Genomic DNA, 57,176 nt, shown 5'->3' with positions numbered 1-57,176 from the left:
AGATGAAGCGCGACAGTGAGATCGTCCGCCGCGCCGCGATCGCGTTGACCAGGTTGCGCGCGGAGACGACGCCCCACCCGGGGCGTGCGGCAATCGCGTCCTCATGCGCGGGCAGGCGGAAGATGTCGCCCGGCGTGGCCAGAAGCCCGTCCTCATGGAACTCCGCAATCGTGCGGTCGCCCAGTCCCTCGATATCGAACGCATCGCGGGAGACGAAATGGATCAGCCGTTCCACCAGTTGCGCCGGGCACGTCAACCCGCCGGAGCAGCGCCATACGACCTCGCCCTCCGGCCGTTCGGCGCGGGCATGGCAGACGGGGCAGACATGGGGAAAGACGAACGGGTGGGGGGGATGGTCGCGCGGCAGCACGACGTCGAGCACCTGCGGGATGACATCGCCCGCGCGCTGGATGCGCACAAGGTCGCCTTCCTGCACGTCCTTGCGCGCGATCTCGTCCTCGTTATGCAGGCTGGCGCGTGTGACGATCACCCCGCCGACATTTACCGGCTCCAGTATGGCGACAGGTGTCAGCGCGCCGGTGCGTCCCACCTGTATGTCGATCTTCGTCAGGCGCGTGACGGCCTGTTCGGCGGCGAACTTCCACGCCACGGCCCAGCGCGGCGCCCGCCCGGCAAAGCCGAGCCGTTCCTGCAACGCGCGTTCGTTGATCTTGTACACAACCCCGTCGATATCGTAATCAAGGGCGGAGCGTTCGCGTGTAATCCGTTCCATGAACGCTTCCGCTTCCGCCACATTCGCGACCTGCGAACATAGCGGACTGACCGCGAACCCCCATTGCGAAAGCTGGTGCAGGTACTGGGCGTGCGTGTCCGCCACCGGGGCGCTGGAATATCCCAGCGCATAGGCAAACAGCGACAGGGGACGCTGGCGCGTGATGTCGGGATCAAGCTGGCGCAGCGACCCGGCGGCCGCGTTGCGCGGGTTGGCAAAGGGTTTCTGCCCCGCGGCAACCTGCGCCGCGTTGAGCGTCAGGAAGTCCGACTTGGCCAGGAACACCTCGCCCCGGATCTCGATCAGGTCGGGGGCGGGGCCATGCAACTGCTGCGGCAGGTCGCGCAGCGTGCGCAGGTTGGCGGTGACATCCTCGCCCTCGGTCCCGTCGCCGCGGGTGGTGCCGCGCACGAAATGCCCGTTTTCATAGGTCAGGCTGATCGAAAGCCCGTCGATCTTGGGTTCGGCCACGAAGTCAAGCTCCATGGCCTGCGCGTCATCCAGCCCGAGGAAGCGCGCGGCACGGCTGATGAACCCCTCGAATTCCTCCCGGCTGAACACGTTGTCGAGCGAGAGCATCGGCGTCAGGTGCCGGTGGCGACGGAACACACCGGCAGGGGCCGCGCCCACGCGGGTTTCGGGGCTGTCGGCCCGGCGTGCCTCGGGGTGGGCCCGTTCCAGTTCGGCATTGCGCCGGCGCAGCGCGTCATACACCGCATCCGTGACAACCGGCGCGTCATCATGGTGATAGGCATGATCAAGGCGTGCGATCACATCGGCCAGCAGCGCGAGTTCCGCTGCCGCCTGCGGGCCGGAAAGTTCCGGTCCCTGCGCGCGTTCAAGGATGTCCTGACAGGAGCGCGCCAGGTCCCCGGCCGAATCCGTCATGTCATTCCCCTTTCAGAAGGCTGTCGGCGGCGGCGCGTGCGGCGGGCGTGATCGTGTCACCCGACAGCATGCGGGCGATTTCCTCCAGCCGTGCTTCGCTGTCGAGGGGGGCCGCATGCGTTTCCGTCCGGTCGCGCGTCACCTTCTTGCTGATGCGCAGGTGCGCATCCCCCCGCGCCGCGACCTGCGGGCTGTGGGTGACGACCAGCACCTGCACATCGCGCCCGACCATGTACAGCCGCTCCCCGATGGCCGACGCCGTGGCGCCGCCGACGCCCGAATCGACCTCGTCGAACACCAGCGTGGGAATCGCCGAACGCCCCGCCAGCACGACCTTGAGCGCGAGCATCAGCCGCGACAGTTCGCCGCCCGACGCCACCTTCGCCAGCGGTCCCGGCGGCTGCCCCGGATTGGCGGCGATCAGGAAGGACGCCTGCTCCTTGCCGCGCAGGTTCCATGCTTCCGGCGGCAGGGGGAGGAGTTCGACAATGAAACGCGCGCGCTCCAGCCGCAGCGGACGCAGTTCCGCCATCACCGCCGTCTCCAGCTTGCGGGCCGCTTTCTCACGCGCGGCGGTCAGTTTCTGCGCCGCCTCCTCGAACTTCGCGCGGGTTTCGGCCACCGCCGCCTCCAGCACCTCGATGCGGGCATTTCCCGAATCCAGTGCGCTGAGCCGTTCGTTGAAGGCACTCAGCAGGCCCGGCAGTTCCGGCACCGAGACCCCGTGCTTGCGGGCCTCGGCGCGCAGGGCGAACAGCCGCTCCTCGGTCTGTTCCAGAAGGCGCGGGTCGGCCTGCGCGTCGGAGGCGAGGCGCGAGAGCAGGCTTTCCGCTTCGGCAAGGGCTTCTTCGGCACGTTCCAGCGCGTTCAGCGCCTCCTGCGCCGCCGCCTGTTCCTCCGCCCCGATTGCACCGGGATTGAGGTCGGTCGGCGCGGGCAACAGGCGTTGCAGCGCACGGCTGGCATTGCGCAGGGCGGAGGCCGGGTTGACGCCACGGCGGTCGCGCGGGGACAGGTCGCTCAATGCTGCGGCAATCGCCTCCGCCCGGCGTTCGCCCTGCTGCAGCGACTGGCGCAGGCCCGCAAGCTGCGTTTCCTCGTCCTCCAGCGGGGCGAGGGTGGACAGGTCGTCGGCCGCCTGACGCAGCCAGTCTTCCTCCCGCGCGGCACTTTCCATCTCCGCGCGCGCGGCGGCGAGTTCCGCCGTCGCCTCGATCCAGGCGCGATAGGCGCGCGCGGTGTTGGTGCGCAGGGTCGCGGCCACGCCAAATGCGTCGAGCAGGTCGAGGTGGGTGCCCTGGTCCGCCAGCCCCATCTGTTCATGCTGCCCCTGGATTTCCACCAGCAGCGACGCCGCCCGGCGCAGCAGCGTCACACCGACCGGCTGGTCATTGATATAGGCGCGTGAACGCCCATCGACCGTCACGATCCGGCGCAGCAGGATCGGCTCGCGCGGTTCCTCTATCGCGATGCCCTGTTCCGCCAGCAGTTCATGCACGGGATGGTCGGCGGCGATGTCGAAGCTGGCGCTGACGCTGGCCTGTTCCGCGCCCGCCCGCACGAGCGACGCGCTGGCGCGTTCGCCCAGCGCCAGGCCAAGGCTGTCGAGGAGGATGGATTTGCCGGCCCCCGTTTCCCCCGTGAGCACCGTAAGGCCTGCGATGAAGGAAAGGTCGAGCTTCTCGATCAGGACGACATCGCGAATCGAGAGATGTGTCAGCATGCGGATGATCCGATCAACAGGTCAGGCAGAAGGGGCGGGACCTAGAAGATCGAATGCCATGCCCGTGAAAATGCGTTGCGTCCCTGCTTGCTGGCGCGGGGCGGGACGCCCTTGATGAGGTGATGGTCACGCAGATGGTCATAGGCGTCACGATACCATTTGCTGTCGGGGTAGTTATAGGCCAGCACCGCGCCCGTCTTGCGCGCCTGTTCCAGCAGGCCAAGGTCCAGATACACTTCCACCAGACGCTCCAGCGCCTCGGGGACATGGTTGGTCGTCTGGAAATCCTGCACCACGCGCTGGTAGCGGTTGACCGCCGCCTGGTAATTGCGCTGCTCCTGATAGAAACGCCCGACCAGCATTTCCTTGCCCGCCAGATGGTCGCGGCACAGGTCGATCTTCAACTGCGCATCACGGGCATAGGGGGTCTGGGGAAAGCGGGTGATGACTTCCTCAAGTGCATCCATCGATTCGACCGTGCCCTGCTGGTCACGTTGCACGTCGGCGATCTGCTCGTAATAACATAGCGCACGCAGGTAGAAGGCGTAGGCGGCGTCCGAACTGGTGGGATGCAGTTCAAGGAATCGGTCAAGTTGCTGCACGGCCTCGGGATACTTGCTCTGCAGATAGTCGGAATATCCCTCCATCAACTGCGCGTTGGCGGTGTACTGGGAATAGGGATAGTTACGCTGCAGGACGTCGAACTGGATGGTCGCAAGGACGTAACGGTTGCTGCGCAGGGCATCAACGCCATGATTATACAGGGTTTCTGCTGAACCCACGCGGGGGGCGTGCTCCACAATGGCGCTGTTGCCGTTACACGCCACAAGCAGGCCGAGCGCGGGGAGGGCAAGCAGACGTGGCAGAATGCCACCATGTCGGCGGAGAAGGGGGATGTGTCGGGTTCTGCGTCGTGACATGCCGGCTCTTCCAGTTGCGCGTGCTTTATATCATGTGCGCAAGCGGGGTGAAGAGCGTCGTTCCGTTTTCATGCGCTTCATGCGGCGGCGCGGCCGATCTGCCCCTTGTGCATCGGCACGCCATGCAGGCGCCATGCGGTCGTATCGGCCATCAGCGTCCGCAGCAGGCGGTTGTTCAGGGTATGGCCGGATTTATGCCCGTGGAAATCCCCATGGATGACCGCACCGGACAGGTACAGGTCCCCGATCACATCGACGACCTTGTGCCGCACGAACTCGTCGGGCCTGCGCAGGCCGGTGGGGTTGAGGATGCGGTCGTCATCGACAACGATGGCGTTTTCAAGCGACCCGCCGCGCGCCAGGCCCGCCGCATGCAGCGCGTCGATTTCCTGGCGCAGGGTAAAGGTGCGGCAGTTTTCAAGGTCGCGCCGGAAGGACGTGGCGCAGATCCGTGCGGAAAAGATCTGCCGTCCGATCGCCTGCGCCGCGAAATCGATCGACATGCTGATGTTCAGGCCGTCGGTGGACGGGGGAGAAAGTTCGGCGAAGGCGTCCGCGTCCTCCACCCGCACGGTGCGCAGGATCTCCAGCGTCGGGCGACCGGCAGGCTGGCGTTCCCGCCCCGCGCAGTCCAGCAGGAACATGAATTCGGACGCCGAGCCATCAAACACCGGCACTTCCGGCCCGTCGAGGTCGATATACGCATTGTCGATGCCACAGCCACACAGGGCGGACATCAGGTGTTCGATGGTCGCCACCCGCAGGGGCGAAGCGGGGGAGGGATCGCCGATGACCGTGCTCAGCCGTGTATCGACCACATGGTCGTACGTTGCGGGAATGATACGGTTATCAAGGTCGGTGCGGCGGAAGACGATGCCCGTATTGGCCGGGGCGGGGGACAGCGACAGCGAAATGCGTCGTCCCGTATGCAGTCCCGTGCCGATGCTGCTGATGGGACGGCGCAGCGTGTGCTGCCATACGGCGTCGGGCGCATCGGCTGTGGGCATGACCGTTTCGGTAACGCACGCATCGGCAAGTTCACGCGGACCTATCGACATGCCATCCATTGTGCGCATCCCTCGATACAGGTGAATGTGTTGGCTACGGAGCGGGTCAGGGGATACTAGGCCGGACCTGTCCTGTTTAACCAGTCAATGATTATTGCCAACCGTTACCATGCCTGCGCACCTGAAAAAAACAGGGCCGGGCATGGCGTTACATTCCGCAACGCCATGCCCGGCCAGACCTTCGGGCTTATCCGCGACGCAGGAACGCGGGAATGTCGAGGCCATTGTCATCGGGCGTGCCACCACCCTGCGGCGGGGTCTGTGGCGGGCGGCCCTGCGGCGGCTGCTGGAGGGACGGTTCGGCCCGTTCCGGCGCGCCCTGCGGGGCGGCGTGGGGCGCGGACTGTGGCGCCTGCTGCTGCGGGGCGGCCGAACGGCGGCGCAGCGCGCCGGTGACGACGCCGAACAGGCTGCGCGACTGCGGTGGCTGCGGCTGTTCGGCCGCCTTACCCCCGTCTGAAAACAGGGAGGAACGCGGCGACCCGCGCTGCGCCTGCGCCACCTGCGGCGGCACCGTATGCGGCGAAGGGGCCGAAGGCGGCATGTTGGGCTGGCGCAGCGGTGTCGCGCCGGCCGGCACATGGGGCGCGCCCGGACCTGCCGCCGGCGGGGCCGACGGGGAGGGCGCCTGTCCCGCAGGCGCGGCCGTCGGCGTCGCTGGCTGTGCGGCAGCCGCCGGCGGCGCGGTTTCCGCCGTGGGTTGCGGTTGTGGCTGCGACTGGGGCGCGGTCGCCGTCGATGCGGCGGCCGCGCGTTCGGCGGCGCTTTCGATGCCGGTCGCCACGACGGAGACGCGTATGCGGCCGTTCAGGTTCGGGTCGATCGCGGAACCGAAGATGATGTTCGCATCCTCGGCCACTTCCTCGCGGATGCGGTTGGCGGCCTGGTCCACCTCGAACAGGGTCAGGTCCTCGCCACCGGTGATGTTGATCAGCAGGCCCTGTGCGCCACCCATCGACGTGTCTTCAAGCAGCGGGTTGGAAATCGCGCCCTCGGCGGCGGCGATGGCGCGGTTCTCGCCCTCGGCCTCGCCCGTGCCCATCATGGCCTTGCCCATTTCCGCCATGACCGTGCGGATGTCGGCGAAATCGAGGTTGACCAGACCCGGCGCCATCATCAGGTCGGTCACGCCACGCACGCCCATGTACAGGACGTTGTCGGCCATCTTGAACGCGTCCTGCCAACTGGTGCGTTCATTGGCCAGCCGGAAGAGGTTCTGGTTGGGAATGACGATGAGGGTATCGACAAACTGCTGCAGTTCGGCAATCCCCGCATCCGCCGACTTGGCGCGGCGGCCACCTTCGAAGGTAAAGGGCTTCGTCACGACGCCCACGGTCAGGATGCCGCGTTCACGCGCCATGCGCGCGATGACCGGCGCCGCCCCGGTGCCCGTGCCACCACCCATGCCCGCGGTGATGAAGATCATGTGCGCGCCGTCAAGGTGACGCGACAGTTCATCACAGGCCTCTTCCGCCGCGGCGCGCCCGATCTCGGGCTTTGCGCCCGCGCCAAGCCCCTGCGTCAGGTGGGGGCCAAGCTGGATGCGACGGTCGGCCTTGCTGTGGGACAACTGCTGCGCATCGGTGTTGGCCACCACGAATTCCACGCCCTGCAGCTGCGAGTTGATCATGTTGTCAACGGCATTGGTGCCACCGCCGCCCACCCCGAATACTGTTATGCGTGGGGTGAAGTCAGAATGGTTCTGCTGCGGGATGGTCAGATTCAGGGTCATGGTCGGCTCCCGAAGGCGAGGGATGGGTGGATGGGGGCGCGCGTTGTGCGCTTGCTTATCGGGTATTAAATAAAGACTTTATCGTTAATATCATACCCTGTCGCGGATGAAATCGACGAAACGTCTGAACAGGCCGCCCGGACGCACATCACTGATTCCGGTATCATTGAGCGTGTCACCCACGCCCGCGGCCCATGCCAGCAGGCCCGCCGATGTCGCGAACATCGGCCAGGTCGCCGGATTTTCAGGCAGGCCATGGATATGGCGCGGATGGCCCAGGCGGACGCGGCGGTTGAGCATGCGCGCGGCCATGGGGCCGATTCCTTCGAGCAGCGATCCCCCCCCCGTCAGCACGACACGCCCGTCCGCCGCAGGGCCGAGGGCCGCCATTTCCAGCCTGTCATTGACCATTTCGAGTGTTTCCTCCACGCGCGGATGAATGATGGAAACGATCCTAGAGCGGGGAATTCTGACATAATGATGGTCGTTGTCGCCAATAAGCTGCACCAGCACCATTTCCTGGTCATCGCCGGCGGAAAGTTCGGCTGACCCGTGCATGGTCTTCAGCCGTTCCGCATTGTCGATGGAGGTGGACAGGCCGTGCGCGATGTCGCGCGTGATGTGCTGCCCGCCGATGGGGATGCTCGCGGTATGGACAAGCCGCCCTTCGCTGAATACGGCGATCGAGGTGGTGCCGCCGCCCATGTCCACCACCGTGACGCCAAGGTCGCGCTCCTCCTCGTTCAGGACGGCAAGGCCCGACGCCAGCGGGGCCGACACCATGCCCGCGATCGTCAGGTCCACGCGCGACAGGACGGCCTCCACATTGCGTAGTGCGGTGGTGTTCGCGTCGATGACATGCATGCGCGCCGAAAGATGGTCGCACAGGTGCCCGCGCGGGTCCGGCACGCCCTGCGTTTCGTCCACCGCGTAATCGAGTGGCAGCGTATGGATGGCCGAACGTCCCTCCGTCAGGGCGCGCATGCGGCCTTCGGTCGTGATCCGGCGCATGTCGGCATCGCCGATCTCGCGTCCGCCGATCGGCCAGCGGATGTTGAGGTGACGGCTTTCGGGATGGCCGCACGACAGGTTGATGAAAATCTCGTCCTTGCGCACGGTCGCCATGTCCTCGGCCTGCCCCACGGCGGCGCGGATCGCGGCCTCGGCCTCGCGCAGGTCCACGATCCCGCCACAGCGCACGCCATGCGAACGGCGCCAGCCATGGCCCAGCACCCGCAGCGACCCGTCCGGCTCCCCCTTGCCGATCAGGCACACGATCTTGGTCGAACCGATGTCGAGCACGCTGAACGGGCCGGAACGCAGCTTGCGCTGGGGGCGGTCCTCCGCCATCGGGATGATGTTCGTGATCGCGCGCCGGTCGCGCCGCGCGGTGTTCGGCAGTGCGGGCACGGCGGTGGCGCGGCGCAGGGCGGGCGTGGTCGTGGCGGGCACGGCGGCAGGTGCCGCGGGCGAACGCTGCGCGGTGGCGGGCCTCTCGGGGCGGATGGTCAGGTTACTCATGCACGTCTCCGCAGGTTGGCCATGTCTGGACGCGTCCAGGGCATGTCCGGGGCGGGCAATCCGCTCGGCGCTGCCGCAGGGGGTGTCGTGTTGTCATTGCTGGCCGGATGGGGCGCCTCACGGATGATCAGGCGATCTGGCAGCCGCATGTCAATGGAAAGGACAGGGCGGTCCAGCAGGCGCATGTCCTGCTGCATCTGCGCAAGGCGCTTGAGCGCGGGGACTTCCTCCCCCTCGGGGAGCATGACGATCGTGCCATCACGCAGCGTCAGGTTCCACCGCCGCTGCCCCACGCGCACGGCCGCCGTGACATGGGTGCGTACTTCGGGCTGGGCCGAGAGTTCATCCATCAGCGAGGCCGCGGCGACATTGGCGTCCGGGCCAACCACCAGCGGAAGCTGCATGAAGGCCTGCGCATCCTTGCCGGTCATCCCCTGGTCGCGCACCTGGTTGCCTTCGCGGTCGATCAGCATGAAATGCCCGTGGTTCTGCCACACCGCAAAGGGGCGGCGTTCGATGAGGTGTATGATGATCGTATCGGGCAGGCGGCGTTCGACCACGGAATGGTCCACGAACGGCAGCGCGTCGATCCGCTGCCGCGCGGCGTTGAGCGAGAAGCCGAGGATGAAATCCCCCTTGCGCACGCCCAGCGCCTCCTGCAGGGCGTCATCGCCGGTCAGTTCATTGCCCGTGACCGTGATGTTCGTGATGCGCAGCGGCAGCATGTTGACCATGCGCGCGCGGAAGGGGGCGAAGCGTTCGTCCGACCCCACGCGGTGGACGAACGCCACGCACCCCGCGCCCACCGCACACAGCACGAGGGTAATCAGCGCAGGACGGATCAGCCGCTTCTGCCGACGCAGGAAGATGGACAGCTTCGACGGGCGGTCGTTCAGGTTGTCGGCGGACCGCTTCATGTACGACAGGTCGCCTGTTCCACCAGCCACTGGCACAGATGTGGGTAGGACACGCCGCAGGCCGCCGCCTGTTCCGGCAGCAGGGAGGTCTCGGTCATGCCGGGCTGGGTATTGGTCTCCAGGATCACCAGCCGTCCGGGACCATCCGGGTCGCGCGTGTCGTCATAACGGAAATCGGTGCGCGACGCCCCCCGGCACCCCAGCACCCGGTGCGCGGCAAGTGCCAGTTCACGCGCGCGCTCGAACGCGTCGGGATGGATGCGCGCGGGCAGCACATGCGATGAACCGCCCTGCTGGTATTTCGCGGCGTAATCGTAAAAACCGTTCCCGCCGGATTCCTGCGGGGTGATATCCGTTACGGTCAGCGCCCGGTCACCCATCACACCCACTGTCAGTTCGCGTCCGGGAATGAACTCCTCGACAAGGGCGGAAGTTCCGAACTGCCATGACCGTGCGATGCTGGCGCGCGTGTTCGCACCCGCGCGGATGATCTGCACCCCGACGGAGGAGCCTTCGTTGAGCGGCTTTATGACATAGGGGGCGGGCAGGGGATCGGCAGCCTCAAGCTCCGCCATCGCGACCACGCGGCCATGCGCCACCGGCAGGCCCGCCGCCGCAAAGATGGTGCGCGCCGCCGCCTTGTCCATCGCCACGGCGGAGGCCCGGACCCCGGAATGGGTATAGCTGATGCCCATCCAGTCCAGCACGCCCTGGATGCACCCGTCCTCCCCGAAACGGCCATGCAGCGCGTTGAAGACGACATCGGGGCGGTGGGCCTGCAGGTCGGATACGATCGCGCCAAGGTCCTCGCCCGCGATGATCTGCCGCACGTCATACCCGAGCGAGCGCAGGGCCTCGGTCACGCCCGCGCCGCTTTTCAGGCTGACTTCGCGTTCCGCCGACATGCCGCCCATCAGGACGGAGATGCTTGGCCGTGTCATGCTGTCGTTTCCTTGCACAGGGGGGGGGCTGCCGCCCGCCCGAGGGGACGTCCGATGCGCCGGATTTCCCACTCGAGGGTCACGCCGGTATGTTCGCGCACGCGCAGGCGCACCATTTCGCCCAGTTCCTCAAGCTCCGCCGCCGTGGCGTTGCCGGTGTTGAGCAGGAAATTGCAGTGCTTCTCGCTGACCTGCGCGCCGCCGAGCGTCAGTCCACGGCAACCCGCCGCGTCAATCAGTTCCCATGCCTTGCGGTCCGAGATGTCCGGCGCGGGATTGCGGAAGGTGGACCCGCCGGTACGTGCGCGTACAGGCTGTGCCGCCTCGCGCGCCGCGCGGATCTGCGCGATGCGTTCGCGGATGGCCAGCGTGTTCGACGGCTGCCCGCACAGGCGCGTGCGCACCACCACCGCGCCCTGCGGCACGAGGGCATGGCGGTAGCTGAACTTCAGCGCGCCACCCGGCAGGCGCAGGGCCTCCCCGTCGCGGGTGATGATCTCCACCCAGTCGAGGATGGTGGAAATGTCCGAACCATAGGCCCCCGCGTTCATCGACACCGCCCCCCCCAGCGCGCCGGGGATGCCGGCGAGGAATTCCATCCCCGCGAGGCCGCATGTCGCGGCATGTTCCGCCACCGTCATGTCGAGGCACGCCGCCCCGGCGATGAGGCCATTGCCGTCATGCGCGATTTCGGCAAAGCCACGTCCCAGCCGGATGACCACGCCATCGATGCCGCCGTCGCGGATGATGGTGTTGGAACACGCGCCCAGCACGCGCACCGGCACCTCCAGCGGGATATGGCGCAGCGCAAGCGCCAGGTCGCGCGCGTCGGCAGGCTGCACCAGCAGTTCGGCGGCCCCGCCCACGCGGAACCACGTCCGCGCGCCCAGCGGGGCGTCAGGCGTCAGGCGTCCCCGGAAATCCGCCAGCGCGCGTATCAGGTCCTCGCGCCACTGCACGGTCACGGGACCATCGGGCGTGTCGCCGGCGGGCATGTCTGTCGCAGCCTGTGTCATCACGCCGCGTCTTCCCCCTTGTGTGCCGCCGGGGTGGTGGGGGCGGCCTGCAGTTCCGCCAGTTGTTCCGGCAGGGCCTGTGCCCACTGCGTGATGGATCCCGCGCCAAGGCAGACCACGAAATCACCGGGACGTGCGATCGCGTTGATCATTTCCGCCAGGTGCTCCGGCCCCGGCAGGGGTACGACGGAACGGTGCCCGCGTTCACGCAGTCCTTCGACCAGGGCATCGCGGTCAATCCCCTCTATCGGTTTTTCGCCCGCGGCATAGACGTCGGCGATGATGACGGTGCCAGCGTCGTTCATGCAGGTGCAGAATTCGTTAAACAGGCTCTGCAGGCGCGAATAACGGTGTGGCTGCATCACCGCGATGACATTGTTCGCCCCCGCCTGGCGCGCGGCCTTCAGCACGGCGGCGATCTCCACCGGGTGGTGGCCGTAATCGTCGATCACGGTGATGCCCCCGGTCTCCCCCGTGCGGGTGAAGCGGCGCTTGACCCCCTTGAACGCGGCGAAGGCGGAGCGGATCGTCGCGTCGTCGATTTCCATTTCGATACCCACCGCGATGGCCGCAAGCGCGTTCTGGACATTGTGATGGCCCAGCATCGGCAGGCGGAACGGACCCGCGCGGCGCGAACGGTTGCGGTTGCGGCTGGTGACGACCACCTCGAACGTGGCGCCAAGCTTGTCGGTGATGACCTTTTCCGCGCGGATGTCGGCCTGCGGGGAGAAGCCATAGGTGATGATCCGGTGGTCCGACAGGCGCGGGATCATCTGCTGCACGGCGGGATGGTCGATGCACAGCACGGCAAAGCCGTAGAACGGGATGTTGGAGACGAACTGGTCATACGCCGCCTGCATCGCCTCCTCCGTGCCCCAGTGGTCGAGGTGTTCGGGGTCCATGTTGGTGACCACCGTGATGACGGAGGGCAGGCGCAGGAAGGACCCGTCGCTTTCATCCGCCTCCACCACCATCCAGTCGCCCGAACCCATGCGGGTGTTGGTGCCATAGGCCTCGATGATGCCGCCATTGATGACGGTGGGGTCAAGCTTGGCGGCCTCCAGCACGGCGGCGACAAGGCTGGTGGTCGTGGTCTTGCCATGCGTGCCGCCAACGGCAACCGACCAGCGCAGGCGCATCAGTTCGGCCAGCATCTCCGCCCGGCGGACAACGGGGATCAGGCGCGCGCGCGCGGCCACGACTTCGGGGTTGTCGCGCTGCACGGCGGTGGAGGTCACGACCACCTGTGCCGCGCCAAGGTTGGCCGCGTCATGGCCGATGGTTACGGGAATGCCCGATGCGCGCAGGCGCGCGACATTGGCGCTTTCGGCGATATCGGACCCCTGTACCGCATAGCCCAGCATGTGCAGCACTTCGGCGATGCCGGACATGCCGATGCCGCCTATGCCGACAAAGTGGATGGTGCCAATGGAAAGGGGCAGGGCTCTCATTATGTCTCAGTCTCCATCTTCGCTCTGCCGGATTAGGCGGCACTGGCCATGGGATGCAAGCATCCTTCTATCATGTCCGCCAGACGCGCGGCGGCGTCGGGGCGTCCGATCGTCCGTGCACGGGCCGCCGCCCGCGCCAGCGCGTCGCGATCGCCCAGCAGTTCCACCAGCATCGCGGACAGCCTGCCGGGCGTCAGGTCGGCCTGCGTGATCATCCACGCCGCCCCGGCCGCGACCAGCGCACGGGCATTGGCGCTCTGCTCGTCACTTGCGGCGATCGGCAGCGGAACGAGAATCGCGGGCCGTCCCGCAACCGTCACCTCCGCCACGGACGATCCGCCCGCACGGCCGATCACCAGATGCGCGTCACGCAGCAGGTCGGGCACGTTGTCGAGGAACGGTGCGACACGCGCGGGAATCCCGGCCGTGGCATAGGCCGCGCGCACGCGCTCCACGTCCTCGGCCCGCGCCTGCTGCGTGACCTCGATGCGTGCGCGCAGCGGCGGGGGCAGGCTTTCAAGTGCCGCGGGCACGACATCGCTGAAGATGCGCGCGCCCAGCGACCCGCCCCAGACCAGAAGCCGGATCACCCCGCTGGATGGCTGGTAGGGCACGTCATGCACCGCCGCGATGTCGGGGCGTACCGGCATGCCCGTCTCGGTGACGGGAATACCCGGCGGCAGGCCCGCCACGGTGGGAAAGGAGGTCGCGATCGCACTGGCCCAGCGTGACAGGAACGCGTTGGCCCGCCCCATCACCGCATTGCCTTCATGGATGAAGACCAGCGGCCGGCCCTTTCCCATCAGGTGCGCGCCCAGCAGTGGCGGGACGGACGGGTAGCCGCCGAACCCCACGACGGCCGCCGGATGCAGTCCGCGCAGGATCGCGCGCGCGCGCCATGTCCCGTGCGCGAGGGCGAGTGCTGCGCGTGCGGCGCGCATGACGCCGCGTCCCGCAATCCCCGCGCCGGGCAGGACGAACTGCTGCCGTCCTGCGAAAATACCCTTTTCACGGATGCCGGCGCGGCGGTCGGTCATCAGCGCGACCTCGTGCCCGCGATGGACGAGTTCACTGGCCAGTGCTTCCGCCGGGAAGAAATGTCCCCCCGTGCCACCGGCGGCGATGATGATGGGGCGCGGGGTCATGGGCGGGGTCTCCGGTTCAGGAACGCGGGCGTGGACTGCCCGAACTGGCTGTCGGCGGTGTTGACGCGCGTGCGGGTCAGCGCAAGGACCATGCCGATCGTCAGCGCCACGGACATGGCGGAGGACCCGCCATACGAAATGAAGGGCAGCGTCATGCCCTTGGTCGGGATCAGGTGCAGGGTCGATCCCATGTTCACGAACGCCTGCAGCCCGAACCCGGTCACAAGCCCGGTCGTGGCCACGACGATGAAGGGATCGTTTTCACGCAGCAGCTTGAGCAGCGCGCGAATGACGATCACGCCGAACACCCCGATGATGAACAGGCAGACGATCATGCCGAATTCCTCCCCCGCGACGGCAAAGACGAAGTCGGCATGTGCATCGGGCAGCAGGTCCTTCACCCGCCCTTCGCCCGGTCCGCGCCCCAGCAGTCCCCCATTGCCAAAGGCGCGCAGGGCGGTGTCGATCTGGTAATGGTCGCCCACCTCGGGGTGGAGGAAACGCTCCACGCGGGAGCGGACATGCGGGAAGACGGCATAGGCCCCGATGAAGGCCGCGATCATGCACCCCACGCCCCCCGCCACGAGGAACAGGCTGAGCCCATCGACGAAAAGCTGCGTGATGAAGACGGTCGTAATCACGCTGAGCATCCCGATGTCGGGCTGTGATTTCAGCAGCAGCAGCACGACCCCGAACAGGCCGAGCGAGATCAGCATACCGGGGAAATACCTGCGTTTCTGACGCTCCGTCAGCAGCCACGCCGTCACCACGGCGAAACAGGGCTTGAGGAACTCGGACGGCTGTACCGACATCATCGGCAGCGCGATCCAGCGCCGCGCGCCCTTGATCTCGATCCCGTGGACCAGCGTCAGCGCGGTGGCCATGATGCCCAGCACGAACCCCACGGCGGCCAGGATCCTGACCGCGCGCACCGACAGCAGCGACGTGCCGACCACGATCAGCGCCGCCAGCATCAGGAAGCACACCTGCTTGAAGATGAACATGTCGCGCGACGCGCCGATACGTACCGCCACCGCCGGGCTTGCCGCCAGCATCAGGATATAGCCGAACCCGATCAGGATCCCCACGCAGATGAGGGTGACGCGGTCCACGTTGCGCCACCATCGCGCCATGGGCGATGTGTTGATGCGTGACAGGCTTGCCATTATGGTGTGTCCAGCGTGGCGACAAGTTCGGCAAAGCGCAGGCCGCGCGCCTCGAACCCGGTGAACTGGTCGAAACTGGCGCAGGCGGGCGACAGGAGTACCACCGGCACGCCCTGCGTCCGCGCAGCCGCCAGTGCGGCGGGCACCGCATGCTCCATCGTGCCGACAATGGTATGGGCGACATTGTGCGCCTGCAGCGTCCGCGCCAGTTCAGGGGCATCACGCCCGATCAGGAACGCATGCGCCACCCGCCCGAACAGGGGGGCGAGGTCCGTAATCCCGCCCGCCTTGGCGATCCCGCCCGCGATCCAGATCATGCGGTCATGGCACGCCATCGCACGCGCGGCGGCGTCGGCGTTCGTGGCCTTGCTGTCGTCGATGAAACGGATGCCGTCGATCGTGCCGATGGTCTTCTGCCGGTGGGCAAGCCCGTCGAATGACGCCAGTGCCGTGTCGATCATGTCGCGCGGACAGCCCAGCCACAGCGCGATGGCCGTGGCGGTGGCGGCGTTTTCCGCATTGTGCGTGCCGGGCAGGGAGGTGGCATGCGCAAGGTCGGCAATCACGCCGGCGCCGTCACGCAGCATCCCGTCGCGCACCCACATGTCCGGTGCATCCGCATCACCGCCGACCACCTTGACGTCGATGCCGCGCGAACGCAGGCCTGTGGCAAGGTGCGCGCAGTCCGGCACGGTGTCGCCCAGAACGGCGAGGTCCCCCGCGCCCTGACGGTCGAAGACATGCAGCTTTGCACGCGTATAGCCCGCCATGTCGCCATGCCGGTCCAGATGGTCGGGCGTCAGGTTCAGCAGGCAGGCCGCGTCGAAATGCAGGCTGTCGAGCCGTTCAAGCATGTAGGAAGACATTTCAAGCACATAAATACCATTATCCGGCAATAATGGCAGCGACAGGGCGGCCGGGCCAAGGTTCCCGCCCGCGATGGCAGGAATGCCCGCATGATGCAGCAGGTGCGCCAGCAGGACCGTGGTGGTGGATTTGCCATTGGTCCCGGTCACGCCCACGAACCGCGCGCGCGATCCCGCACGGCGGACGGCGCGGAACAGGAATTCCGCATCCGACACGATCGGCACCCCCGCCGCGCGCGCCATGGCCGCCACCGGATGGGGGGCCGGCAGGGTGTGGGGGATGCCCGGTGACATCACCAGCGCATCGAACCCCGACAGGTCCGCAAACGGGGCGAACTCCACGCCCGCAGGGGCGGGGACGGGGGCCTTGTCCAGCGTGTCATCCCACGCCTGCACCCGTGCGCCCATCGCGCCAAGCGCGCGGGCGGCGGCTAGACCGTTACGGCCAAGGCCCAGCACGGCGATGCGCTGTCCGGTGAACAGGTTGGTGGGAAATGCGCTCATCTCAGTTTCAGCGTGGCAAGGCCACACAGTCCCAGCACAATGGAAACGATCCAGAAGCGTATGACGATTTTGGATTCCGGCCATCCCTTTTTCTCAAAGTGATGGTGCAGCGGCGCCATCAGGAAAACCCGCCGCCCGGTGCGCTTGTACCAGAAGACCTGGATGATGACCGACAGCGTCTCGATCACGAACAGGCCGCCGACAATGCACAGTACCAGTTCATGCTTGACCGACACGGCCACCGCCCCCAGCGCGCCGCCAAGCGCGAGCGAGCCCGTATCGCCCATGAACACGGCCGCGGGCGGCGCGTTGAACCACAGGAATCCCAGGCCCGCCCCCACCAGCGCGGAGCAGAAGATGCCCAGTTCCCCGGTGCCCGGCACCGCATGCAGTTGCAGGTAGTCGGCAAAGATATGGTTGCCCACGAGGTAGGAAATCAGCGCGAACACCAGGGCGGCGATGGTCACCGGCACGATCGCCAGTCCATCCAGCCCGTCGGTGAAATTGACCGCGTTGCCGAACCCGGTGATCGTGATCATCGCGAACACGGGAAAGGCATAGCCCAGCGGCAGCAGCAGGTCCTTGACGAAGGGGAAGGCGAGGTGGTTCGCAAGGTCGGGCGGCATCAGGCTTTCGATCCAGATCCCGCCCAGCAGGGAGACCGCGAATTCACAGCCCAGCCGCATGCGCATCGATACGCCATCGGTGTTGCGCCGCGACAGCTTGAGGTAATCATCCGCGAACCCGACCGCGCCGAACGCCAGCGTGATCGTCATCACCGCCCAGACGAACCCGTTGGTCAGGTCCGCCCACAAAAGCGTCGATCCCAGCAGGGAGACAAGGATCAGCACGCCGCCCATCGTCGGCGTTCCGGCCTTTTCCACGATATGGCGTTCCGGCCCCAGCGCGCGGATCGGCTGTCCGCCGCGCTGGATGCGGCGCAGGCGCGCGATCAGCGGGTTGCCCAGCATGAGGCTGAGCACCAGCGCCGTCAGGCACGCGGCGCCCGCGCGAAAGGTGATGTAGTGAAACAGGTTGAGGACGGAAACATGGCCCGCTGCATGCCGCTGGAACAGGTCATAGAGCATCAGGCGCGCCCCCGCGCGTCATCATCCACGGTGGGGGCACGCAGGGCATCGACCACCTGGCGCATCTTCAGCCCGAGGCTTCCCTTCACAAGGATTGCGTCACCCGCCCGTGCCAGCGCGCGCACCATCGGCGCAAGTGTCGCGGCATCGGGCGTCCACGCACCGCGCTGGGAGGAAGGCAGGAGGTCAAAGAGATATTTCATGTTCGGGCCGCAACAAAAAACAAGGTCCGCATGCTTGCGGACGGCTGGAAGGAGGGATTCGTGCTGGTCGCGCGCGAACGTGCCGAGTTCGAGCATATCGCCCAGCACGGCGATGCGCCGTCGTGCCGGGACCTGCCCCAGCACATCGAGCGTCGCGCGGATGGAGGCGACCGATGCGTTGTAGCTTTCATCAAGCAGGCTGGCCTGCCCGTCGAGGATGGGCGTGATCGCGCCACGCCCGGCCCCGGGCCGGAAATCCGCAAGGCCCCGCACCGCGCGCGCCATGTCGGCGCCGACCGCCCGTGCCGCCGCCAGCGCCAGCAGCGCGTTGGCCGCCATGTGACGGCCCGGCGCGTGCAGTTCGACCGTGCCCGACCATCCATTGATCAGGGCGCGGAACGTGCCGCCACCGGGATGGGGCCTGTAATCCTCCATCCGCGCCGTGCTGGCGGGCAGGGTGCCTGCCGTCCACAGGTGCGCGCCACGCCTGCGGGCCTGTGTGGTGAACGCCGCCATGCCCGTCACGTCATCGGGCACGATCGCCACGCCATCATGGGGCAGGGCCGCGATCAGGTCCGACTTTTCCCGCGCGATGGCCTCCAGACTTCCCATATGGCCCAGATGCGCCCCGGTGATGGTGGTGACGACCGCGACATCGGGCCGCACCATCCGGGCCAGTGGCGCGATTTCGCCGGGGTTGTTCATCCCCACCTCGCACACGCAGAACATGGCCGATGCGGGCAGGCGTGCCAGGGTCAGCGGCACGCCCCAGTGGTTGTTGTACGACGCCACGGCCCAGTGTGTCGGCCCGCACGCGCCCAGCGCATGGCGCAGCATGTCCTTCGTCGTGGTCTTGCCCACGCTGCCGGTCACCGCGATCATCCGGCCGGAAAAGCGGTCACGCGCGAAGGCCGCCATGGCGTTGAGGGCTGCCAGCGTGTCTTCCACCAGCAGGATGCGCGGATCCTTTACGCCAGTGTCGCGATGGGCGATCACGACGGCCGCCCCGGCCTCCAGCGCGCGGGTGATGTGCGCATGTCCGTCCGAATTTTCCCCCACCAGCGCTACGAAGATGTCACCTGCCGCCAGCGTGCGCGTGTCAATGGAAACACCCGTGGCGCGTATCGCATCGCCGGGCGTGGCAGGCGCAAGGAAATGCCCGCCTGTCGCCGCGATCAGGTCGGCGCGGGTCCACAGGACGGTCATGACTGGCCCGCCAGTTCACGGACGGTGGAAACGTCGTCAAAGGGCAGGACCGTCGTGCCGATCGTCTGCCCCTGTTCATGGCCCTTGCCCGCGACGACCATCACGTCGCCGGTCTTCAGTCGGGACAGGCCCTCTGCAATGGCGTTGCGGCGCCCGCCGATATCCGCAGCACCCGGCGCGCCCGCCATGACCTCGCGCCGGATGGCGGCCGCGTCCTCGGTCCGGGGGTTGTCGTCGGTGACGATGGCCATGTCGGCAACGCGCGTGGCAACCTCGCCCATCAATGGCCGCTTGCCCCGGTCACGGTCACCGCCCGCGCCGAAGACCACCACAAGCCGCCCTGACGCATGCGGCCGCAGTGATTGCAGCAGGCGTTCCAGCGCATCGGGCGTGTGGGCGAAATCGACATACACCGCCGCCCCGTTGGGCAGGGTGGCGGCAAGTTCCATGCGCCCGCGCACCCCCACAAGGGCGGGCAGGCAGTCGATGGCCGCGCGCACCCCGTCCATGTCCGCCGCCGACAGTCCCGCGGCCAGCAGCATGTTGTCCACCTGATAACGTCCGGGCAGGCGTATCTCGACCTCGCGGCGTGTGCCGTCACACTCCAGTTCCAGCATCTGCCCGTCAGGGCGGGGCGTCGCGCGCAGCAGGCGGATGGCGTCCCCGCCTTCGCCCACCAGACGCAGGTCCAGCGCACGGTTCATGGCAATCGTGCGCAGCGCGTCCAGCGTCGCGCCGTCCATGTCCGCATTGGCCACCGCAAGGCCACCCGCCGGCAGCAGCGTGTCGAACAGCCGCAGTTTCGCCGCGCGATAGCTGTCCATGTCACCGTGGTAGTCAAGGTGGTCGCGCGTCAGGTTACTGAACCCGGCGGCGGCGATGGGCACCCCGTCAAGGCGGCGCTGCGCCAGCCCGTGGGAGGACGCCTCGATCGCGATGTCATCGACCCCGTGTTCGTGCAGCGTCCCGAGCGTGAGCGCCATCGTCACGCTGTCGGGTGTCGTCAGCGACGGCCCCGACAGGGCGGGGACAGTGGGCGCGATGATGCCAAGCGTGCCGATGCTGGCGGCGGCATGGCCCTGCTGCTGCCAGATCTGGCGCAGGAACTCGACCGTGCTGGTCTTGCCGTTCGTGCCGGTGACCGCGACGATATGGCCGGGCAGGGCGGGCATCAGCGCCGATGCGATCACCGCCAGCGCATGGCGCGGATCGTCGGTGGCGACGGTGGCGATGTCAGGGCGCGCCTGCCGCACCGCAGTGCAGGCATCCGGGGTCGAGACGATGGCGCAGGCCCCGTGCTGCAGCGCCTGTTCGATATAGGCGCGGCCATCGGCACGGCTGCCCGCGATGGCGGCGAAGATCATGCGCGGGCGCACCTGCCGGCTGTCGGCGGTAATGCCGCTGACCTCCGGGTCATGGCCGCAGCCATCCGCCGCAAGACCTGCGCGGTGCAGTACAGTCGTCAGTTTCATGTCTATCCCCGTTCCTGCCGCTTCTTTAATGGCAGGGCGTCTTCGCGTTCATCCCGTGCGGCGTGCATGTGCGCCACATGCCCCTCTTCGGAGGTCATCTCCCCCGTCCCGTGGCGGCCGGCATGGTGCCTGCCTTCGCCTTCCTGCAGGCGCTGCGTGCCGGGATCATTTCCCGGGCCCAGCGCGCGATATCCATGCGGGACAGGCGGGCGCATCGGGATGTAGAGCGAATTCTCGATCGCTTCCTGATGCGTGGTGTCGGGGAACAGGCCCATCATCGGCGCGATGCGCGTGATGATGTGCGAGGCCGTGGGCGCCGCGTTCCACCCCGCCGTGGTCCATCCATGTGTCTGCGCCGTGGGCTTCGGGCTGTCGAGCATGACATACACCGCATAACGCGGCGCGTTCATCGGGAATATGCCGGTAAAGGCCGACACGTTGACATGCTTGAGGTAGCCGCCATGCGCGCCGATCTTCTCCGCCGTGCCGGTCTTGCCCCCCACGTAATAGCCCGGGGATTCCGCGCGGTCGCCGGTGCCCTTGGTCACGTCAAGACGCAGGATCTTGCGCAGGATGTTCGAATTCTCCGCCGAGATCAGGCGCTGCGCATCGGGCACCTGTCCCGCCATGTCCGTATCGGGAACAGGGGTGCCCCCCGGTGTCCTATCCTGGTCATGCAGCAAAAGCGTGGGTCTGAGCAGGAAGCCGCCATTGGCCGTCGCCGCCGTGCCGCGCACGATCGCAAGCGGCGGTTCGGCGACACCGTGGCCAAAGGCCACGGTCATGACGGTAGACACGCCCCAGTTGTGCGTGGACGGGACGATGGGACGCCCGGCCTCGGGCAGTTCGATGGGTACGCGCGCAAAGAATCCCATGTTGCGCAGCCAGTCCTGCTGGCGCGCGGCCCCCGCATCCAGCGCGATATGCGCCGCCGCCGGGTTGGAGGAATGGGCCATCACCTCGGGCAGGGAGAGCCAGGGGTCGAAATGGTCGTTCTTCATATCCGAAATGGTGAAGCGGCCAACCTTGATCGGCACGCTGGAAAAACGGTCCCATATATGCGCGACCCCGTCCTGCAGCGCCATGGCCGTCGTCTGCAGCTTGAAGGTGGAGCCGGGTTCGTACATCCCCGTGACGGCGCGGTTGAAGCGGGCGTCGGCCGGGGCATGGCCGAAATCATTGGCGTCATAGTCAGGCAGGCTGACCATGGCGATGATTTCCCCGTTGCGCACGTCCATCACGATCGCGCAGGCCCCGATCGCCTGGAACGTGTCCATCGCCGACTGCAGTTCGTCATGGACCACGTTCTGCACCCGCACGTCGAGCGAGAGCGTCAGCGGCGCGCGGTTGCTGTCGAGGCGCTTGTCAAAGAAACGCTCCACGCCTGCAACGCCGTGGTCGTCGATGTCCACGCCCCCCATGATCTGGGCCGCGACACGCCCCATGGGATAGCGGCGGCGCTCGCCCGGTTCAAAGTAGATGCCGGGGATGCCGAGGTTATTGATCGCCAGCTCCTCCGACGGCGAGATGTCGCGCGCCAGATAGACGAACTGCCGCGCCGATGACAGGCGGCGCAGGGTCTCCGCCTCGTCAAGGTGGGGCAGGACGTGCTTGAGCTTGTGCGTCGCGTCCTGCGGGTCGATCATTTCCTGCGGGTTGGCATAGACCTGCGCCACCGGCAGGGAGATGGCCAGCGCCTGCCCGTTGCGGTCCACGATGGAGGCGCGGTGCACCTGCGGCAGGACGATGTCGTTGGCCACCATGCCCTTGGGGTCGCTCTTGGGGATGGGGGGGACCTGCGGCGCGATCTGGTGCTGCTGCGGGGCGAGCGGCATGATGATCGTCGCGATGGCAAGCTTTACGCCCACCGCGCCGAACAGCACGCAGAACACCCCGGCGACCACCAGCAGGCGGGTGTCCGTCCTGTAGCGTACCTGGGTCATGCGCAAAGTCCCGCCTGTGGGGCGGGAACTGTCCGTTTGCGTATCCTGGTCTGATGGGCGGGGCGTATCGTTCATGTCACCGACGGTATCCGGCAGCGGAAGCGACCGTCGTCAGTTGCTGACGGGTACGGGCGGGGGAAGGGCGGACGTGCGGGAGTTGGCCAGCGAACTGCCACCACCCCGGACGGAGGGAAGGGCTTCGGCCGGATGCCATGCGGCCTCCGACACTTCATGCGCGGGATGGTAGTGATAGGGCGCGACACGGGTACTGGCCAGCATGACGTCATGGGCGGGCGCGGGGGTGGTGGCGGCATGGGCCACATGCACCGGCGGATGGGCTGCCGGGGTTTCGTTCTGCGCCATCATCGGGGCGGCATGCTCCATCGGACGGGGGGCGGCGTGTTCCGGCGTGGCCCTTATGCCATCATGCTCCGGATGTTCGGGATGCACGGCGGCCGCTTCCACATGGGCGGGTGGCGCATGGTGTGTCACCACTGGCGGGAGGGGCGCGGACTGCGCCACCGGATGCGGCACGCTGGCCTGTGCCAGCGTTGCCGCGGGCATCACCATGGGGGCATGCGGACGTGCGACAGGGTCCGCCGTCGCAATGGGCATATGGTCGGCAGCAAGGGCGACACCCATGTTCGCACGCGGGTTGGGCGGTGCGATGGGGGCGGGGGATCCCGGTGCGGGCAGGTGCGCGCTCAGGCTGGCGACCTGTACGAACTGCGTGGGCGCTACGGGGCGCAGCGTCGGGTCATAGCGTTCGGCCAGCTTGTGCAGCCGGTCGGGCTGGTTCAGCATCGTCCATTCCGCACGCAGCATGGCCGTCTGGTCGCGCGTGCGTTCGGTCTGCATCACGATCTGCGCGATCTTCTGGTCCAGTGCGGAGGTCTGCTGCTTCTTCGTATACAGGAACAGCCCGGACCCCGCCGTCATGATGGCGCATAAAAGCGTGATGATCCGGATCATTGCTGCTGTCCCATGTGTGTGGCGGACTCGGTGGAGGGGAATGTCGCGACGCGTTCGACCGTGCGCAGCCGCGCGCTGCGCGCGCGCGGGTTGCGGTGGCATTCGGCGTCCGACGGACGGATGGCCTTGTTCCTGACAAGGCGGAAGGCCGGGCGCTGCGTACGCTGTACGGCGGCCCCCGGATCGTGGCGCGACGGGCCGGGCATGCGGCCTGACGCACGGTTCATCGCAAGCTTCACGAGACGGTCTTCAAGCGAGTGGAAGGACACCACCACCAGGCGCCCGCCCGGTGCGAGCAGGCCGAGCGCCTGTTCCAGCCCGCGTTCGATCTGCCCCAGTTCATCATTCACGTAGATGCGCAGCCCCTGGAAGGTGCGGGTGGCGGGGTCGATGCCCGACCGGTCCGCGCGCACGACCGAACGCACGACATCCGCCAGGCGCGCCGTGGTGGTGATCGGCGCCTCCGCCCGTGCCGCGACAATGGCGCGCGCCACCCGGCGGGACATCCGCTCCTCGCCATAGGTGTAGATGATGTCGGCAAGTTCGCTTTCCTGATAGCGGTTGACGACATCGGCGGCGGTCGTGCCCTCATCACCCATGCGCATGTCGAGCGGCCCGTCCATGCGGAAGGAAAAGCCACGTTCCGGCTGGTCGATCTGATAGGACGATACCCCGAGGTCGAGCGTCACGCCATCCAGCGCCCCCACCCCGCGCGCGGCGAGCAGGGCGGCCATGTCCCCGAACCCGCCCTTGATGAGGCGCAGGCGCGACTGCCCATGCCCGTCGGGAAAGGACGTGGCCAGAACCTCCCCGCGCGCGATGGCGGCAGGGTCGCGGTCGATGGCCCACAGCGTGCAGTCGGCCGCAGACAGGATCGCGCGTGCATATCCGCCGCCGCCAAATGTCCCGTCGAGGTATGTCGCGCCATCACGCGGCGCGAGGTCACACAGTACTTCGTCCAGCATGACCGGGACATGGCCGCCGTCGGCACACGGCAGCGATGCCGGGGGAAGGGATGTCATCGTGGTCATGCCGATCCTTCCGGCGGGGAGGCCGCCGTTTTCCTGCCGGATGTTATCGCCCGCGCACGTGCACGCGCCTCGGCGCGGCGCTGGTTCGCGGCGTCGGGATCCCAGACCTGGAAGATACGGCCAAGCCCCATGAAGGTGACCTGTTCGCTCAGGTTGGCATGCGCGCGCAGGGTTTCGGGGAGCAGGATGCGTCCTTCCTTGTCCGCGTCGAGGGGATAGGCATCCGCATAGAGCGCGGTGGCGAGGTCGTCGTGATCCTCGGAAAAGATGTCCACCTCGTCCAGCGGGCGCGCCAGCGCGGAGAACGAGGCGCTTGGCCAGGCCTCCAGGCAGGGATGCAGGTGCGAGGGGCGCATGATGACCAGCGGTTCGCCCGCACGCGAAAGGGTGCGGAGCGTCGCGCGGAAAGCCGACGGGATGGAGACCCGCCCCTTGGCATCCAGCCGGTTCTGATGCGTGCCAAGGAATACACTCACGCTGCGCGATGCCCTCCCTGGCATGGATTACAGAGGTCTGAGACGCTGTCCCCGGCGCGGGTGAAGGTACTTCCTTCACTCAACTTCACTGGGTCTATGTGGGATATCATGGGATTTCATGGGCGGTCAATTAAAGATATGCAAGAAATGGCGGCAGACTGCTATTGTTCGGCGGTGGGGCCTGTAATGACAGGTAAAGAGGAATATATCCCCCATGTTCTGCCCGTGCTCATTTCTGTTCCAGATATGTTTATGGTTTGTTCTTTTTGGTGAATACTTTGTTACCGCCGTACCCGCGCGATTCAGGCAGGTGAAGTGACGTAATGATGGCAGGGGCGGGGGATAAAGATGCCAGACGGTCTGTAAGCCGGGTTCTGTCCATCCCCGTGGGGGATGGGACGGCCATTCCTCTGGGACGCGCCTTGCGGCACGCCTCACGCGACCAACCCGAACGACGGGGCGGAAGGCCCCTGGCGGCGCGGACCGGAATCCGCCCGCCTGCCGTTCCTATTCGGTCTTGCTCCCGGTGGGGTTTGCCCTGCCGCCCATGTTACCATGCGCGCGGTGCGCTCTTGCCGCACCGTTTCACCCTTGCCCCCAACATCCGGTCCGGTCATGAAACCGGGCCCTCTGCCGTGGGGGCGGTCTGTTTTCTGTGGCACTGTCCCTGGGGTCGCCCCCGCCGGCCGTTAGCCGGCACCGTTCTTCCGTGGAGCCCGGACTTTCCTCCATCACTGCGCATATGCGCACCAACAGCGGCCGTCCGACCGTCTGGCATGCGGAAACTGGCGGTGCATGCGCCGCGCGTCAAGGGCTAAAGCCTTGGGACGCGAAAACTCATGACCGATCACGAAAGGCGTGCTGTTGTCTGTTTCCGATGCCGCGACGTCCGCGGCCCCCGCGCGCGGGCGGCTTCCGGGTTTTCTTACCCGTCTGTTCCTGCTCGGCGCGAAGGCCCATTCTGCCCATCACAACCATGTCCCCCATTCGCTGGAGGATATCCGCCGGCGCTTCGACCGCCCATGTTTTCCCAAACGCCTGTCGAGCCTGCAGGTCCGGCGCGTGATCGACATCCGTGTGCCCGGTGCGACCGAACTGCGTCCCGCGCGGCTTTATGTTCCCTATGGCAGGGTGCGCGGCGTCGTGCTGTTCATGCATGGGGGCGGGTATGTCCATTGCGGCCTGAACTCCCACCACGGGATCTGCTGCCGCCTGGCGCGGCAGTCGGGGGCGGCGGTCGTGTCGTTCGATTACCGCCTTGCGCCGGAAAACAAATTCCCTGCCGCCGTGGATGACTGCTGGGCCGCGCTGCAGTGGGTGGCGGCGGAGGCATGGCGCTGGGGCGGGAAGGTCGCGGTCGCGGGCGACAGTGCGGGCGGCACGCTCGCCGCCGTGCTCAGCCAGATGAGCAGGGGGTGGAAGTATCCGCCCCTTGCCCTGCAACTGCTCTATTATCCCTCGCTGTATGGGGAGCGTCCCGTTCCCTCGCGCGAGGTCTATGCCAACGGGTATGTCCTGAGCACCCGGGTGATGGAATGGTATGCGCAGGAATATGTCCGCGACCCGAAGGACCTGTGCGACCCGCGCCTTGCCCCGATCTTCGCATCTTCGCTCGCCAACCTGCCACCTGCCGTCATTGCCCTGGCGCAGTGCGATCCCTTGCATGACGAGGGGACGGGGTATGCCGCCGCGATGGAGAAGGCGGGATCACAGGCCTGTACGCGCACATGGCCGGGGACGGTCCATGGCTTCCTGAATTTCTATTCGTTCCTGCCGGGTGGCAAATCCGCGATCCATTATGGCGCGCGCAAACTGCGCGAGGCGTTCGCGCGGTCCTGAACCGGTATTTGAAAAAAACCGGGCGCCGCCTTTTTTAAAAAAGGCGGCGTCTTTGTGTCCTGTTTACTGCGGCATGGCGTGGAATACGCCGGGTGTCTGCCAGTCGGTCTGCACGCTTTGCGACAGGCGGTCCACCCGCAGCGTGAACAGGCGCGGCAGCGTGTTGCGATCCCCCGGGCAGGAGCCTGAATGCCGCTCCATCACCTCAAGGTTGGTGGCGTCGGGCGGGTCGTTGCCATTGAGGACGAACAGCAGGCAGTCCTTGCGGTCGTGCGTCATGCCGTTATGCGTCACGACCGTGCGGAAATGCTCCACCAGTGCGGTGTTGTCGAACCAGCTGACCTTGGAGAAGGTCAGCTTGTCCGCGGCCTGGTCCAGCCACCCCATGCGCATGACGACAAAGGTCAGCAGCGCCATGGGAATGATCATCAGCACGCGCCGGATGATCCGCTGGCGGATCGTCATGGGCGCGCGGTTCCGGCCCGAAAGGCGGGGAGGGGCTGCCATGCGTTATTTCATGTCCTCGTGCCACAGATGTCCCGACTGCGCTAGCAGGTTGCGCGCGCCCTCCGGCCCCCATGTCCCGGCGGGATAGGGTTCGAGCGGGGCTTCGTTCTTGCTCCATCCCTGCAGGATCGGGTCGATCCACTTCCATGCGGCCTCCACCTCGTCGCGGCGGATGAACAGGATCGGGTCGCCCCGCACGACATCAAGCAGCAGCCGTTCGTAGGAATCGGGGTAGCGGATGTTGAACGCCTTTTCGAACTCGATATTGATGTCGGCCTCACGCAGCGTCAGGCTGTCGGTGGGGGTCGGGTCCTTGGTGGAGACCGACAGCATCACGCCCTCGTCGGGCTGGATGCGGATGATCAGGCGGTTGGCGGCAGGCCTGTTGGAAAAGATGGTCCACGGCGCGGACTTGAACTGGATCACGACCTCGCTGCATTTCTCCGCCATGCGCTTGCCCGAACGCAGGTAGAACGGGACGTTGCCCCACCGCCAGGACAGGATCTCGGCCTTGAGCGCGACAAAGGTTTCGGTCTCGCTCGTGACGCCTTCGCCAAGGTCCTCGAGGTAGCTGCCCACCGTCTGCCCGTTGACATGGCCGCGCATGTACTGCCCGCGGGAGGTGTAGATCGCGACCTCCGACGGCTTGATCGGCTTGAGCGCATGCAGCACCTTGAGCTTCTCGTTGCGCACGCTGTCCGCATCCAGCGACACCGGCGGGTCCATCGCCACAAGGCACAGCACCTGCAGCAGGTGGTTCTGGATCATGTCGCGCAGGCAGCCGGACTTGTCATAATACGCGCCGCGTCCCTCGACGCCCACGGTCTCGGCGGCGGTGATCTGCACGTAATCGATCGCATCGCTGGTCCACAGCCGTTCGAACACGGGGTTGGCGAAGCGCAGCGCGATCAGGTTCTGGACCGTTTCCTTGCCCAGGTAATGGTCGATGCGGAAGATGTGGTTTTCGGGGAAATGCCGCCCGACGCTGTCATTGATGGCGTTGGCGCTTTCAAGGTCCGTGCCGATCGGCTTTTCCAGCACGACGCGCGACTGTTTCGTGACCAGTCCCTGCTTGCTCAGGTTTTCGCAGATCTGCCCGTACAGCGCAGGCGATGTCGCAAGGTAATAGACACGGATGCGGGTCGCAGGCTCCCTGTCGAGCAGCGTGCGCAGGTCGGCCCAGTGGCTCTGCGCCTCCGCACCGTTGAGGCTGACATAATAGAGCAGGTTGATGAAGCGCGAGACCGTGTCCGCCTCCAGCGAGGCGGCGGGGATGTGCTCCTGCAGCGCCTGCTGCGCGCGGGCCTGGTATTCCTCGCGCGAGAGGGGGGAGCGCGCGGTGGCGATGATGCGGGCATCCGCAGGCACCTGCCCGTCGCGGAAACGGTAATACAGCGCGGGCAGCAGCTTGCGCATGGTCAGGTCGCCCGTTCCACCGAAGACGATGTAGTCGAACGTATCGACGGGGGGAAGATGTGCCATGAAAATCGGCCTCCTGCCTGATGTTCTGTTTCCAGCCCCGTATTTCCGCCATGCACAGCATATCGGGAACGCGGACACGCCGGTACCAACGGTCAGGGACCGATTAGGACCCCCTTTCGGAGCATGTCAAGCTGGCATTGACCCGCGCCCATCATCGCGATAAGCCCGCCGTTCAAAAGCGTCATGCATGTCGCCCCGCCGATGGAAGGCGTGGTGGCGCGTACGACGGCCCCATCACCATATCCGGAGGCAGCGGACAATGAGTGCCGATAATTTCGAAACCGACGAAAGCAGCGCGGCCGTTGGCGGTATCGCGGCCGACCGGTTGCGCAGCATCATCGAGCGTATTGAACGGCTTGAGGAAGAGCGCAAGGCCCTCGCGGGCGATATCAAGGACATCTATACCGAGGCGAAGTCCGCAGGTTTCGACACGAAGGTGATCCGCCAGATCATCCGCCTGCGCAAGCAGGAACCGGCCGAGGTGGAGGAACAGGAAACCCTGCTCGACATCTATCGCCGCGCGCTGGGCATGTGATGCCCCGCAGGGATGATGGCCATATGGCTGACTGCCCGGCGTAAGGGTATGTTTCCTGTCATGCACAAGGTCAGGAGATACCCATGACGCTACCTTGGCCCGAATGGCTGCCCCAGTGGGCGCAGGCGCTGGTCCTGATTGCCGGGTTGCTGTTCGCCGTCCTGTGGATGCTGGTCCCGTTCGCCGTGATCGGGGTGAAGGGGCGGCTTGACGCCCTTGCGGTGCAGATTGATGACCTGCAGGCCGAACTGCGTGTCATGGCGATGTCCAGCACCTCCGCTCCGGCGCGCGAGGAGGCGGAGGTCACGTCGGGCGAACCCCTGTCCGAAGTCCTGCGCGCGCAGGACCGCGACGACCCGGACATGTCCGGCGAAGGGCAGGTGTCGCGGGCCCGCGCCGCCCGCCTGCTGGACCCCGACGACCCGGAATGCGACATCCCGGCCTATGAACGCCGCGCGGTCCCGCCCGTTACGGTGCAGGCGCCGCCCGCCCATCCTGATGACATGCCGGAGGATGCGCCCCCTGCGCCCCCGACGGCGGCGCCCCCGCCGCCGCAGCAGCAGGCGCCCCGGCCATCCGCGCCCCCGGCTTCGGGTCCGGTGCGCGCGCCCCTGCGCACACCCGTCCCGCCCGCAGCGGAGGCCGACAGGACGGGCGAGCGTGCCGCGATGGCGCGCAAGGGCTTTCCCCGCACGATGCGATGGGCGGAACGGCGGCAGCGTTCGGAACCGACCCTGCGCTGGCCCCCCCGGCCGTAAATCTCGCCTTGTGGCGGGGTGTCAGGTGGCGGGGATGCAGGCCCGGTCGCTCATGACGAGATCGTCGCGATGGATGAGTTCATCGCCGCCATGCCATCCAAGGATGTCCTCGATCTCGTCGGACTGGCGGCCCATGATGCGCAGCGCATCCGCCGCGCCATAGGATGACAGGCCATGGGCGATGCGCTGGCCGTGCATGTCGGTCACGCTGACAAGGTCGCCCCGGTCGAACGTGCCCGAGATCGAGCGCACCCCGGCAGGCAGCAGGGAGGACCCGCCCAGCAGCGCGCGGACCGCGCCATCGTCGATCACAAGGGTGCCCGCCGGCGTCAGGCTGCCGCCAATCCATTTCTTGCGCGCCGAACGTGCATCCGGCGACGGCAGGAACCATGTGCAGCGCCCGCCATCCCATAATGCACGCAGCGGATGCAGCGGCTTGCCCTGCGCGATGACCATGGCGCATCCCGCCTGCGTCGCGATCCGCGCGGCCATCAGCTTGGTGCGCATCCCGCCGGAGGAATAGCCCGGCGGCGGCGCGCCCCCCATGGATTCGATCTCGTCCGTCAGGCTTTCGACCACCGGCAGGTGCCGGGCGTCGGGATCGGTGCGCGGGTCGGCGGTATAAAGCCCGTCAATGTCCGACAGCAGCACAAGCTGGTCCGACGTGGTCATTTCCGCCACACGCGCGGCCAGCCGGTCATTGTCGCCAAAGCGGATTTCCGTTGTCGCGATGGCGTCATTTTCATTGATGATCGGCACGCAGCCCAGTGTCAGCAGCGTGTTGAGCGAGGCGCGCGCATTGAGGTACCGGCGGCGATGTTCCGTATCGTCCGGCGTCAGCAGCAGTTGCGCCGCGTTCAGGTCGTGGCGCGACAGGGCGTTGGTCCAGGCCTGCGCCAGGCGGATCTGCCCCACGGAGGCGGCGGCCTGCTTTTCATCAAGGCGCAGCACCCGGCGCGTCAGGCCAAGCTGGTGGCGGGCCAGGGCGATCGCGCCGGATGACACGACAATGACCTCGGCACCCTGCGCCCGCAACGCTGCGATATCGGCCGCGACGCTTTCCAGCCATGCCTGCCGGGGGGAGGCGGTCTCGGCATCGACCACCAGCGCGCTGCCGATCTTGACGACGATGCGCTGTCCGTTCTTCAGGCTGGGCACGGGGGGGAGGGCTGTCACGGTCGTCTCTATCTGCGTTTCAAGCTGTGGTGTCGGCTTCTTCCGCGCGGGTGCGGGTGATCTGGTCCTGCACAAGGCGCAGCACCCTGTCCACGCCCTGGCGCGAAACACCGGACATGGTCATGACCGGCGCGCCGCTGGCCTGTTCAAGCTGCGCGCGGCGTTCGGCAATCTCCTCGTCCGACATTGCATCGATCTTGTTCAGGACGATGATTTCCGGTTTTTCCGACAGGCCGCCACCATATTCGTGCAGTTCATGGCGGATGGTGCGCCAGGCTTCGACCACGTCATCCTGCGTGCCGTCGATCAGGTGCACCAGCACGGCGCAGCGTTCGACATGGCCAAGGAAACGGTCGCCAAGGCCCGTGCCCTCATGCGCGCCCTCGATCAGGCCGGGGATGTCGGCGATGACGAATTCCTCCGTCACCGACAGGCGCACGACGCCAAGCTGCGGATGCAGGGTGGTGAAGGGATAATCGGCAATCTTGGGCCGCGCGGCGGAGACGACCGACAGGAAGGTGGACTTGCCCGCATTCGGCAGGCCGACAAGGCCCGCATCGGCAATCAGCTTCAGCCGCAGCCAGACCCAGCGTTCCTCCCCCGGCCATCCGGGATCGGCCCGGCGCGGGGCGCGGTTGGTGCTGGTCTTGTAATGCGCATTGCCCCGGCCGCCATCACCGCCGCGGCACAGCAGCAGGCGCTTGCCTGCCTCATCAAGGTCGCCAAGCAGCGTTTCGCGGTCGTCATCAAAGATCTGCGTGCCCACGGGCACCTGTATGACAACAGGTGCGGCGGCCGCCCCCGTACGGTCCGATCCCGCGCCATTGCCGCCCTTGCGCGCGCGGAAATGCTGCGTATAGCGGAAATCGATCAGTGTATTGAGGTTGGGCACGGCCACGAAGATGATGTCGCCACCCCGTCCGCCATTGCCGCCATCGGGGCCGCCGAATTCGATATATTTTTCGCGCCGGAACGCAATGACGCCGTCACCGCCATCGCCGGATTTCACGAAAATTTTGGCCTGATCAAGAAACTTCATCGCTCACGGGTCCGATCTGGGCCGGTGGCAGCCCCATGGACGTGTCTGATACCAGAAACACGCCGTGGTATCGATACGAAAAAGGGGACGGCCCCACGTGACCGTCCCCTCTGGTCGAAACTGTCTCCCGGGTGGGAGCAGTTCTTATTCCGCTGCTGCGGGCAGGGCTTCGACCGAAACGTGCACGCGGCCTTCGGCGCGACGCTCGAACTTCACATGCCCATCGACGAGCGAGAAGATCGTGTGGTCACGGCCAAGGCCGACATTCTGGCCCGGCTTCATCTTCGTGCCGCGCTGGCGGACGATGATGTTGCCTGCGATGACGCTTTCGCCACCGAACTTCTTGACGCCGAGACGGCGGCCGGCGCTATCGCGCCCGTTGCGGGAGGAACCGCCTGCCTTTTTTTGTGCCATTGCCTGAACTCCTGAAACTTGTTGACTGATCTTGACCTGAACCCGCCGGGCGTTAGCGCCGCCTGACGGTCCGGGGATCAGGCAGCGTTGATTGCGGCGATACGCACCACGGTCACGGGCTGACGGTGGCCGTTCTTGCGGCGGCTGTTCTGCCGACGGCGCTTCTTGAAGATGATCACCTTCGCCAGGCGGTCCTGCGCGATCACGGTCGCGGTGACGGTCGCACCGGCAACGGTGGGGCTGCCGATCTTCGCTTCGCCTTCGCCACCAACGGCGAGGACTTGGTCGAACGTGATGGTGGCGCCGGCTTCGGCTTCCAGCTTCTCGATCTTCAGGACGGTGTCCTTGGAAACGCGGTACTGCTTTCCGCCCGTGCGGATAACTGCGAACATAATTCTCTATCTTTCCGATCTCTGGGTCAGCGCGGCACCATCGGGATGGAGGTGCAGGCGGCATGGCCCGGTCGCTTTTTGACATTGGCCGCGAAACCACGCGCGGCGCCCCCTGTTCTGCGCAGGGATTGAGGGCTGGCTTCTATCGGGCAATTCCCGCCCCGTCAATCGCTAATCCCGCCCTTGGCGGCGATTCCCGCCATGGCGGGGAAGGGGATGGCAAAAAACATCCGCCGCCCCCTTGCGCGTGGTGCGGGCGCACCGTATAAGCCCGCACCAACGCCGCTGACATTGGAGAGGTGCCGGAGCGGTCGAACGGGGCGGTCTCGAAAACCGTTGTGCGTGCAAGCGTACCGTGGGTTCGAATCCCACCCTCTCCGCCAGTGTCGCATCAGGGTCTGGCCACGGTCATGCAGGACCGGGCACCCTTGGAAAAATCCCCAAAAACATAAAGAAGTTTCTGGCGAGGCTTTTTTCAGAAAGCTTCGAGGGAAGCTGCCTTTGTGAAAAGCAGCCCATATCCCGTGTCAGGCGCGTTCATGCACCAGCCGTCCCGCGACATAGGTGGCGCGGATGCTGCGGTCATCGCCCAGCATCATCAGGGAAAACAGCAGGTCGCTGATCGAATCGCAGGACTGCGCGCGCAGGGCCTGCAGCGGTGTCGCCGCCGGGTCGAGGATGCACAGGTCGGCCTCCATCCCCGGTGCGATCGTCCCGATCCGGTGATCGAGGTGCAGCGCCCGCGCACCGCCCGCCGTCGCCAGCCAGAAGGCCTGCGCGGGATGCAGGCGATGGCCCGTGGCCTGCGCGATCTTGTAGGCTTCGTTCAGGCTCTGCAACTGCGACAGGCTGGTGCCCGCGCCGATATCCGTTCCCAGCCCGACGCGCACCGGGCGGCGCGGGTCCATCGCATCGAACAGGCGGAAGCTGCCGCTGCCAAGGAACAGGTTGGAAGTCGGGCAGTGGGCCAGCGTGCAGCCACTGTCATGGCAGGTCGCAAGGTCGGGTTCATCGACATGGATGGCATGGCCAAGGATGGCGCGCGGACGCACCAGCCCCGCATGCGCATAGACATCCAGATAGGAACGCCGCGCGGGAAACAGTTCGCGCACCCACGCGACCTCGTCCACGTTTTCGGCGAGGTGGGTCTGCATGAACACGCTGTCATCGCGTGCAAGCAGTGCGCCGGCGAGTTCAAGCTGCTCCTCGCTGCTGGTGGGGGCGAAGCGGGGGGTGACGGCGTACATCTGCCGCCCGCGCCCGTGCCAGCGCTCCATCAGCGCGAGGGAGTCGTCATACCCGCCTTGTGCCGTATCGCGCAGGTCGGGCGGGGCGTTGCGGTCCATCAGCACCTTGCCCGCGATCATCAGCGTGTTGAGGCGCTCTGATTCGGTGAAGAACGCCTCCACCGACTGCGGGTGGACGGTGCAGAAAACGGCCGCCGTGGTCGTGCCGCATCGCAGCAGTTCGGCCAGGAACCTGCGCGCGATGTCGTGCGCATAGGCCGGGTCGCGAAAGCGGCTTTCGGTAGGGAAGGTGTAGCGTTCCAGCCATTCCAGCAACTGCTCGCCATAGGCGGCGATCATCGGCAGTTGGGGGTAGTGGACATGGGTGTCCACGAAACCGGCGGAAATCAGGCAGCCGGGATAATGCGCCACCTGCGTGCCGTCAGGCAGGTGGGGCAGGGTGTCGGCATACGCGCCGACTCGTTCGATCCGCCCGTCGCGGATGATGAGCAGTCCGTCTTCCTCATGATGGAGGGCTGCGATCGGGTCGGTGACAAACGGGTTGTCGCGGAAGGTGACGATCCGTCCCCGCAGGGCGAGGGTGTCGTGCATGCGCGCTGCGGTCATGTGGCCCCGGTTGCTGCGAGGGGTGGAAGTGGTGGTCCCTAGCTGATCATTTCGCTGGAACGGTAGGGTTGCGAGGCGTCAAGGAATGCCGCGTTTGCATCAAGTTCATAGGAAATGACCAGCAGATAGGCAATGGCGCGCGTCATTTCCACGCGGGCGGTAATGTTGGTTTCCTTCCCTTCGAGGACACGCAGCACCCGTGTCGCGCTCCGCGCCACGCGGGCGGTGCGGCCATAACGGCCACTGAACTGCGCCATGCGGTGCAGGAACAGCGTGATCGCGCGATTGGCGGACTCCGGCAACTTGCTGCGTTCAAGCACGACGCGCAGGCGGATGATGTTCAGCCCGATCGTCATGGCCGACAGCGTGCCCTGCAGGTAGGCCTCGATCGTGGGGGAGGGGGTCGGCCCGGCATGGCGGATCAGGCGGGAGAAGCGGTCGGTATTGCGCCCGATCCACGCCCGGGGCTGTGGCAGCGGGTTGGCCGACGCCAGGTGCCGCAGGTCATGCAGGGTGCGGTTGCGCATGCGCCAGCGTTCCTCGTCACTGTCGAACGGCAGCACGGCGCGGAAGATCAGCACCGCGAAGCCGATACTGCACAGCAGGGCGAAGGCTGCGTTGAAATAGGCGATTTCATTCAGGCGCGTCTGGTTGCCCGGACCGACAAGGGCGGGCAGGAACAGGGAATAGGACGCCGCGGCCCCCGCCGTTGCCGGATTGCGCGCGGCAAGGCCGCCTGCGATCATCGGCAGGGCGAGGACGGCGGCCAGCATTTCGAATTCCGCCGGGCGCGGGACGAACAGCAGCACGAGGAAGGCCGACACGAACACCGCCCAGCACGCGCCACGCAGGAAGTTCATCGTGCCAAGGACCGGGTTTTCACGCGTGGCGAACAGGCCGCATGTCACCGCGACCATGGTGATGAAGCCGATGCCGTTCGGCCATGCCGTCAGTTCCCAGATCAGCGCCGATGCGCCGATCGCCACCGCCGCGCGGATACCGTTATACAGCGCTTCCTTGAAATCACGGTGGGCCTGCAGGCGGAAATGGAAATGATCGCCCCGGATCTCGTGCTGGCTGGCGTCGAACTCCGCGACCGCCTGTTCCAGTTCGCCCAGGAGTTCATCAAGCGCGTTGTGCAGGATGCGGCAGTTGAGCAGCCGTTCGATCGTGTCCGTATCGTGCGGTTCCGTCGCGGCCAGTTCTTCGGTCAGGGCGTCGATGATGCGCTGGCGGCAGACGCTGCGCAGGTCCTGCAGGTCCGACATGACCTGCGGGATCTGCGTGTCGGATTCCAGCCGCGCCGGCAGGCCGAGCAGGAAGGTACGCGTCAGCAGGCTGGTTTCGGTAAAGACGGGATTGACCGTGCCCAGCGCCTTGATGCGCGCCATCATCCCCAGCCCGCGTGACAGCAGGACGGATACCGCCGCAAGGGCCGCGCGGGCATGGTCGCCCTCATGCCCGTGGGGGCCCATCTCCACTTCACTGAATTCGATCTGGTCATTGATCGACAGGATCGTGCCGAACAGCGCGCGGGAACGCACGAATGCCTGCTCATCCCCCGCGAGCAGGTTCGCCACCGCTTCGGTGGAGGTGCTCAGCGCGGTCTGGATCTTCTGCCGCATGTTCTTCTTCGCGGCGGTGGCGAGGTTGTGCGCGAACAGCACCGCGACCAGCGTCTCGCACGAGATGCCGAGCACGATATAGGTCGTGCGCGACATGGTGATCATGAAGATGTTGTCGGGATCCTGACTGGCGGCGAGCGCGATGATCGCACACGTATAGCCTGACAGCACCAGCGCATAGGAACGGAAGTTGCGCACCAGCGTCGCACAGCCGCAGCAGATGCCGATCCAGATGCTCAGCGCCGGAAAGAACAGCCACGGCGCCTGTGGAAACGAACAGACGATCACCACCGCGCTGGTTGCGCCAAGTGCCGTGCCCACCAGGCGCCATCGCGCCTTTGACAGGCTTTCCCCACGTGATCCCTGTGCGACGATCCAGACCGTCATGGCCGCCCATGGGGGACTGTCGAGTTCCATCCACATCGCGATGGTCAGCGCCATGAGGGCCGCAAACGTCGTGCGCAGCGCAAAGGCCAGGGCTTCTGGTGTCGGGGCATAGAGCCACTTGAGGCGACTCATGCGGTTGTAGCCGGGGGGCGAGAGAATCGAGAAATCTCGTCCACGAAAGACACGCGCGATGAAAGAGGGAACGATCTTCAGGTCAGCAGGCACAATATGTGGCTTCCGGCGGTACTGGGGGCGGTCCCTTGATAAACCAAGAATGCGACAGGTAACGGTGTCGGGAGCGCATATCAGTCATTGGCTTTCCTCGTGGCAGGGGATGAAGTGCCTGCCATGGAAAGGATTTCCGCGCGTCATTTGTTCCATTCGTGGATGAATGGAATACGCATCATGCATCAATCAGGCGGCCCGCAAGGCGCAGATCCTCGACAAAACGCTGGTATTCGCGTGTTCTCGCCTCCTCCGTGGGCTGGCGCAGCAGGAAGGAGGGGTGGACCGTCACCAGTCCGCACGTCCCGTCGTCGAGTGTGATCGGATGGGATCTTTCGCGTCCTATAACGACAGGACGTTGCAGGATTGCGCTGGCCGCAGTCGCGCCGAGCATCACCAGCAGCCGGGGGCGGATCAGCCGGCGTTCCGCATGCAGCCACGGGGCGCAGGCGCGGATTTCCTCCACTCCGGCTTTCTGGTGGATGCGTCGGCCATTGCGATTGAAGAATTTGAAATGCTTGACCGTGTTGGTCACATAAACATGATCGCGCGCGATGCCGGCCTCCTGCAGGGCGCGGTCGAACAACTGTCCCGCCGGACCGACGAAGGGGCGGCCGATCCGGTCCTCCTGATCGCCGGGCTGTTCACCCACGAACATCAGGGGGGCGGTCGCCTCGCCCTCACCAAAGACGGTCTGGGTCGCATGGTGCGCCATGGCGCAGACCAGGCAGGAGCGGGCGGTTTCCGCAACGGCCGGCAGGGCGGTGATGCGGTCGATGTCCATTCCCTCCACCAGCGGCAGGGCCGGGGTGGGAAAGGAGGCGGGATCGGCGTCGTGCAGGGGCTCTCCGGGTTGCAGCGATGTGCCGTCCCACTGCATCGTGCCGCCCGGCATTTCAAGCCGCCACGGATGAAACGAAAGCTGCAGGGTGACGAAACGCGCGTTGCATTGCGCAACAAAGCCGGAAGGGTCATCCCACGAAAGGGCATCGGCAGGTTTGTGCGATGTGGCGATATGCGCCCGGAACGCACGTGTCTGCCCGCACACTTCCTGCGCAAGGTGGCGCGCGCGCGTGAAGTCGGCGTCATCATCGCCGGAGGGGTGCGCGATGCCTGTGACCTGCCTCTGGACCAGTCGGTAGGCGAGGGCGAACCGGTCGGGCGCCCCGGTCTGCATCACGTCCTCGATCAGGCGCATCACCGCGCGGGGAACGCCAAAGGCGGATCGTGTCGGCGTGTCGGGAGGCAGCGGGGAGAGGATGCCGGTCTGCGTGGCCGCATCCGCGGGGTCACGGACGCGCCAGGTGATCTCCTCCGCCGCGATGTCGTGCAGGATCAGGGTGCGCGTGGCGTTGCGCCATGTCACGAAATCCAGACAGTGGGCCAGGACAACCGTGGGCATGGTACAATCCCTGAAACGTGAAGAACTCTGAAAACTGTCGCGAGGGGTGCGGGATCAGCCCTGATGGGCAAGGGTCCACAACTGCCCGACGCGGTTGCCCGAACGGCAGTACCCCAGAATCGGGCCGTCCATTTCCTTCAGCGCCTGACGCATCTGTGTGACTTCATGTTCGGTGATGTGGCCCGGCACCACGGGCAGGAAGGCGAACTGCAGGCCGGCGGCCACGGCGGCATCCTTCAGGCTTTCGGCCGTTGGCTGGCCATATTCCTCCCCATCGGGGCGCATGCAGATGATGCTGCGGAACCCCTGGCTGACGATCGTGGGCAGGTCGTCGGGCGTAATCTGGGATGCGGCGGTGAAATCGGGGCTGAGGGAATAGAGTTGCATCGTATGAATCCTGACTCCGGTGCACGGGACATTGAGTGTCCGGGTATGCGCCCATCCGCCGGGGGATGGCAAATTGTTAGATGGTTAATATATTCATGTATGTAAAATAAACCGTATTTTATGTAAACTCCTGTGGCGTAATCGACATATTGGTAACAGGAGGGGCAGATCCATGTCGGCGCGCCGGGTCTGCCAACACGATAATAATGGCAGGGTTGCATATGCCCGCCGTGGGATTAGGAAGTGGCTTCTTTTTTATTTTTCGTCCGTCAAATTCGACAATGTTACGGTAACTGATCATGAATGCGATAATGGACAGGCTTCCCCGCACGCGGGAGGCTGCTGAACTCCTGGCCCATCGTCTGCGCCTCTTTGCGCAGCCCCAGCGACTGCTGGTGCTGGCGACCCTGCTGGAGGGGGAAAAGAGTGTCGGTCAGATCGAAAGCGCCACAAGTATAGGCCAGCCTACGCTGAGCCAGCAGTTGGCAGAATTGCGGCGGGCGGAAATAGTCGTGACCCGCAAGGAAGCGCGGCAGGTCATCTACCGGATCATTACGGACGAAGAAGCGACACGTATTCGCCTCATGTTTTCAATAATGGACCCCGAGGTCAATATCTGTGATGCCGTTCCCGGCGTGCAGGACGGCACGGCGGAGGCAACGAATACGGCGACCCCACGCCCGGCACAAATATCGGCCGCCCGTTTTGCACGCATTGCGTGCGGGGAATAGTGTCGCTGTTCCTGTCGCCGTCATGTCATGACAATGCGATATGCAGGCTTTTCACCCCTGCGGGACAGGGTTGAATACTCATTATTTTCAGATTTAAAAAATGTTACATCAAGTTTCAATCTGAACACGTGTTTTACAATTTTAGTGTGGTCCGATTTTGCCCGTAACGGGCCGTATATCATGAAAACCATTGTCCAGCGCCGGTCTGGCATGATGGTTTCGTGATGGGACAGGGGTGTTTATTGTCGGTTCTTTCCGTATTTTAATCTGGACCGTGATGAGACGAGTATTGTATTTGGGCGTTTTATTGGGTAGTGCCTATTCAGGACGCGGATGATGGCTGTTTTAGGGCGGCATTCATCATGATTGAAGAAATGGAACAGAATTATGTCTGACGTTGAACAGGATTTCTCTTTTCTTGAACTGACCACGCAGATCGTGTCGGCTCATGTCTCCAATAACGCCGTCGGGGCGGATACTGTTCCTGATCTCATCAAGCAGGTCTATCAGGCCCTCACTTCGCTGGATCAGCCACAGGTCGAACCTGAAAAGCTGCAGCCTGCCGTGCCGATCAAGCGTTCGGTCTTTCCCGACTACATCGTCTGCCTCGAAGACGGCAAGAAGCTCAAGATGCTCAAGCGCCACCTGCAGAGCGCGTATGGCATGACGCCCGAGCAGTACCGGGAGCGCTGGGGCCTGCCGAGCGACTATCCGATGGTCGCCCCCAACTATGCCGAGCGCCGCTCGACCCTGGCGCGTGAAATCGGGCTGGGCCGCAAGATCACCGCAGCGCCGAGCGAGGCCAGCGCCGAAACCCCGGCCAAGCAGCGCCGCGGGCGCAAGGCGTCCTGAAACAGGACGTCATCATGATGTCCGGCCATGCGAACCCATGGCCGGGTCCTGTTCCGGTTTTTGTCGATGCAGTCATGAAGTTGCGTGAACCGCATGGCGTTTGATGCAGATATGACGCTGGAACGCCAGTCCCTGCGACGGCGATTGTTATTGTGGCGCATCGGGGCGGTCGTCGCGTTCGCCTGCGGCCTGCTGGCCATATCGGGCCGGGCCGTGTGGCACGGGCACATGCCCGCGCGTGAGCATATCGTGCGCCTGCATATCGACGGCGTGGTCGGCGCCGATACGGCAAAGACGCTGGCCCTGATCCGCAAGGCCCGCACCGACCCTGCCGTCAAGGGCATGCTGCTCGATATCAATACCCCCGGCGGCGCCGTCACTGGCGGGGAGACATTGCACGACGCGGTCGCGGAATTCGCACGGCAAAAGCCTGTCGCGGTGTCGATGGGAAGTCTTGCCGCCTCGGCGGGGTACATGATCGCCGTTCCCGCGCAGCGCCTGTTCGCCCATCATTCCACCCTGACCGGGTCCATCGGGGTCATCATGCAGTCGCCCGATGTGTCCGGCCTGCTCGACAGGGTGGGGGTGCGTGTCGATCAGCTTGTCTCCGGCCCGATGAAGGGGCAGCCATCCGTCGTGCAGCCCCTTTCGCCACAGGGGCGGCAGATGCTGCAGGGCGTGGTGTCCGACCTGTATGACATGTTTGTCACCATGGTGGCGCAGGGACGGCATATGCCGCGTGAAAGGGTGCTCGAACTCGCGGACGGGCGGCCCTATACTGGCACGCAGGCATTGTCGCTTGGCCTCGTGGACCAGATCGGGGGAGAGCAGGAGGCAAAGGAATGGTTGATCCGCACCCTGCATCTGTCTGACAATGTTGATGTTGAAGATATGAAACCGCGTTCATCATTTCGTCTTGACTGGATGCGGCATCTGCTGGGAAGTGTCTTGGGTATTGTTACGGAATCGGATCGTCTGGATGGCCTGCTCAGGCCCGGTGGCGATCTTGACGGAGCCGTTGCGATCTGGAAACCTTAATTTACATAAGACAGAGGGAAGCAGGATGACCAAATCGGAGTTGATTGCCGAACTTGCCGCAGCCAATCCACATCTTCCCGCTCGTGACATAGAGCAGATTGTTCAGACCATATTTCATGAAATCAGTGCGGCGCTGGCCCGGGGCGACCGGGTCGAATTGCGTGGTTTTGGTGCATTTACGGTAAAGAAGCGGGATTCGCGCACGGGCCGCAACCCGCGCACGGGTGAAATCGTCGCGGTGGAGGAAAAGGTCGTCCCGTTCTTCAAGGCAGGCAAGGAACTGCGTGAACGGGTCAACCATCAGGACGGGGCGGAAGGCTGACTGCCTGCTGGTCCTGTTGTGGCCATCACGTCATGAAAAAAGGCCCTGCCGTGATGGCGGGGCCTTTTTGCGTTGGTCTGTCGCGTGATGGGAACGCGATCAGTGGCGGGCGTTGATTTCCGCCAGCAGGAAGTCACGGAACACGGCCACACGCTTGGAGGTGCGTAGCTCTTCCGGATACACGAAGTAGGCATCCACGGTCGGAAGCGGCACTTCGGGCAGGATCTTTACCAGATTGGGGTACTGGTTCGCGGCATAGAGCGGGATGGACCCGATTCCGATGCCCGCGGCGATGGCCCCGGCCATGGCGGCAAGGCTGTTGACCTCCAGCCGCGCCTGGCGGCGTTCATCCGACGGCACCCCGGTTTCCGCCAGCCAGTTGATGTGCGGCACCGGCGGGTGATAGCCACCGAACAGCACCAGCTTGTGGGCATTAAGCTCCTCAAGCGTGGTGGGCGTGCCGTGTTCGTTGAGGTAGGACTGCGCGGCATAGATCGGCAGGGGGAAATCCGCCAGGTGCCGCTGGATCAGGTCAGGCTGGCGCGGCGGGTGCATGCGCACCGCGACATCCGCCTCCCGCATGCCCAGATCGAGGTCGTTGTCCTCAAGGATCAGGGTGATGGAGATGTCGGGGTTGGTGTCCATGAAACGGTGCAGGCGTGGCGTCAACCAGCAGGTGCCGAACCCCGTCGTGGTCGTGACCCGCAGGCGGCCTGCCGCCTTTTCCTTGCTTTCCGTCAGCAGGGACTGCGTCATCGCCAGCTTGGAGAAGACCTCACGCACCGTCTGGTTCAGGGTTTCGCCCTGTTCCGTGAGGATCAGGCCACGTGCGTGCCGATGGAAGAGGGGAACCTGCAGCGCCTCTTCCAGAGCGGAGATCTGTCGGGACACCGCAGACTGGCTCAGGTTAAGCACGTCGCCGGCATGGGTGAAGGACCCAGCCTCGGCTACTGCATGAAATATCCGGAGTTTATCCCAGTCCACGCGTTGACTCCGTTCCTAATTCTAAATTTGCCATTTGTTATGACGTTCTGGCTGTGGTGAAGGAAATACCAGAGCAGGTCAAGAACTATGGCCAGTTTGTGACGGATTTTCTGCTAAAAACCGTTCGGCTTCCAGCGCGGCCATGCATCCGGTACCCGCTGCCGTGATGGCCTGGCGGAAGATCTTGTCCTGCACGTCGCCCGCCGCGAACACGCCCGGGACCGAGGTGCGGGTACTGCCCGGCGTGGTGGTGATGTAGCCATCGGCGTCGATATCGATCTGCCCCTTGAACAGGTCGGTGTTCGGGCTGTGGCCGATGGCGACGAACACGCCATCCGTCTCCACGGTGGAGAGGGCGTTCGTCACGGTATCGTGAACCTCGATGCTGGTGACGACCGGCGGCGTGCCCGACCCGATGATGCGGTCGACCGCCGTGTTCCACATGACCGAAATGCGCGGGTTGGCGAACAGGCGATCCTGCAGGATCTTTTCCGCGCGCAGCGTGTCGCGCCGGTGGATCAGCGTGACGTGGGTTGCGTGATGGGTCAGGTAGAGCGCTTCCTCCACCGCCGTGTTGCCGCCGCCGATGACGACCACACGCTTGCCGCGATAGAAGAAGCCGTCACATGTCGCGCAGGCGGACACGCCACTGCCCTGGTATTCCTGCTCCCCCGGGATGCCCAGCCAGCGCGCCTGCGCGCCGGTGGCGATGACGATGCTGCGCGCGAGGTAGATGTCTTCCGAATCCCCCACGGCCCGGAACATGCCCGTCTGCGCATCGCGCGTCAGGCTGCATGAGACGATGATGTCATCCATCAGCTTCGTGCCGACATGTTCGGCCTGCGCCGCCATCTGCATCATCAGGTCGGGCCCCTGCACGCCCTTGGCGAAACCGGGATAGTTCTCGACATCCGTCGTGATCATCAACTGCCCCCCCGGTTGCAGTCCCGCGACAAGGATGGGGGACAGGCTGGCGCGCGCGGCGTAAATGGCGGCCGTGTATCCGGCGGGGCCTGCGCCGATGACAAGCAGGTCGGTGGTATATGTGTTGGGCATGCGATCAGAACCGGTTGGGTCAGTGGTGACGGTGGAACGATGATGGGAATGGTATGATCGTCCACTGGCGTGAAGGCAAGGGTTGCGGTAGGAGAGGCGTCATCATCGCATATCGGGACAGGATAACGATCCCGGCGGAAATATGATTGAAACGTGCATGGCGGAACGGATGACGGAACTCGACGCGATTGACCGGCGGATTGTTGCCGAACTTCAGGCCGATGGACGCATGACGAATGTCGAACTGGCCCGCCGGGTGGGCATCTCCGCCCCGCCATGCCTGCGTCGTGTCCGGCGTCTGGAAGAGGAAAAGGTCATCCTTGGCTATCACGCGCAGACCGACGCGGCGAGCCTTGGCTGGTCGATCACGCTGTTTGCCCTGATCGGCCTCGACAGCCAGAAGGAGGCGATCCTTTCCGCGTTCGAGGCAGAAATTTCGGCATGGCCCGAGGTCCGCGAATGCCACATGATCCGTGGCGGGGGCGATTTCCTTGTCCGTCTGGTGGCGCGCGACGCAACGCATGAGAACACGCTGACGCGCCGCCTGACCGAAGCGGCCCATGTGGTCCGGGTCCAGACGCTGCAGACCATCCGCAGCAGTCTGGAACGGCCGGGCGTGCCGGTCTGATCGCATCGTGGCGGGCGCATGCACGGGTCATGGCCTGCCGGAAGGATGGGCATTGATGTCGGGGGCTGGTGTTGAGGACTGACGGTCAGGGGTCAGTCGGGCCGGAGGCCGTCGGGCGGGAATCCTGCCGGCCTGCGCGGGTCAGCATCGTGGTGCCCTGTTATAACGAACGCGACAATGTCCGCCCGATGGTGGACGCGCTCGACCATGCGCTGGCGGGACGCGCGTGGGAGGTCATTTTCGTCGATGACAGTTCCCCCGACGGGACGATCGACGTCGTGCGTGACCTTGCGGCGCAGGATGCGCGGGTGCGCGGGATCCTGCGACTGGGGCGGCGGGGGCTGTCATCCGCCGTGATCGAGGGAATTCTGTCGTCGTCCGCGGGAATCGTCGCGGTCATGGATGGCGACATGCAGCATGATGAACGCTGCCTTGGCCAACTGCTCGACGCCATTGAAACGGGGGGGAACGACATCGCCATCGGCAGCCGCCACGTCGCGGGTGGCGATGCCGGGGGCCTTGCCAACCGCTGGCGGCGGATGCTGTCGGATGCGGGGATACGGGTGGCGCGCAGGTTCATGCCCGTCAAGGTCAGTGACCCGATGAGCGGCTTTTTCGCGATCCGCCGCACCCTGTTCACCGCGACCGCGCCCCACCTGTCGGGGACGGGGTTCAAGATCCTGCTCGATATCCTCATGTCGGCGCCCGTGCCCCTGCGCGTGGCAGAGATCCCGTTTGTCTTCCGCAGCCGTGCTGCGGGCGAAAGCAAGCTGGATTCGGTCGTCCTGATACAGTTCGCCGCCATGATGCTCGACCGGCTGTGCCGGGGCTATCTCCCGGTGCGGTTCATCAGCTTCTGCTTTGTCGGGCTGCTGGGGATTGGCGTCAACCTTGGGGTGCTGTCGGTCCTTCTGGAATGCGGGGCGGATTTTTCACTGGGGCAGGTGGTCGGGACCTATGTGTCGATGATCGTCAATTTCTGGCTGAACAACAGGCTGACCTATCGTGACTGCCGCCTGAAGGGGGCGGCGCTGGTGCGGGGGCTGTGCCTGTTCGTGCTGATCTGTTCGATCGGCGCGCTGGCGAATGTCGGCGTGGCGCAGATGATCCTCAGCAGCGGGCCGCGCCACTGGACCAGTGCCAGCGTGGCGGGGGCGGCGATTGCCGCAGTCTGGAACTATGCCGTGTCCTCCACCCTCATATGGAAAATCCGGTGACGTCGCTGCGTTCATGGGGCTGGCTGCTGGGGGTGACACTGGTCCTGCGACTGGTCCTTGGCTGGTACCTGCCCGTTTCCCCGGACGAGGCCTATTACTGGGTCTGGGCCCATGCACCCGCGACGGGATATCTGGACCATCCGCCTATGGTCGCCCTGTGGATCCGTGCCGGATGCGCGCTGTTCGGGGACGGGGGCGCGGGCATCCGCTGGATCGGGACGATGGCCGCCATGGCCGCGATTCCCTTTCTGGCGCAGGCGATCCGCGACTTTCATGCGCCATCCCCCGAAGCCGTGGAGGGTGCAGCGCGGGCAGACATGATCCGTGGCGTCGCCCTTCTGCAGGCGACGCTGGCGATGGGGGGCAATGCGGTGGTCATGACCCCCGACACGCCGCTGCTGTTTTTCACGACACTGATGCTGTGGGCGGTCGGGCGGTTGATGGCGACGGGCCATGCGCGCTGGTGGCCGGTATGCGGGGCGATGCTGGGACTGGCATTCGACAGCAAATATACCGCCGTCCTGCCCGGCGCGGGCATTGTGGCGTGGCTGCTGCTGCATCGTGCGGGACGCGCATGGCTGCGTCGTCCCGCGCCATGGGCGGGCGCGCTGGTGGCTGTGGCTGTCATCTCGCCCGTGATCTGGTGGAACGCGACCCATCACTGGGCCAGCCTGCTGCGGCAGGGGGGACGGGTGGGGGACTGGCACGCGGGACGCGCGCTCGGCTTCCTTGGTGAACTGGTCGGTGGTCAGGTGGGGCTGGCGACGCCGGGGATCTTCGTGCTGTTCCTGGCGGGGGTGGTGCTGGTGACGCGCAATGCCCGGCGCGTGCCGGCGCAGGGCGTGCTGCTGTGGATGATCGTGGTGCCCACGGCCGTGTTCGTGACACATGCGCTTGGCGACCGGGTGCAGGCGAACTGGCCCGTCATCCTCTATCCGCTGCTGGCGGTCGCGGCGGCGCAACTGACATGGAAGGGATGGAAGCCCGCCGTGGCGCTGGGGGGTGTCCTGTGCGCGCTGGTGTTCATCCAGGCCGCGTTCGAACCCCTGTCCCTGTCCGCGCATACGGATGTCATGCTGCGGCAGGTGGGGGGATGGCCCGGACTGGCGGACGAGGTGGAAGGACGCGCCATGCCGGGGGATTTCGTGACCGCCTGCGATTATGGCACGGCATCCGAACTGGCGCTGTACCTGCCGCGTCGTGCCGTGGTGGGGATGGAGCCGCGATGGGCGCTGTTCAACCTGCCGCATGGGATAAGGGGGGAGGGGCTGATGCTGTGCAATCCCCGGCGCACGTTCGACCGGCGGTATTTCGCCACCGTCGAACCCGTGGGCAGCATGACCCGCCACGGACGTATCCGCGATGCCGAAAGGCTGGATATCTATCGTGTGCGCATGAACGACCCCGTGCCGCCGGACCTGCTGCCGGACATCGCCATCCTGTCGCGCGACCTTACGGCGGTGACGCAGGCATCCGGGCCGCAAGGCAGGACTCAAGCTGCGCCATCAGCGCCTTCATGCGGAACGGCTTGCTCAGCCCCGGAAGGTCCGGATGGCGACCCAGGCGGTCCGGATCGCCACTGATGACGATGACCGGCACATCCTTCTCCCGCAGGGCTGCGATCACCCCGTCCGGCGCGCCATCAGGCAGCGTCAGGTCCACCAGTGCTGCATCGAACGTGGCGTGGGACAGCGTGTCCATCGCGCTGGCCACGCTGGGGCATGAGGTTACCTGAAGGCCCGATGCCTCGATGACGGTCAGGAGCAGGTTCGCGATCATTTCCTCGTCTTCGACGACAAGGACGCGGCGGCTGTGCTGTGTCATGTGTCTGTTCCTCCGGTCGCCGGAACCCGACTGTCTCCACGATGCTGCGTCGCATGGGGCCACGCGATGACCCCGCGCGACGACAGCGCAAGTTCCCCCAGTTCCAGCAGTCCCTTGCTGAAGAGGGGGGGATTGTCACGCACTTGTGACATGTCGAACCATCCCACATCGCACGCATCGTCCCCCGCCCGCAGGGTATCGCCACCTGTATCAAGGCATTTCACCGCCACGATCAGGTAGTGGAAGCGCAGGACGCCACCTGCATCACGGTCGATGAGGTCAAAGGCCGTCAGCGGCCCCTGCGCCGTTGTGACGAAGCCCGTCTCCTCCTGCAGTTCGCGCTCGGCGGCGTGCATGAAGCTTTCCCCGACATTGATGCGACCGCCGGGAAAGCCCCACAGCCCCTGATCCGGGGGATTGCGCCGTTGCACCAGCAGCAGGCGTTCGCCACGCGTCACGATTGCGAGCACCGCACCGGAAATTGTCGAAATCCCAGACATGCGGGGATTATAGCGTCCGGCAGGGGCAAAAGACCATGCGCGGGCAGGGTATGGGTGATGCCTATTGCGTGAGGGTGTGTGCGATCCCTAATGCGGGCGGGTCAGCACGATATGGGCGCGGCAGCGTGGCGTGCCATAGGTGCCCACGATCGTGTCACCCTCCGGGTGGGCCTCGAACACCATCGGGAACGGCTTGCTGCCGGGCGGGGTAAGGAGGGCCTGCAGGTGGTAATGCTCGTGCTGGGGGTCGGGCTTGCCACGCAGCGCGATCGAGCCGTCGGCAGGGGTGAAGGTCGTGCGTTTCTCGTCCACCTGGAAGGTGGAGGGGGCGCGCGTTTCCTCGCACGTGCCCTGATCGGCCACCAGCGTGCCGGTCCACAGCCCGAGCGGGTCGTGCCGTGCATCCGCGGCGTACACCGGCGCGGGCGAAAATATTGCGGCGCCCGTGGCCGCCATCAGGAAAAACAGACCGGCATGCAAGGTTTTCATGTTGCAACCATGTGATTTCGCGCGAAAAAAAATCAAGGTGCGAAGATGGCCCAATATGCCCGCAAGCCCACTTATTCAGCCGACATGCATAATGATGTTGTGCTACGTCGTCTGGCAACGCATATCCGACAGCAGTAACGCCAGCCCGGCAGGGACCGTGCCCGTTGCATGCGTCATGCCGCGACCGAAAGAGTGAGAATGAGCGAGAGTGTGAAAGCATCCCAGATCGACAGCGCAGGAGAGGTCCTGGAAGAGGCCCTGCACGAAGACCGGATCCTGATCCTTGATTTCGGCAGCCAGGTGACCCAGCTGATCGCGCGCCGCGTCCGTGAAAGCGGCGTGTACTGCGAAATCTGGCCCTTTTCCAGTGACGAGGCGAAAATACGTGCCTTTGCCCCGAAGGGGATCATCCTGTCCGGCAGCCCGGCAAGCGTGCTTGACGAAGGCGCGCCCCGGATCCCGGATGTCGTCTTTGCCCTCAATGTGCCCGTGCTGGGGATCTGCTATGGCCAGCAGGCGATGTGCCTGCAGCTTGGCGGTAAGGTGGAGCATCACGAACATCGCGAATTCGGCCGCGCCCATATCGAGATCGTCAAGGACTGCGCCCTGTTCCGTGGCACATGGGCACGTGGCAGCCGTGAGCAGGTGTGGATGAGCCATGGCGACCGCGTCACAAAGCTGCCGCCCGGTTTTCAGGCCGTCGCCGTGAGCGAGGGCGCGCCCTATGCCATCATCGCGGACGAGGGACGGCGCCTGTATGGCGTGCAGTTCCATCCGGAGGTGGTCCATACGCCCCATGGCGCGGCGCTGCTGCGTAATTTCACCCATGATGTCGCGGGATGCCGTGGCACATGGACCATGGCCGGTTTCCGCGACATGGAAATCGCGCGCATCCGCGAACAGGTCGGCAAGGGGCGGGTGATCTGCGGCCTGTCGGGCGGCGTGGATTCCTCGGTCGCGGCAGTGCTGATCCATCAGGCGATCGGCGATCAGCTGACCTGCATTTTCGTTGATCCGGGCATCCTGCGCGCGGGTGAGGCGGACGAGGTCATCAAGACCTTCCGCGACCGCTTCAACATCCGCCTGATCCATCGCGATGCGTCGGACCTGTTCCTGTCCGCGCTGGAAGGGGTGAGCGATCCGGAAATCAAGCGCAAGACCATCGGACGCCTGTTCATCGAAGTGTTCGAGGAAGAAGCCGCCAAGCTGGGCGGGGCGGAGTTCCTGGCGCAGGGCACGCTGTATCCCGACGTGATCGAAAGCGTCAGCTTCACCGGTGGGCCGTCCGTCACCATCAAGTCGCACCACAATGTCGGTGGCCTGCCTGAACGGATGAAGATGAAGCTGGTCGAGCCACTTCGCGAACTGTTCAAGGACGAGGTCCGCGCCCTGGGCCGGGAGCTTGACATCCCCGAGGCGATCGTTGGACGCCACCCGTTCCCCGGACCGGGGCTGGCCATCCGTATCCCCGGTGCGATCACGCGCGAAAAGCTTGCGCTGCTGCGTCGTGTCGATACGGTCTTCCTTGAGGAGATCCGCGCGGCAGGACTCTATGACGCCATCTGGCAGGCCTTTGCCGTGCTGCTGCCGGTGCGGACCGTCGGCGTCATGGGCGATGGGCGCACATATGACTACGCCTGCGCGCTGCGTGCCGTTACCAGCACGGATGGCATGACAGCCGATGTCTATCCGTTCGACATGGGCTTTCTCAACCGTGTTGCAGGCCGCATCGTCAACGAGATCCGGGGCATCAACCGCGTGACCTACGACATCACCTCCAAGCCGCCGGGGACGATCGAGTGGGAATGATTCACAAGGGGTCCTGAAGTATCCCATTCCCTCCCCGAACCCTACCTAACATACTGAAATAAAAAGTTAATGTCGTCGTCTGCTATTGCAGACTATCGATGTGCACAGGTTGGTTTTGACGGTATGCGTGACGGACCTCGTCAGGCTTGCCAGTCGGGAATTGTGTGAATACCGTCATGGGCAGATGGGCCTGTGACGGTATTTTTTTCACAATAAGTCTTTGTAAACAGATGCTTTTTCGCCGAAACAGCCCACCAAAATCCCTTGACGGTATTTTCGGGTCGGAGGCGGTGCAATGCTTACGGATGCTGCAATTAGATCGTTGAAACCAAAAGGAAAAAAATACAAGGTCGTGGACCGTGACGGGATGTATGTCCTCGTCACGGAAAAAGGCGTGGTGTCCTTTCGAATGGACTACCGTCTGAATGGACGGCGCGAGACCGTGTGTTTCGGGAAATACGGTCCAGGGGGACTATCGCTCGCGCGTGCACGGGAGAAGTGTATTGATGCGAGACGCGCTCTTGCGGAAGGAATTTCTCCGGCGATCGAGAAGCAGCGCAACAAGCGGCGCCTCAAGGAGGCCAAAAGCTTTGGCAAGCTGGGAGAGAAATGGCTGCAGGCTGCAGCAATGGCCGATAGTACCCGGGCCATGCGTCGCGCAATTTTCGAACGGGAACTGCTTCCTGTCTGGAGCAATCGTCTTCTGACCGAGATCACGCCGAATGATCTCAGGACGCATTGTGCAGCGATAGTCGATCGCGGTGCGCCGGCGACGGCGATACACGTTCGAGATATTGTAAAGCAGATCTACAACTTTGGTATTTTGCACGGAGAGAAGGTTGCCAATCCTGCCGACGAGGTCGGACCCTCATCGATCGCGACCTTCGTTCCCAAGGACCGTGCACTTTCTCCCGCTGAAATTCGGGTGTTGTTCCGGGTGATAGAAAACGTACCGACGTTGCCGACCATCCGCCTGGGAATGCGGTTCTTTTTACTGTCCATGGTCAGGAAAAGCGAATTGCAGGATGCTGTCTGGGATGAAGTTGATTTCGAGAATGCTGTCTGGACAATTCCTAAAGAACGCATGAAGCGTTCAAAGGCACATAATGTGTATCTCTCTCATCAGATGCTGGACATATTGATCGCATTGAAAACGTGTGCAGGAAATTCGCGTTACCTACTACCGTCTCGCTATGATGCAGACGCGCCGATGTCCCGTGCGACATTCAATCGCGTGACCTATTCGGTCGTCGATCAGGCCAAAAAGGATGGGCTGTCGTTGGAAGCTTTTACGGTCCACGACCTTCGTCGCACCGGATCAACGCTTCTGAATGAACTGGGCTTCAATAGCGACTGGATTGAGAAATGTCTTGCTCATGAAGACGGGCGTTCCTCGCGGGGCGTCTATAATAAAGCAGAATACGAGCTACAACGGCGTCATATGATGCAGGAGTGGTCGAACACCGTGGATGCCTGGATCGCAGGTAAGAAATACGTGCCCAACCTGGTGTCACCATCTATGCCGTTGTTCGAGCCGGATCCTGCCCTTTGATCGGGCGCGTTCGCCTCTGCCTTACGTCGGGACCTCTTGCCGGCATACTTGGTTTTGAACGCCGTTCTTCCAACCATGCTTCCACTTCGGCCAGGTCCCACACGACACAGCGTGGCGAAAGACAGAAGCGGCGCGGGAATTCACCGCGTTGTTCCATTTCGTAAATTGTGCTGTCGGCCAGTGGCACCATTTCACGCAGTTGGCGCCGACGGATTGATTTCCGGGGAGACGATATGGCTCTGGCGTGCATTGATCTAACCTTTCCTATTGGCGCTAATAATAAGAGCCAATAGGTATCATTGTGCGGAAGTGTATTTTCTATCGTAGGAACAAACGGGATAGAAACGGATAAAAATAGGATAGGGGCAGCTGTTTATACAGGATCTGGATGTCTGTACAGCATAAGGTCAGTCTGTGAAGAGACAGTTCTCAATGCGTATGCCCTGTCGCATGATTGGCGGATCGTCAGAATACGGCTTGGTTCAAGACATGAACCTTGGCGATCGATGTTCCCGAAAACAGACGTCAGATCATAACCTGTCTGCGTAACAGGGCAGATATCCATGCGCTTGTGCAGGATGATCATGTCGCTGGAACCTATCGTTGGCGTCCTGCACTGGCGGCGGGACGGATCGACATGATCGACCATGGCCTTCAGTTCCAGTTCATGCCCTGAAACCGTCGCCGGAGAACATGTGGAAGCGCAATATTGCCCTGACTTCCATGGAGATGAACGTCCATCGCGTCTCGCCATTGCCCGTATGGTTGGTCCATGCGTAACCCGACGTGGGCGTGGTGGCTGCCCGATCCAAGAATGCTGCGACCAGGCACCCGGCACTTAACGGGGCAGGGGGATATTGAAAAACCCGTTGACAGACTCTGCTTTCGAAGGCTTTGATCGAGACAGCTAGTCCGGTCTTTGCAGACCGTACTTTCGTATGCGTTAACGTGAAACAACGCACAGAAACTGACAGCAGCATGCTGGCAGCCTGTGCGTCTGTGTATCCACAGTCACCGGTCTGTCGGCATGACAGGGATACACAGTGATGAAGCTTTTCCATACCTTTTCAAATCGCGATGATGCCCCCGAGATCCGCCGTGTGCGGCATGACCTAGTCAGGCGTAGTCTTGAAGTCCGCACTGTTGAGCGCCTGACCCCGCACATGATCCGTGTCACGCTGGGTGGCCCCGAACTGGCCGGGTTCACCAGCCCATCCCCGGATGATCATATCAAGATATTCGTGCCCGGCCTGGATGGCGCACCAACCCGTCGCGATTACACGCCACGCCGTTACGACCCGCAGAACGGTACGCTGCTTCTGGATTTCGTCAATCACCATGGTGGCCCGGCGGCGGCCTGGGCGCGGGCCGCCAAACCGGGTGACCGGCTGGAGATCGGTGGTCCACGCGGGTCGCAGATCATTTCCGGCCCGATTGGTCACTGGCTTCTGATCGGCGACGAAACGGCGTTGCCTGCGATCGGACGACGGGTTGAGGCGCTTCCTGCCCGGACGTCCGTTACGAGCGTGGTTGCCGTGCCGGGGGCGGAAGACGAGCAGATCTTTACCACGGCCGCACACCATGCTGCCCATTGGGTCCATCGCTCCATGGAGCAAGCGGATGACGCTGCCGGCATTCTTGCTGTCCTGAAAAATCTGGAAATTCCGGACCGTACTTTTGTCTGGGTCGGTGCCGAGGCCCGCGTGGCGAAAGCCGTGCGCCAGTATCTTCTCGATGAACGCAGGATTCCGGCACAGTGGATCAAGGCATCCGGCTACTGGGTGAAGGGCCAGGCCGATGCTTCGGTCAAGGATTTCGGGGACGCGCGCTGAACGATAAGGGGCATGGGTGTCAGGACCATGATGCGGCGCCTCCCTTACAAATTTATACATTCATTCAGCGAGACATGACCTACGTTTGGTTCATGAACCGAAGAAGGCCGAACAGGACATTTTGCCTGATATGAAAAACATACTTCTGATCCTGACCGTTCTCCTTGCGGTCATGGGGGCAGGGGCAGGATTGCTGCCTGCCACTCCTGCACAGGCAGCGGATATGGCTTCGCTGCCGGTGGTCGCTCCCGCCATATCGTGCGATGCGCTGGGCCATATCGATCTTGCGCCCGCCGTCGGCGCTGCAGTCCATGGCCGGAAGGCTGCCGTGCTTCAGACGCCGAAGGGGAAATTCTGCAAGGTCACGGGACAGATCGCGCCTGCGATTTCCTTCGAGGTCGACCTGCCCATGGAGCACTGGACCCAGCGCTTCCTGCTGGGTGGGTGTGGTGGCCTGTGCGGCATGACGCGTGTGGGCGTCAGTAACGCCGGGGCCTGCGCGCCCGCCCTGAATGGCGAATTCGTCATGGCGGGTGATGACATGGGCCATACCGGCTCCATGATGGGACTGGCGCAGGGCGAGTTTGGTAAGGATCCGCAAAAGCGCATCGACTTCGCCTATCGCGCGAACCATGTCACCACGCTGGCGGCCAAGGCCCTGATGGCGGCTTTCTACGGACAGGCCCCGAAATATTCCTATTTTGTCGGCTGTTCCGATGGTGGGCGCGAAGCACTGATGGAAGCCCAGCGCTTCCCTGATGACTTTGACGGCATTTCCGCCGGTGCCCCGGCCGCCCTGTTTACCGTGCAGAACTCTTTCTACCATGCGTGGAACGTGCGCGGGAACCAGCGTGCCGATGGCACCAGCATCCTGCTGCAAGGCCGCATGGGCGTGCTGCATGATGCCGTCATCCGCCATTGCGATACGCTTTCGGGCGTAAAGGACGGTATTCTCGAAGATCCCCGCACCTGCCATTTCGATCCCGCATGGGTGCGGTGTCCGGTCGGCCAGAGCGACACCGCGCACTGCCTGACGGCGGAGGAAACGCAGGCGGCTGTGCGTCTCTATGCCGGAGCAACCGATGCATCCGGTCACCCCTACATCATTGGTGGTCCCCTGCCGGGATCGGAACTGCAATGGGCGCTGCCCGCGACCGCGCATGGGGAATCCATGAGCAATGGCATTGCCGCTTCCGCCATTGCCTATGTCATTGCGGCGCAGGTGGATGAAAAGGCGGCTGACCTGAGCCGTTTCCGCTTCGATGATGCCTCCTTCGCCCGGATGAGCGAACTGGCCCCGCTGTATAATGCCGAGAACACGGACCTTCATGCGTTTCACAAACGTGGTGGCCGTCTGATCCTGTGGCATGGCCTAGCGGACCAGTCGATCTCGCCCCTGAACACCATCGCCTATTATCAGGGCGTGCAGCGTGAAATGGGCGTGGAGGAGACTGAAAACTTCCTGAAATTCTACCTGCTGCCCGGCGTGGGCCATTGCGGCAATGGCGAGGGCTTTCCGCAGGTCGATTTCCTCTCGCCGCTGATGCGCTGGACTGAAACCGACACCGTACCCGTCGTCATCCGCACCGAGCGGACAGCGCAGGGCAGGGAACCGATGGAACCACCGCCCGGCAGCCATGACAGGCCCCCGGCGGGCGGGCAGATCCACATGGCCCCCATGCCCAGCCAGCCTTATGCGCAGCCGAATGCCACGGCGACGGCCAGCCGTCCGGTCTATCCCTATCCGTATATTGCCCGGTATACCGGGGCAGGGGACGTGAATGATGCGCGGAATTACCGCCCTGTGAAATCGCCGGTGTCCCTGCCGATGACATTTGCAAGTCATGCCACATCGCTGATCGGCCCGGATAACCAGAATCAGTATGGTGTCCGGGATGGCAGGCTGGGGGTGGAAAGCGCGAAGTAACGGAAATCGTGCCGCTCGGCATAAGATGTCGGGCGGACGACCGAGGCTGTTCAGACTTCATGGCTATATGGGTTCCGGCGCACTGCCCTCGCCCGGCAGAATGATGGAGCAAGGGTCAGCGGTCACGCCCACGCTTCACGACCTCGACCGGCCCGGGCAGATATCTACCCGTATGTCGACGGCATGAATTGCGGCCTGTCCGCTGTGTCTTAACCGGACAGGCCGCAATCGCCTTCATGTCGGCCATTTAATGCACAGGTGCGTCAAATGGAGAGCGGACATTAATGGTAATCCTCCAACGCATACCAGTTAGGATCACCCAAAAATTACCCAAGTTTGGAGATTGTTCGTGTTTCTAAAAATTTTCGAGAGAACTCTATCTGGGATAGTATGGCGCCGATGCATCTACAGATGCAAAACAGGTTCTCTGCGCTGGAAATTCGGATACCAATTATTAATTCGTATTCGAATAATTATATTTATATATTTTCTAAATATGTTATATAATATAATAAACTTTACGTAAAATATAGATATGCAAATGAGACAAAGGCGTCAATTTAAAGAATTGATATTTTGAAAAAATGTAGGATAATTCAAGAGGGGCTGCTCTACTTTGCCATTCATTGGGGACACCGATTTACGGTAGGGGAGATTTACGAGTTGTCACGTCTTAATGATTTTTTGAAAAAAAATAATATTGTTGTTAGCTCGGAGCTTCCAATAGTTCACACGACTCAAGGATTTAACCTTCAAAGTATTATAGGTTCTTCCGAACTTGTTCCAACACCATGCAACACGTTTGAAGGTGAAGAGTTAAATTATTTTTTTATGGAAAGCCGTCATATAAATCTGCAGGGGACTTTGGACAATCTAAGCAGTGGGAAATGCCTATCTGTTTTCTACTATCGCCTTCAGCAATCTCCAACATAAAACGCATCTACCCTTTTGATAGTGGTGCTTTCTTAGCGGGTCGTCACCCAGACTATATTCGAAAGATGGGTATATCAGATTTTGAGGCTGCTCCTTCCCGAGATACTCCGCGCAGAATTATTGGAGCATTTTTTGATAGCATTGATGATTTTTTCCGCTTAAAGCCGAAGGATGAGAATAAATTCAAGACAGAGTTCTCGTTAAGTCTCTTGGATGCTCAGGTTCTGGCGCTACGTGAGTTGGCTGGAGATACATCTTTAGCGACAATAGATGATAGACGTTTTGCTGTTGAAATTCAGAGTGATCAAAAAATAACTTTGGATGCGAGTTCGGTCGAGGCAGTTGTTATCTCTGATAGTTATTTCAGTATTGGAGAAGTTCGTAATTATATTGACGTGCCCCCCGGAAATGTCACCATTTTAAAGTAGAGTCCGATCGAGAAGGATACGGACGAATGAAACGCAGTCGTTTTACGGAAGA

At 64.2% G+C, this 57,176-nt stretch carries 51 protein-coding genes, 1 tRNA gene, 1 other RNA gene and 1 pseudogene (1 of these 54 running past the window's edge); 17 read left to right on the top strand and 37 right to left on the bottom strand.

Annotated features, from left to right (window positions below):
* The 21 genes from ligA to rnpB all read right to left on the bottom strand — a co-directional run.
* Positions 1-1,621 carry the 5' portion of an NAD-dependent DNA ligase LigA gene (gene ligA / locus HNH97_RS05150; protein ID WP_244949319.1) on the bottom strand. It extends 509 nt beyond the left edge of the window, so the window shows 1,621 of its 2,130 coding nt (coding positions 1-1,621); it begins with the start codon at positions 1,619-1,621; its stop codon lies beyond the left edge, outside the window.
* 1 nt (position 1,622) lies between these two features.
* Complete coding sequence (gene recN / locus HNH97_RS05145; protein WP_171790115.1) at positions 1,623-3,344, bottom strand: DNA repair protein RecN; 1,722 nt, start codon at positions 3,342-3,344, stop codon at positions 1,623-1,625.
* Between the two features lie 41 nt (positions 3,345-3,385).
* Positions 3,386-4,264: an outer membrane protein assembly factor BamD gene (locus HNH97_RS05140; protein ID WP_171790114.1), complete on the bottom strand. Its 879-nt coding sequence runs from the start codon at positions 4,262-4,264 to the stop codon at positions 3,386-3,388.
* Between the two features lie 77 nt (positions 4,265-4,341).
* A complete protein-coding gene (gene lpxC, locus HNH97_RS05135) occupies positions 4,342-5,331 on the bottom strand; it encodes a UDP-3-O-acyl-N-acetylglucosamine deacetylase (protein WP_171790113.1) in 990 nt (329 codons plus the stop codon).
* Between the two features lie 187 nt (positions 5,332-5,518).
* Complete coding sequence (gene ftsZ, locus HNH97_RS05130; RefSeq protein ID WP_171790112.1) at positions 5,519-7,063, bottom strand: cell division protein FtsZ; 1,545 nt, start codon at positions 7,061-7,063, stop codon at positions 5,519-5,521.
* A gap of 90 nt (positions 7,064-7,153) precedes the next feature.
* Positions 7,154-8,584: a cell division protein FtsA gene (gene ftsA / locus HNH97_RS05125; RefSeq protein ID WP_390669567.1), complete on the bottom strand. Its 1,431-nt coding sequence runs from the start codon at positions 8,582-8,584 to the stop codon at positions 7,154-7,156.
* Positions 8,581-9,501 (bottom strand): cell division protein FtsQ/DivIB, encoded by a 921-nt coding sequence (locus tag HNH97_RS05120; protein WP_171790111.1) that lies wholly within the window; start codon positions 9,499-9,501, stop codon positions 8,581-8,583. Before HNH97_RS05120 ends, ftsA begins: the two co-directional genes overlap by 4 nt.
* Positions 9,498-10,442, bottom strand: coding sequence for a D-alanine--D-alanine ligase (locus HNH97_RS05115; protein WP_110913780.1), 945 nt, complete (start codon positions 10,440-10,442; stop codon positions 9,498-9,500). The genes HNH97_RS05120 and HNH97_RS05115 overlap by 4 nt, the downstream gene beginning before the upstream one ends.
* Positions 10,439-11,437: a UDP-N-acetylmuramate dehydrogenase gene (gene murB / locus HNH97_RS05110; protein ID WP_407716805.1), complete on the bottom strand. Its 999-nt coding sequence runs from the start codon at positions 11,435-11,437 to the stop codon at positions 10,439-10,441. Before murB ends, HNH97_RS05115 begins: the two co-directional genes overlap by 4 nt.
* Before the next feature lie 20 nt (positions 11,438-11,457).
* The gene (gene murC, locus HNH97_RS05105; protein WP_110913778.1) at positions 11,458-12,909 is read right to left on the bottom strand and encodes a UDP-N-acetylmuramate--L-alanine ligase; all 1,452 of its coding nucleotides are present in this window, start codon (positions 12,907-12,909) and stop codon (positions 11,458-11,460) included.
* A 32-nt stretch (positions 12,910-12,941) separates the two neighbouring features.
* Positions 12,942-14,054, bottom strand: a complete 1,113-nt coding sequence (gene murG, locus HNH97_RS05100; RefSeq protein WP_171790110.1) for an undecaprenyldiphospho-muramoylpentapeptide beta-N-acetylglucosaminyltransferase — start codon at positions 14,052-14,054, stop codon at positions 12,942-12,944.
* Positions 14,051-15,220 (bottom strand): FtsW/RodA/SpoVE family cell cycle protein, encoded by a 1,170-nt coding sequence (locus HNH97_RS05095; RefSeq protein ID WP_110913776.1) that lies wholly within the window; start codon positions 15,218-15,220, stop codon positions 14,051-14,053. Before HNH97_RS05095 ends, murG begins: the two co-directional genes overlap by 4 nt.
* A complete protein-coding gene (murD, locus tag HNH97_RS05090) occupies positions 15,220-16,590 on the bottom strand; it encodes a UDP-N-acetylmuramoyl-L-alanine--D-glutamate ligase (RefSeq protein ID WP_171790109.1) in 1,371 nt (456 codons plus the stop codon). Before murD ends, HNH97_RS05095 begins: the two co-directional genes overlap by 1 nt.
* Positions 16,587-17,678, bottom strand: coding sequence for a phospho-N-acetylmuramoyl-pentapeptide-transferase (gene mraY / locus HNH97_RS05085; RefSeq protein WP_110913774.1), 1,092 nt, complete (start codon positions 17,676-17,678; stop codon positions 16,587-16,589). The genes murD and mraY overlap by 4 nt, the downstream gene beginning before the upstream one ends.
* Positions 17,678-19,087, bottom strand: coding sequence for a UDP-N-acetylmuramoyl-tripeptide--D-alanyl-D-alanine ligase (locus HNH97_RS05080; RefSeq protein ID WP_171790108.1), 1,410 nt, complete (start codon positions 19,085-19,087; stop codon positions 17,678-17,680). The genes mraY and HNH97_RS05080 overlap by 1 nt, the downstream gene beginning before the upstream one ends.
* Entirely contained in the window at positions 19,084-20,559 is a 1,476-nt protein-coding gene (locus HNH97_RS05075; RefSeq protein WP_171790107.1) for a UDP-N-acetylmuramoyl-L-alanyl-D-glutamate--2,6-diaminopimelate ligase, read from the bottom strand. Before HNH97_RS05075 ends, HNH97_RS05080 begins: the two co-directional genes overlap by 4 nt.
* A gap of 2 nt (positions 20,560-20,561) precedes the next feature.
* A complete protein-coding gene (locus tag HNH97_RS05070) occupies positions 20,562-22,577 on the bottom strand; it encodes a peptidoglycan D,D-transpeptidase FtsI family protein (protein WP_171790106.1) in 2,016 nt (671 codons plus the stop codon).
* A gap of 36 nt (positions 22,578-22,613) precedes the next feature.
* A complete protein-coding gene (gene ftsL / locus HNH97_RS05065) occupies positions 22,614-23,474 on the bottom strand; it encodes a cell division protein FtsL (RefSeq protein ID WP_171790105.1) in 861 nt (286 codons plus the stop codon).
* Complete coding sequence (rsmH, locus tag HNH97_RS05060) at positions 23,471-24,496, bottom strand: 16S rRNA (cytosine(1402)-N(4))-methyltransferase RsmH (RefSeq protein ID WP_171790122.1); 1,026 nt, start codon at positions 24,494-24,496, stop codon at positions 23,471-23,473. Before rsmH ends, ftsL begins: the two co-directional genes overlap by 4 nt.
* A 5-nt stretch (positions 24,497-24,501) precedes the next feature.
* Positions 24,502-24,981, bottom strand: a complete 480-nt coding sequence (gene mraZ, locus HNH97_RS05055; RefSeq protein ID WP_171790104.1) for a division/cell wall cluster transcriptional repressor MraZ — start codon at positions 24,979-24,981, stop codon at positions 24,502-24,504.
* A 347-nt stretch (positions 24,982-25,328) separates the two neighbouring features.
* Positions 25,329-25,756, bottom strand: an RNA gene (rnpB, locus tag HNH97_RS05050) — RNase P RNA component class A.
* 83 nt (positions 25,757-25,839) lie between these two features.
* Between rnpB and HNH97_RS05045 the strand changes: the two genes are divergently transcribed.
* Positions 25,840-26,820 (top strand): alpha/beta hydrolase, encoded by a 981-nt coding sequence (locus tag HNH97_RS05045; RefSeq protein WP_171790103.1) that lies wholly within the window; start codon positions 25,840-25,842, stop codon positions 26,818-26,820.
* Between the two features lie 63 nt (positions 26,821-26,883).
* On the opposite strand, the gene HNH97_RS05040 is transcribed toward HNH97_RS05045, so the two are convergent.
* A complete protein-coding gene (locus tag HNH97_RS05040) occupies positions 26,884-27,327 on the bottom strand; it encodes a hypothetical protein (RefSeq protein ID WP_171790102.1) in 444 nt (147 codons plus the stop codon).
* Between the two features lie 3 nt (positions 27,328-27,330).
* Positions 27,331-28,809, bottom strand: coding sequence for a glucose-6-phosphate dehydrogenase (zwf, locus tag HNH97_RS05035; protein WP_171790101.1), 1,479 nt, complete (start codon positions 28,807-28,809; stop codon positions 27,331-27,333).
* A 259-nt stretch (positions 28,810-29,068) separates the two neighbouring features.
* On the opposite strand from zwf, the gene HNH97_RS05030 reads away from it, so the two are divergent.
* Together HNH97_RS05030 and HNH97_RS05025 are read left to right on the top strand one after the other, a co-directional pair.
* The gene (locus HNH97_RS05030; protein WP_110095076.1) at positions 29,069-29,344 is read left to right on the top strand and encodes a DUF2312 domain-containing protein; all 276 of its coding nucleotides are present in this window, start codon (positions 29,069-29,071) and stop codon (positions 29,342-29,344) included.
* Between the two features lie 83 nt (positions 29,345-29,427).
* Positions 29,428-30,102 carry a hypothetical protein gene (locus tag HNH97_RS05025; RefSeq protein WP_171790100.1) on the top strand — a complete coding sequence of 225 codons (675 nt, stop codon included), beginning with the start codon at positions 29,428-29,430 and terminating at the stop codon, positions 30,100-30,102.
* A gap of 21 nt (positions 30,103-30,123) precedes the next feature.
* Here the strand turns inward: HNH97_RS05025 and proB are convergent, their stop codons facing one another.
* The 4 genes from proB to rplU all read right to left on the bottom strand — a co-directional run bounded on the left by proB (position 30,124) and on the right by rplU (position 33,123).
* Positions 30,124-31,278, bottom strand: coding sequence for a glutamate 5-kinase (gene proB / locus HNH97_RS05020; RefSeq protein WP_171790099.1), 1,155 nt, complete (start codon positions 31,276-31,278; stop codon positions 30,124-30,126).
* 19 nt (positions 31,279-31,297) lie between these two features.
* Entirely contained in the window at positions 31,298-32,317 is a 1,020-nt protein-coding gene (obgE, locus tag HNH97_RS05015) for a GTPase ObgE (protein ID WP_171790098.1), read from the bottom strand.
* Positions 32,318-32,461: 144 nt separating this feature from the next.
* Positions 32,462-32,731, bottom strand: coding sequence for a 50S ribosomal protein L27 (gene rpmA, locus HNH97_RS05010; protein WP_003620528.1), 270 nt, complete (start codon positions 32,729-32,731; stop codon positions 32,462-32,464).
* Positions 32,732-32,808: 77 nt separating this feature from the next.
* The gene (gene rplU, locus HNH97_RS05005) at positions 32,809-33,123 is read right to left on the bottom strand and encodes a 50S ribosomal protein L21 (RefSeq protein WP_110095072.1); all 315 of its coding nucleotides are present in this window, start codon (positions 33,121-33,123) and stop codon (positions 32,809-32,811) included.
* Between the two features lie 293 nt (positions 33,124-33,416).
* On the opposite strand from rplU, the gene HNH97_RS05000 reads away from it, so the two are divergent.
* Positions 33,417-33,506, top strand: a tRNA-Ser gene (locus tag HNH97_RS05000).
* 144 nt (positions 33,507-33,650) lie between these two features.
* On the opposite strand, the gene guaD is transcribed toward HNH97_RS05000, so the two are convergent.
* From guaD to HNH97_RS04980, 4 genes are all read right to left on the bottom strand, one after another.
* Positions 33,651-34,976, bottom strand: a complete 1,326-nt coding sequence (gene guaD, locus HNH97_RS04995; protein ID WP_171790097.1) for a guanine deaminase — start codon at positions 34,974-34,976, stop codon at positions 33,651-33,653.
* A gap of 38 nt (positions 34,977-35,014) precedes the next feature.
* Positions 35,015-37,213: an FUSC family protein gene (locus tag HNH97_RS04990; RefSeq protein WP_110913761.1), complete on the bottom strand. Its 2,199-nt coding sequence runs from the start codon at positions 37,211-37,213 to the stop codon at positions 35,015-35,017.
* Between the two features lie 178 nt (positions 37,214-37,391).
* Positions 37,392-38,615 carry a UdgX family uracil-DNA binding protein gene (locus tag HNH97_RS04985; RefSeq protein WP_171790096.1) on the bottom strand — a complete coding sequence of 408 codons (1,224 nt, stop codon included), beginning with the start codon at positions 38,613-38,615 and terminating at the stop codon, positions 37,392-37,394.
* A gap of 54 nt (positions 38,616-38,669) precedes the next feature.
* Positions 38,670-39,002: a TIGR01244 family sulfur transferase gene (locus HNH97_RS04980; RefSeq protein ID WP_110913759.1), complete on the bottom strand. Its 333-nt coding sequence runs from the start codon at positions 39,000-39,002 to the stop codon at positions 38,670-38,672.
* 311 nt (positions 39,003-39,313) lie between these two features.
* Here HNH97_RS04980 and HNH97_RS04975 point away from each other — a divergent pair, with 311 nt between their 5' ends.
* From HNH97_RS04975 to ihfB, 4 genes are all read left to right on the top strand, one after another.
* A complete protein-coding gene (locus tag HNH97_RS04975) occupies positions 39,314-39,733 on the top strand; it encodes an ArsR/SmtB family transcription factor (RefSeq protein WP_110913758.1) in 420 nt (139 codons plus the stop codon).
* A gap of 387 nt (positions 39,734-40,120) precedes the next feature.
* The gene (locus tag HNH97_RS04970) at positions 40,121-40,585 is read left to right on the top strand and encodes a MucR family transcriptional regulator (RefSeq protein WP_171790095.1); all 465 of its coding nucleotides are present in this window, start codon (positions 40,121-40,123) and stop codon (positions 40,583-40,585) included.
* Between the two features lie 93 nt (positions 40,586-40,678).
* The gene (gene sppA, locus HNH97_RS04965; RefSeq protein WP_171790094.1) at positions 40,679-41,623 is read left to right on the top strand and encodes a signal peptide peptidase SppA; all 945 of its coding nucleotides are present in this window, start codon (positions 40,679-40,681) and stop codon (positions 41,621-41,623) included.
* A gap of 25 nt (positions 41,624-41,648) precedes the next feature.
* Positions 41,649-41,945, top strand: a complete 297-nt coding sequence (ihfB, locus tag HNH97_RS04960) for an integration host factor subunit beta (RefSeq protein ID WP_110913755.1) — start codon at positions 41,649-41,651, stop codon at positions 41,943-41,945.
* Between the two features lie 99 nt (positions 41,946-42,044).
* Here ihfB and HNH97_RS04955 read toward each other — a convergent pair whose 3' ends face one another.
* On the bottom strand, positions 42,045-42,929 hold the full coding sequence (locus HNH97_RS04955; protein WP_040510888.1) for a LysR family transcriptional regulator: 885 nt from the start codon (positions 42,927-42,929) through the stop codon (positions 42,045-42,047).
* Positions 42,930-43,007: 78 nt separating this feature from the next.
* On the bottom strand, positions 43,008-43,985 hold the full coding sequence (gene trxB / locus HNH97_RS04950; RefSeq protein WP_171790093.1) for a thioredoxin-disulfide reductase: 978 nt from the start codon (positions 43,983-43,985) through the stop codon (positions 43,008-43,010).
* Between the two features lie 157 nt (positions 43,986-44,142).
* Here trxB and HNH97_RS04945 point away from each other — a divergent pair, with 157 nt between their 5' ends.
* The 3 genes from HNH97_RS04945 to HNH97_RS04935 all read left to right on the top strand — a co-directional run bounded on the left by HNH97_RS04945 (position 44,143) and on the right by HNH97_RS04935 (position 47,413).
* Positions 44,143-44,613 carry an Lrp/AsnC family transcriptional regulator gene (locus HNH97_RS04945; RefSeq protein WP_171790121.1) on the top strand — a complete coding sequence of 157 codons (471 nt, stop codon included), beginning with the start codon at positions 44,143-44,145 and terminating at the stop codon, positions 44,611-44,613.
* Between the two features lie 146 nt (positions 44,614-44,759).
* A complete protein-coding gene (locus HNH97_RS04940) occupies positions 44,760-45,830 on the top strand; it encodes a glycosyltransferase family 2 protein (RefSeq protein WP_407716795.1) in 1,071 nt (356 codons plus the stop codon).
* On the top strand, positions 45,827-47,413 hold the full coding sequence (locus tag HNH97_RS04935) for an ArnT family glycosyltransferase (protein WP_320442940.1): 1,587 nt from the start codon (positions 45,827-45,829) through the stop codon (positions 47,411-47,413). The genes HNH97_RS04940 and HNH97_RS04935 overlap by 4 nt, the downstream gene beginning before the upstream one ends.
* A gap of 46 nt (positions 47,414-47,459) precedes the next feature.
* Here the strand turns inward: HNH97_RS04935 and HNH97_RS17850 are convergent.
* The 3 genes and pseudogenes from HNH97_RS17850 to HNH97_RS04925 all read right to left on the bottom strand — a co-directional run.
* Positions 47,460-47,609: pseudogene (locus HNH97_RS17850) on the bottom strand (response regulator); the annotation flags it as partial.
* A 41-nt stretch (positions 47,610-47,650) separates the two neighbouring features.
* Positions 47,651-48,154 carry an NUDIX hydrolase gene (locus HNH97_RS04930; RefSeq protein WP_171790090.1) on the bottom strand — a complete coding sequence of 168 codons (504 nt, stop codon included), beginning with the start codon at positions 48,152-48,154 and terminating at the stop codon, positions 47,651-47,653.
* Positions 48,155-48,241: 87 nt separating this feature from the next.
* Positions 48,242-48,643, bottom strand: a complete 402-nt coding sequence (locus HNH97_RS04925) for a hypothetical protein (protein WP_244182241.1) — start codon at positions 48,641-48,643, stop codon at positions 48,242-48,244.
* Positions 48,644-48,841: 198 nt separating this feature from the next.
* On the opposite strand from HNH97_RS04925, the gene guaA reads away from it, so the two are divergent.
* Together guaA and HNH97_RS04915 are read left to right on the top strand one after the other, a co-directional pair.
* The gene (guaA, locus tag HNH97_RS04920) at positions 48,842-50,452 is read left to right on the top strand and encodes a glutamine-hydrolyzing GMP synthase (RefSeq protein ID WP_227744361.1); all 1,611 of its coding nucleotides are present in this window, start codon (positions 48,842-48,844) and stop codon (positions 50,450-50,452) included.
* A gap of 295 nt (positions 50,453-50,747) precedes the next feature.
* A complete protein-coding gene (locus tag HNH97_RS04915) occupies positions 50,748-52,004 on the top strand; it encodes a tyrosine-type recombinase/integrase (RefSeq protein ID WP_171790089.1) in 1,257 nt (418 codons plus the stop codon).
* Here the strand turns inward: HNH97_RS04915 and HNH97_RS04910 are convergent.
* Positions 51,970-52,254: a helix-turn-helix transcriptional regulator gene (locus HNH97_RS04910; RefSeq protein WP_110507796.1), complete on the bottom strand. Its 285-nt coding sequence runs from the start codon at positions 52,252-52,254 to the stop codon at positions 51,970-51,972. The genes HNH97_RS04915 and HNH97_RS04910 overlap by 35 nt on opposite strands.
* Positions 52,255-52,500: 246 nt before the next feature.
* Here HNH97_RS04910 and HNH97_RS04905 point away from each other — a divergent pair, with 246 nt between their 5' ends.
* The 4 genes from HNH97_RS04905 (at position 52,501) to HNH97_RS04890 (ending at position 57,124) form a co-directional block, all read left to right on the top strand.
* The gene (locus tag HNH97_RS04905) at positions 52,501-52,680 is read left to right on the top strand and encodes a hypothetical protein (protein WP_171790088.1); all 180 of its coding nucleotides are present in this window, start codon (positions 52,501-52,503) and stop codon (positions 52,678-52,680) included.
* A 370-nt stretch (positions 52,681-53,050) separates the two neighbouring features.
* Entirely contained in the window at positions 53,051-53,836 is a 786-nt protein-coding gene (locus tag HNH97_RS04900) for a siderophore-interacting protein (protein ID WP_171790087.1), read from the top strand.
* A 130-nt stretch (positions 53,837-53,966) separates the two neighbouring features.
* Positions 53,967-55,763, top strand: a complete 1,797-nt coding sequence (locus tag HNH97_RS04895) for a tannase/feruloyl esterase family alpha/beta hydrolase (protein ID WP_171790086.1) — start codon at positions 53,967-53,969, stop codon at positions 55,761-55,763.
* An 887-nt stretch (positions 55,764-56,650) separates the two neighbouring features.
* Complete coding sequence (locus tag HNH97_RS04890; protein WP_171790085.1) at positions 56,651-57,124, top strand: hypothetical protein; 474 nt, start codon at positions 56,651-56,653, stop codon at positions 57,122-57,124.
* The last annotated feature ends 52 nt before the right edge of the window (positions 57,125-57,176 follow it).

The sequence above is a fragment of the Gluconacetobacter entanii genome (assembly GCF_013155425.1).
Classification (GTDB): Bacteria; Pseudomonadota; Alphaproteobacteria; order Acetobacterales; family Acetobacteraceae; genus Novacetimonas; species Novacetimonas entanii.
The sequence above is the reverse complement of the archived record's forward strand: the minus strand, read 5'-3'. Positions and strand labels throughout refer to the sequence as shown.

What these genes read in the sequence shown, in the direction of transcription:
- recN (WP_171790115.1), bottom strand. Translation starts at nt 3,344, where the DNA reads ATGCTGACACATCTCTCGATTCGCGATGTCGTCCTGATCGAGAAGCTC.
- HNH97_RS05140 (WP_171790114.1), bottom strand. Translation starts at nt 4,264, where the DNA reads ATGTCACGACGCAGAACCCGACACATCCCCCTTCTCCGCCGACATGGT.
- lpxC (WP_171790113.1), bottom strand. Translation starts at nt 5,331, where the DNA reads ATGGATGGCATGTCGATAGGTCCGCGTGAACTTGCCGATGCGTGCGTT.
- ftsZ (WP_171790112.1), bottom strand. Translation starts at nt 7,063, where the DNA reads ATGACCCTGAATCTGACCATCCCGCAGCAGAACCATTCTGACTTCACC.
- ftsA (WP_390669567.1), bottom strand. Translation starts at nt 8,584, where the DNA reads ATGAGTAACCTGACCATCCGCCCCGAGAGGCCCGCCACCGCGCAGCGT.
- HNH97_RS05120 (WP_171790111.1), bottom strand. Translation starts at nt 9,501, where the DNA reads ATGAAGCGGTCCGCCGACAACCTGAACGACCGCCCGTCGAAGCTGTCC.
- HNH97_RS05115 (WP_110913780.1), bottom strand. Translation starts at nt 10,442, where the DNA reads ATGACACGGCCAAGCATCTCCGTCCTGATGGGCGGCATGTCGGCGGAA.
- murB (WP_407716805.1), bottom strand. Translation starts at nt 11,437, where the DNA reads ATGCCCGCCGGCGACACGCCCGATGGTCCCGTGACCGTGCAGTGGCGC.
- murC (WP_110913778.1), bottom strand. Translation starts at nt 12,909, where the DNA reads ATGAGAGCCCTGCCCCTTTCCATTGGCACCATCCACTTTGTCGGCATA.
- murG (WP_171790110.1), bottom strand. Translation starts at nt 14,054, where the DNA reads ATGACCCCGCGCCCCATCATCATCGCCGCCGGTGGCACGGGGGGACAT.
- HNH97_RS05095 (WP_110913776.1), bottom strand. Translation starts at nt 15,220, where the DNA reads ATGGCAAGCCTGTCACGCATCAACACATCGCCCATGGCGCGATGGTGG.
- murD (WP_171790109.1), bottom strand. Translation starts at nt 16,590, where the DNA reads ATGAGCGCATTTCCCACCAACCTGTTCACCGGACAGCGCATCGCCGTG.
- mraY (WP_110913774.1), bottom strand. Translation starts at nt 17,678, where the DNA reads ATGCTCTATGACCTGTTCCAGCGGCATGCAGCGGGCCATGTTTCCGTC.
- HNH97_RS05080 (WP_171790108.1), bottom strand. Translation starts at nt 19,087, where the DNA reads ATGACCGTCCTGTGGACCCGCGCCGACCTGATCGCGGCGACAGGCGGG.
- HNH97_RS05075 (WP_171790107.1), bottom strand. Translation starts at nt 20,559, where the DNA reads ATGAAACTGACGACTGTACTGCACCGCGCAGGTCTTGCGGCGGATGGC.
- HNH97_RS05070 (WP_171790106.1), bottom strand. Translation starts at nt 22,577, where the DNA reads ATGAACGATACGCCCCGCCCATCAGACCAGGATACGCAAACGGACAGT.
- ftsL (WP_171790105.1), bottom strand. Translation starts at nt 23,474, where the DNA reads ATGATCCGGATCATCACGCTTTTATGCGCCATCATGACGGCGGGGTCC.
- rsmH (WP_171790122.1), bottom strand. Translation starts at nt 24,496, where the DNA reads ATGACATCCCTTCCCCCGGCATCGCTGCCGTGTGCCGACGGCGGCCAT.
- HNH97_RS05040 (WP_171790102.1), bottom strand. Translation starts at nt 27,327, where the DNA reads ATGGCAGCCCCTCCCCGCCTTTCGGGCCGGAACCGCGCGCCCATGACG.
- zwf (WP_171790101.1), bottom strand. Translation starts at nt 28,809, where the DNA reads ATGGCACATCTTCCCCCCGTCGATACGTTCGACTACATCGTCTTCGGT.
- HNH97_RS05030 (WP_110095076.1), top strand. Translation starts at nt 29,069, where the DNA reads ATGAGTGCCGATAATTTCGAAACCGACGAAAGCAGCGCGGCCGTTGGC.
- HNH97_RS05025 (WP_171790100.1), top strand. Translation starts at nt 29,428, where the DNA reads ATGACGCTACCTTGGCCCGAATGGCTGCCCCAGTGGGCGCAGGCGCTG.
- obgE (WP_171790098.1), bottom strand. Translation starts at nt 32,317, where the DNA reads ATGAAGTTTCTTGATCAGGCCAAAATTTTCGTGAAATCCGGCGATGGC.
- rpmA (WP_003620528.1), bottom strand. Translation starts at nt 32,731, where the DNA reads ATGGCACAAAAAAAGGCAGGCGGTTCCTCCCGCAACGGGCGCGATAGC.
- rplU (WP_110095072.1), bottom strand. Translation starts at nt 33,123, where the DNA reads ATGTTCGCAGTTATCCGCACGGGCGGAAAGCAGTACCGCGTTTCCAAG.
- guaD (WP_171790097.1), bottom strand. Translation starts at nt 34,976, where the DNA reads ATGACCGCAGCGCGCATGCACGACACCCTCGCCCTGCGGGGACGGATC.
- HNH97_RS04985 (WP_171790096.1), bottom strand. Translation starts at nt 38,615, where the DNA reads ATGCCCACGGTTGTCCTGGCCCACTGTCTGGATTTCGTGACATGGCGC.
- HNH97_RS04980 (WP_110913759.1), bottom strand. Translation starts at nt 39,002, where the DNA reads ATGCAACTCTATTCCCTCAGCCCCGATTTCACCGCCGCATCCCAGATT.
- HNH97_RS04975 (WP_110913758.1), top strand. Translation starts at nt 39,314, where the DNA reads ATGGACAGGCTTCCCCGCACGCGGGAGGCTGCTGAACTCCTGGCCCAT.
- HNH97_RS04970 (WP_171790095.1), top strand. Translation starts at nt 40,121, where the DNA reads ATGTCTGACGTTGAACAGGATTTCTCTTTTCTTGAACTGACCACGCAG.
- sppA (WP_171790094.1), top strand. Translation starts at nt 40,679, where the DNA reads ATGGCGTTTGATGCAGATATGACGCTGGAACGCCAGTCCCTGCGACGG.
- ihfB (WP_110913755.1), top strand. Translation starts at nt 41,649, where the DNA reads ATGACCAAATCGGAGTTGATTGCCGAACTTGCCGCAGCCAATCCACAT.
- trxB (WP_171790093.1), bottom strand. Translation starts at nt 43,985, where the DNA reads ATGCCCAACACATATACCACCGACCTGCTTGTCATCGGCGCAGGCCCC.
- HNH97_RS04945 (WP_171790121.1), top strand. Translation starts at nt 44,143, where the DNA reads ATGGCGGAACGGATGACGGAACTCGACGCGATTGACCGGCGGATTGTT.
- HNH97_RS04930 (WP_171790090.1), bottom strand. Translation starts at nt 48,154, where the DNA reads ATGTCTGGGATTTCGACAATTTCCGGTGCGGTGCTCGCAATCGTGACG.
- HNH97_RS04925 (WP_244182241.1), bottom strand. Translation starts at nt 48,643, where the DNA reads ATGAAAACCTTGCATGCCGGTCTGTTTTTCCTGATGGCGGCCACGGGC.
- guaA (WP_227744361.1), top strand. Translation starts at nt 48,842, where the DNA reads ATGAGCGAGAGTGTGAAAGCATCCCAGATCGACAGCGCAGGAGAGGTC.
- HNH97_RS04915 (WP_171790089.1), top strand. Translation starts at nt 50,748, where the DNA reads ATGCTTACGGATGCTGCAATTAGATCGTTGAAACCAAAAGGAAAAAAA.
- HNH97_RS04910 (WP_110507796.1), bottom strand. Translation starts at nt 52,254, where the DNA reads ATGCACGCCAGAGCCATATCGTCTCCCCGGAAATCAATCCGTCGGCGC.
- HNH97_RS04900 (WP_171790087.1), top strand. Translation starts at nt 53,051, where the DNA reads ATGAAGCTTTTCCATACCTTTTCAAATCGCGATGATGCCCCCGAGATC.
- HNH97_RS04895 (WP_171790086.1), top strand. Translation starts at nt 53,967, where the DNA reads ATGAAAAACATACTTCTGATCCTGACCGTTCTCCTTGCGGTCATGGGG.
- HNH97_RS04890 (WP_171790085.1), top strand. Translation starts at nt 56,651, where the DNA reads ATGCCTATCTGTTTTCTACTATCGCCTTCAGCAATCTCCAACATAAAA.